Origin of the sequence: Streptomyces hesseae, assembly GCF_031845785.1 — a bacterium.
GTDB classification, from domain to species: Bacteria; Actinomycetota; Actinomycetes; order Streptomycetales; family Streptomycetaceae; genus Streptomyces; species Streptomyces hesseae.
The window spans coordinates 226,946-283,079 of the sequence record NZ_JAVRFI010000001.1 but is presented as its reverse complement, the minus strand read 5'-3'; the positions used below and the strand labels follow the sequence as shown (position 1 = coordinate 283,079).

The 56,134-nt window shown below is 72.7% G+C and carries 52 protein-coding genes, 1 tRNA gene, 3 pseudogenes and 1 riboswitch (1 of these 57 only partly in view); of the genes and pseudogenes, 25 read left to right on the top strand and 31 right to left on the bottom strand.

Translation table 11 applies throughout. The features are described from left to right. On the top strand, nt 1-1,048 hold the 3' portion of the coding sequence (locus RM609_RS01275; protein ID WP_311607137.1) for an NAD(P)/FAD-dependent oxidoreductase. 377 nt of this gene lie to the left of the window's left edge; the window shows 1,048 of its 1,425 coding nt (coding positions 378-1,425); its start codon lies off the left edge, out of view; its stop codon occupies nt 1,046-1,048. An 82-nt stretch (nt 1,049-1,130) separates the two neighbouring features. Here RM609_RS01275 and RM609_RS01270 read toward each other — a convergent pair whose 3' ends face one another. Both RM609_RS01270 and RM609_RS01265 read right to left on the bottom strand, forming a co-directional pair. Further along, nucleotides 1,131-2,762, bottom strand: coding sequence for an ABC transporter permease (locus tag RM609_RS01270; RefSeq protein WP_311607135.1), 1,632 nt, complete (start codon nt 2,760-2,762; stop codon nt 1,131-1,133). Then, nucleotides 2,759-3,694, bottom strand: coding sequence for an ABC transporter ATP-binding protein (locus RM609_RS01265; RefSeq protein WP_311607134.1), 936 nt, complete (start codon nt 3,692-3,694; stop codon nt 2,759-2,761). Before RM609_RS01265 ends, RM609_RS01270 begins: the two co-directional genes overlap by 4 nt. A gap of 89 nt (nt 3,695-3,783) precedes the next feature. Here RM609_RS01265 and RM609_RS01260 point away from each other — a divergent pair, with 89 nt between their 5' ends. Together RM609_RS01260 and RM609_RS01255 are read left to right on the top strand one after the other, a co-directional pair. Continuing rightward, nucleotides 3,784-4,299 (top strand): GbsR/MarR family transcriptional regulator, encoded by a 516-nt coding sequence (locus tag RM609_RS01260; protein ID WP_311607133.1) that lies wholly within the window; start codon nt 3,784-3,786, stop codon nt 4,297-4,299. Nucleotides 4,300-4,431: 132 nt separating this feature from the next. Next, nucleotides 4,432-5,712, top strand: coding sequence for a globin domain-containing protein (locus RM609_RS01255; RefSeq protein ID WP_438828362.1), 1,281 nt, complete (start codon nt 4,432-4,434; stop codon nt 5,710-5,712). Here RM609_RS01255 and RM609_RS01250 read toward each other — a convergent pair. After that, complete coding sequence (locus RM609_RS01250) at nt 5,658-6,353, bottom strand: CBS domain-containing protein (RefSeq protein WP_311607130.1); 696 nt, start codon at nt 6,351-6,353, stop codon at nt 5,658-5,660. The two genes, RM609_RS01255 and RM609_RS01250, sit on opposite strands and share 55 nt — an antisense overlap. Before the next feature lie 274 nt (nt 6,354-6,627). On the opposite strand from RM609_RS01250, the gene RM609_RS01245 reads away from it, so the two are divergent. Beyond that, nucleotides 6,628-8,124 (top strand): M28 family metallopeptidase, encoded by a 1,497-nt coding sequence (locus RM609_RS01245; RefSeq protein ID WP_311607128.1) that lies wholly within the window; start codon nt 6,628-6,630, stop codon nt 8,122-8,124. A 208-nt stretch (nt 8,125-8,332) separates the two neighbouring features. Further along, nucleotides 8,333-9,487, top strand: a complete 1,155-nt coding sequence (gene truD, locus RM609_RS01240) for a tRNA pseudouridine(13) synthase TruD (RefSeq protein WP_311607127.1) — start codon at nt 8,333-8,335, stop codon at nt 9,485-9,487. Here the strand turns inward: truD and RM609_RS01235 are convergent. Then, nucleotides 9,378-10,070, bottom strand: a complete 693-nt coding sequence (locus RM609_RS01235; RefSeq protein ID WP_311607634.1) for an IclR family transcriptional regulator — start codon at nt 10,068-10,070, stop codon at nt 9,378-9,380. The two genes, truD and RM609_RS01235, sit on opposite strands and share 110 nt — an antisense overlap. Before the next feature lie 156 nt (nt 10,071-10,226). Here RM609_RS01235 and RM609_RS01230 point away from each other — a divergent pair, with 156 nt between their 5' ends. After that, on the top strand, nt 10,227-10,700 hold the full coding sequence (locus RM609_RS01230) for a VOC family protein (RefSeq protein ID WP_311607125.1): 474 nt from the start codon (nt 10,227-10,229) through the stop codon (nt 10,698-10,700). Between the two features lie 361 nt (nt 10,701-11,061). Beyond that, nucleotides 11,062-11,934 (top strand): isocitrate lyase/PEP mutase family protein, encoded by an 873-nt coding sequence (locus RM609_RS01225; protein ID WP_311607124.1) that lies wholly within the window; start codon nt 11,062-11,064, stop codon nt 11,932-11,934. An 85-nt stretch (nt 11,935-12,019) separates the two neighbouring features. Here the strand turns inward: RM609_RS01225 and RM609_RS01220 are convergent, their stop codons facing one another. Together RM609_RS01220 and RM609_RS01215 are read right to left on the bottom strand one after the other, a co-directional pair. Continuing rightward, complete coding sequence (locus RM609_RS01220) at nt 12,020-13,162, bottom strand: styrene monooxygenase/indole monooxygenase family protein (RefSeq protein ID WP_311607123.1); 1,143 nt, start codon at nt 13,160-13,162, stop codon at nt 12,020-12,022. A 201-nt stretch (nt 13,163-13,363) separates the two neighbouring features. Then, nucleotides 13,364-14,923 carry a trypsin-like peptidase domain-containing protein gene (locus RM609_RS01215; RefSeq protein ID WP_311607122.1) on the bottom strand — a complete coding sequence of 520 codons (1,560 nt, stop codon included), beginning with the start codon at nt 14,921-14,923 and terminating at the stop codon, nt 13,364-13,366. 371 nt (nt 14,924-15,294) lie between these two features. Between RM609_RS01215 and RM609_RS01210 the strand changes: the two genes are divergently transcribed. The 4 genes from RM609_RS01210 to RM609_RS01195 all read left to right on the top strand — a co-directional run bounded on the left by RM609_RS01210 (nt 15,295) and on the right by RM609_RS01195 (nt 19,055). Beyond that, nucleotides 15,295-15,813, top strand: coding sequence for an RNA polymerase sigma factor (locus tag RM609_RS01210; protein ID WP_311607120.1), 519 nt, complete (start codon nt 15,295-15,297; stop codon nt 15,811-15,813). Further along, a complete protein-coding gene (locus tag RM609_RS01205; protein WP_311607118.1) occupies nt 15,810-16,514 on the top strand; it encodes a hypothetical protein in 705 nt (234 codons plus the stop codon). The genes RM609_RS01210 and RM609_RS01205 overlap by 4 nt, the downstream gene beginning before the upstream one ends. Nucleotides 16,515-16,609: 95 nt before the next feature. Continuing rightward, complete coding sequence (locus RM609_RS01200; RefSeq protein WP_311607116.1) at nt 16,610-17,152, top strand: FHA domain-containing protein; 543 nt, start codon at nt 16,610-16,612, stop codon at nt 17,150-17,152. Nucleotides 17,153-17,258: 106 nt separating this feature from the next. Continuing rightward, the gene (locus tag RM609_RS01195) at nt 17,259-19,055 is read left to right on the top strand and encodes a hydroxysqualene dehydroxylase (protein WP_311607114.1); all 1,797 of its coding nucleotides are present in this window, start codon (nt 17,259-17,261) and stop codon (nt 19,053-19,055) included. 15 nt (nt 19,056-19,070) lie between these two features. Here RM609_RS01195 and RM609_RS01190 read toward each other — a convergent pair whose 3' ends face one another. Further along, complete coding sequence (locus tag RM609_RS01190; RefSeq protein WP_311607113.1) at nt 19,071-20,459, bottom strand: cryptochrome/photolyase family protein; 1,389 nt, start codon at nt 20,457-20,459, stop codon at nt 19,071-19,073. Nucleotides 20,460-20,817: 358 nt separating this feature from the next. On the opposite strand from RM609_RS01190, the gene RM609_RS01185 reads away from it, so the two are divergent. Continuing rightward, nucleotides 20,818-21,447, top strand: coding sequence for a hypothetical protein (locus tag RM609_RS01185; RefSeq protein ID WP_311607111.1), 630 nt, complete (start codon nt 20,818-20,820; stop codon nt 21,445-21,447). 76 nt (nt 21,448-21,523) lie between these two features. On the opposite strand, the gene RM609_RS01180 is transcribed toward RM609_RS01185, so the two are convergent. The 4 genes from RM609_RS01180 to RM609_RS01165 form a co-directional block, all read right to left on the bottom strand. Next, nucleotides 21,524-22,858, bottom strand: coding sequence for a wax ester/triacylglycerol synthase family O-acyltransferase (locus RM609_RS01180; protein ID WP_311607632.1), 1,335 nt, complete (start codon nt 22,856-22,858; stop codon nt 21,524-21,526). Nucleotides 22,859-23,134: 276 nt separating this feature from the next. Next, nucleotides 23,135-24,268 (bottom strand): bifunctional 2-methylcitrate synthase/citrate synthase, encoded by a 1,134-nt coding sequence (locus RM609_RS01175; protein WP_311607110.1) that lies wholly within the window; start codon nt 24,266-24,268, stop codon nt 23,135-23,137. Between the two features lie 16 nt (nt 24,269-24,284). Further along, entirely contained in the window at nt 24,285-25,190 is a 906-nt protein-coding gene (gene prpB / locus RM609_RS01170; RefSeq protein ID WP_311607109.1) for a methylisocitrate lyase, read from the bottom strand. Continuing rightward, on the bottom strand, nt 25,190-26,710 hold the full coding sequence (locus tag RM609_RS01165) for an MmgE/PrpD family protein (protein ID WP_311607108.1): 1,521 nt from the start codon (nt 26,708-26,710) through the stop codon (nt 25,190-25,192). Before RM609_RS01165 ends, prpB begins: the two co-directional genes overlap by 1 nt. A gap of 179 nt (nt 26,711-26,889) precedes the next feature. Between RM609_RS01165 and RM609_RS01160 the strand changes: the two genes are divergently transcribed. Both RM609_RS01160 and RM609_RS01155 read left to right on the top strand, forming a co-directional pair. After that, complete coding sequence (locus RM609_RS01160; protein WP_311607106.1) at nt 26,890-28,320, top strand: short-chain fatty acyl-CoA regulator family protein; 1,431 nt, start codon at nt 26,890-26,892, stop codon at nt 28,318-28,320. Nucleotides 28,321-28,778: 458 nt separating this feature from the next. Beyond that, entirely contained in the window at nt 28,779-29,774 is a 996-nt protein-coding gene (locus tag RM609_RS01155; protein ID WP_311607104.1) for a YihY/virulence factor BrkB family protein, read from the top strand. 75 nt (nt 29,775-29,849) lie between these two features. Here RM609_RS01155 and RM609_RS01150 read toward each other — a convergent pair whose 3' ends face one another. Beyond that, nucleotides 29,850-30,023 carry a CsbD family protein gene (locus RM609_RS01150; protein WP_311607103.1) on the bottom strand — a complete coding sequence of 58 codons (174 nt, stop codon included), beginning with the start codon at nt 30,021-30,023 and terminating at the stop codon, nt 29,850-29,852. A gap of 102 nt (nt 30,024-30,125) precedes the next feature. Next, the gene (locus RM609_RS01145) at nt 30,126-30,302 is read right to left on the bottom strand and encodes a hydrophobic protein (RefSeq protein ID WP_311607101.1); all 177 of its coding nucleotides are present in this window, start codon (nt 30,300-30,302) and stop codon (nt 30,126-30,128) included. Nucleotides 30,303-31,057: 755 nt separating this feature from the next. On the opposite strand from RM609_RS01145, the gene RM609_RS01140 reads away from it, so the two are divergent. Continuing rightward, nucleotides 31,058-31,408, top strand: coding sequence for a PRC-barrel domain containing protein (locus RM609_RS01140; RefSeq protein ID WP_311607100.1), 351 nt, complete (start codon nt 31,058-31,060; stop codon nt 31,406-31,408). Between the two features lie 131 nt (nt 31,409-31,539). Here RM609_RS01140 and RM609_RS01135 read toward each other — a convergent pair whose 3' ends face one another. Further along, nucleotides 31,540-32,268, bottom strand: coding sequence for a hypothetical protein (locus RM609_RS01135; RefSeq protein WP_311607099.1), 729 nt, complete (start codon nt 32,266-32,268; stop codon nt 31,540-31,542). A gap of 518 nt (nt 32,269-32,786) precedes the next feature. On the opposite strand from RM609_RS01135, the gene RM609_RS01130 reads away from it, so the two are divergent. Then, on the top strand, nt 32,787-33,533 hold the full coding sequence (locus tag RM609_RS01130; RefSeq protein WP_311607098.1) for a hypothetical protein: 747 nt from the start codon (nt 32,787-32,789) through the stop codon (nt 33,531-33,533). Between the two features lie 92 nt (nt 33,534-33,625). Here RM609_RS01130 and RM609_RS01125 read toward each other — a convergent pair whose 3' ends face one another. Continuing rightward, nucleotides 33,626-34,333, bottom strand: a complete 708-nt coding sequence (locus RM609_RS01125) for a hypothetical protein (RefSeq protein ID WP_311607097.1) — start codon at nt 34,331-34,333, stop codon at nt 33,626-33,628. Further along, nucleotides 34,330-34,782, bottom strand: a complete 453-nt coding sequence (locus tag RM609_RS01120) for an STAS domain-containing protein (protein ID WP_311607096.1) — start codon at nt 34,780-34,782, stop codon at nt 34,330-34,332. The genes RM609_RS01125 and RM609_RS01120 overlap by 4 nt, the downstream gene beginning before the upstream one ends. A gap of 662 nt (nt 34,783-35,444) precedes the next feature. Here RM609_RS01120 and RM609_RS01115 point away from each other — a divergent pair. Continuing rightward, a pseudogene (locus RM609_RS01115) lies at nt 35,445-36,375 on the top strand (site-specific integrase); the annotation flags it as partial. A gap of 53 nt (nt 36,376-36,428) precedes the next feature. On the opposite strand, the gene RM609_RS01110 reads toward RM609_RS01115, so the two are convergent. The 7 genes from RM609_RS01110 to RM609_RS01080 form a co-directional block, all read right to left on the bottom strand. Beyond that, on the bottom strand, nt 36,429-37,208 hold the full coding sequence (locus RM609_RS01110; protein ID WP_311607095.1) for an enoyl-CoA hydratase: 780 nt from the start codon (nt 37,206-37,208) through the stop codon (nt 36,429-36,431). After that, the gene (gene mmsB, locus RM609_RS01105) at nt 37,208-38,131 is read right to left on the bottom strand and encodes a 3-hydroxyisobutyrate dehydrogenase (RefSeq protein ID WP_311607093.1); all 924 of its coding nucleotides are present in this window, start codon (nt 38,129-38,131) and stop codon (nt 37,208-37,210) included. Before mmsB ends, RM609_RS01110 begins: the two co-directional genes overlap by 1 nt. Next, the gene (locus RM609_RS01100) at nt 38,131-39,180 is read right to left on the bottom strand and encodes an enoyl-CoA hydratase/isomerase family protein (protein WP_311607092.1); all 1,050 of its coding nucleotides are present in this window, start codon (nt 39,178-39,180) and stop codon (nt 38,131-38,133) included. The genes mmsB and RM609_RS01100 overlap by 1 nt, the downstream gene beginning before the upstream one ends. 14 nt (nt 39,181-39,194) lie before the next feature. Continuing rightward, nucleotides 39,195-40,343 (bottom strand): acyl-CoA dehydrogenase family protein, encoded by a 1,149-nt coding sequence (locus tag RM609_RS01095; RefSeq protein ID WP_311607090.1) that lies wholly within the window; start codon nt 40,341-40,343, stop codon nt 39,195-39,197. Nucleotides 40,344-40,348: 5 nt separating this feature from the next. Next, on the bottom strand, nt 40,349-41,848 hold the full coding sequence (locus RM609_RS01090; protein ID WP_311607089.1) for a CoA-acylating methylmalonate-semialdehyde dehydrogenase: 1,500 nt from the start codon (nt 41,846-41,848) through the stop codon (nt 40,349-40,351). A 205-nt stretch (nt 41,849-42,053) separates the two neighbouring features. Next, complete coding sequence (locus tag RM609_RS01085) at nt 42,054-42,812, bottom strand: CbtA family protein (protein WP_311607087.1); 759 nt, start codon at nt 42,810-42,812, stop codon at nt 42,054-42,056. Nucleotides 42,813-42,831: 19 nt separating this feature from the next. Continuing rightward, a complete protein-coding gene (locus RM609_RS01080; RefSeq protein ID WP_311607086.1) occupies nt 42,832-43,071 on the bottom strand; it encodes a CbtB domain-containing protein in 240 nt (79 codons plus the stop codon). Between the two features lie 366 nt (nt 43,072-43,437). After that, a riboswitch (cobalamin riboswitch) is annotated at nt 43,438-43,654 on the top strand. Nucleotides 43,655-43,793: 139 nt separating this feature from the next. On the opposite strand from RM609_RS01080, the gene metE reads away from it, so the two are divergent. Both metE and RM609_RS01070 read left to right on the top strand, forming a co-directional pair. Further along, nucleotides 43,794-46,136 (top strand): 5-methyltetrahydropteroyltriglutamate--homocysteine S-methyltransferase, encoded by a 2,343-nt coding sequence (metE, locus tag RM609_RS01075; RefSeq protein ID WP_311607084.1) that lies wholly within the window; start codon nt 43,794-43,796, stop codon nt 46,134-46,136. Between the two features lie 71 nt (nt 46,137-46,207). Beyond that, nucleotides 46,208-46,993: an aminotransferase class IV family protein gene (locus RM609_RS01070; RefSeq protein ID WP_311607082.1), complete on the top strand. Its 786-nt coding sequence runs from the start codon at nt 46,208-46,210 to the stop codon at nt 46,991-46,993. A gap of 118 nt (nt 46,994-47,111) precedes the next feature. Here RM609_RS01070 and sigJ read toward each other — a convergent pair whose 3' ends face one another. Next, nucleotides 47,112-48,035 carry an RNA polymerase sigma factor SigJ gene (gene sigJ, locus RM609_RS01065; protein ID WP_311607081.1) on the bottom strand — a complete coding sequence of 308 codons (924 nt, stop codon included), beginning with the start codon at nt 48,033-48,035 and terminating at the stop codon, nt 47,112-47,114. A 101-nt stretch (nt 48,036-48,136) separates the two neighbouring features. Between sigJ and RM609_RS01060 the strand changes: the two genes are divergently transcribed. Next, nucleotides 48,137-48,505 carry a hypothetical protein gene (locus RM609_RS01060; RefSeq protein ID WP_311607080.1) on the top strand — a complete coding sequence of 123 codons (369 nt, stop codon included), beginning with the start codon at nt 48,137-48,139 and terminating at the stop codon, nt 48,503-48,505. 74 nt (nt 48,506-48,579) lie between these two features. Here RM609_RS01060 and RM609_RS34405 read toward each other — a convergent pair. The 4 genes and pseudogenes from RM609_RS34405 to RM609_RS01045 form a co-directional block, all read right to left on the bottom strand. Beyond that, a pseudogene (locus RM609_RS34405) lies at nt 48,580-48,753 on the bottom strand (protein kinase domain-containing protein); the annotation flags it as partial. Next, nucleotides 48,744-48,959, bottom strand: a complete 216-nt coding sequence (locus RM609_RS01055) for a hypothetical protein (protein WP_311607078.1) — start codon at nt 48,957-48,959, stop codon at nt 48,744-48,746. The gene RM609_RS01055 and the pseudogene RM609_RS34405, both read right to left, overlap by 10 nt. 330 nt (nt 48,960-49,289) lie before the next feature. After that, nucleotides 49,290-49,377, bottom strand: a tRNA-Leu gene (locus RM609_RS01050). 114 nt (nt 49,378-49,491) lie between these two features. After that, nucleotides 49,492-50,014: pseudogene (locus RM609_RS01045) on the bottom strand (phosphatase PAP2 family protein); the annotation flags it as partial. A 154-nt stretch (nt 50,015-50,168) separates the two neighbouring features. On the opposite strand from RM609_RS01045, the gene RM609_RS01040 reads away from it, so the two are divergent. Further along, nucleotides 50,169-50,351, top strand: coding sequence for a CsbD family protein (locus RM609_RS01040; protein ID WP_311607076.1), 183 nt, complete (start codon nt 50,169-50,171; stop codon nt 50,349-50,351). Nucleotides 50,352-50,394: 43 nt separating this feature from the next. Further along, entirely contained in the window at nt 50,395-51,327 is a 933-nt protein-coding gene (locus RM609_RS01035) for a hypothetical protein (protein ID WP_311607074.1), read from the top strand. An 81-nt stretch (nt 51,328-51,408) separates the two neighbouring features. Here the strand turns inward: RM609_RS01035 and RM609_RS01030 are convergent, their stop codons facing one another. Beyond that, nucleotides 51,409-51,846 carry an SRPBCC family protein gene (locus RM609_RS01030; protein ID WP_311607073.1) on the bottom strand — a complete coding sequence of 146 codons (438 nt, stop codon included), beginning with the start codon at nt 51,844-51,846 and terminating at the stop codon, nt 51,409-51,411. Between the two features lie 51 nt (nt 51,847-51,897). Then, entirely contained in the window at nt 51,898-52,068 is a 171-nt protein-coding gene (locus RM609_RS01025) for a hydrophobic protein (protein ID WP_311607072.1), read from the bottom strand. 100 nt (nt 52,069-52,168) lie between these two features. Between RM609_RS01025 and RM609_RS01020 the strand changes: the two genes are divergently transcribed. Continuing rightward, nucleotides 52,169-52,822 (top strand): TetR/AcrR family transcriptional regulator, encoded by a 654-nt coding sequence (locus RM609_RS01020; protein WP_311607070.1) that lies wholly within the window; start codon nt 52,169-52,171, stop codon nt 52,820-52,822. Continuing rightward, a complete protein-coding gene (locus RM609_RS01015; protein ID WP_311607069.1) occupies nt 52,819-54,237 on the top strand; it encodes an MFS transporter in 1,419 nt (472 codons plus the stop codon). Before RM609_RS01020 ends, RM609_RS01015 begins: the two co-directional genes overlap by 4 nt. A gap of 17 nt (nt 54,238-54,254) precedes the next feature. Here the strand turns inward: RM609_RS01015 and RM609_RS01010 are convergent, their stop codons facing one another. After that, a complete protein-coding gene (locus RM609_RS01010) occupies nt 54,255-54,797 on the bottom strand; it encodes a TetR/AcrR family transcriptional regulator C-terminal domain-containing protein (protein ID WP_311607067.1) in 543 nt (180 codons plus the stop codon). A gap of 117 nt (nt 54,798-54,914) precedes the next feature. Between RM609_RS01010 and RM609_RS01005 the strand changes: the two genes are divergently transcribed. Next, nucleotides 54,915-56,114 (top strand): FAD-dependent oxidoreductase, encoded by a 1,200-nt coding sequence (locus RM609_RS01005; RefSeq protein ID WP_311607066.1) that lies wholly within the window; start codon nt 54,915-54,917, stop codon nt 56,112-56,114. Nucleotides 56,115-56,134: the final 20 nt, after the last annotated feature.

The window sequence follows — 56,134 nt, the reverse complement described above, 5'->3', positions numbered from 1 at the left end:
CGGCTCCCGGCCCCTGACCGACTGGGTCGTGCGCCGCCGCGTCCTGGGGGGCGACTCCCGCGTCGAGACGGTCGAGGGCGTCGAGGTCACCGGCCTGCTCGGCGACGCCACGCGCGTACGCGGCGTCCGCCTGCGCGAGCGCGGCCTGCCCGCCGCCACGGCGGGCACCACCCTGGAGGCCGACATCGTCGTCGACGCCTCCGGTCGCTCCTCCCGCGCCCCCTCCTGGCTGGCCGCCCTGGGCGCCGAGCCGCCCCACGAGGAGGTCCTCGAGACCGGCCTCGCCTACGCCACCCGCTTCTACCGCACCCCAGCCGGGCAGGAGGACCCCGGCTTCCGGGGCATCTACATCATCCCCAACCCCGCCCAGCGCTACGGCGGGATCCTGATGCCCCTGGACGGCGGCCGCTGGTCCGTGATCCTCTCCGGCCTGCGGGGCAATGAACCGCCCACCGACGAGGACGGCTTCCTCGCCTTCGCCGCCAAGCTCCCGCACCCCGTCCTGCACGACTGGCTGCTCAAGGCGGAGCCCATCACCCCCATCCACGGCTTCCGCAAGACCGGCAACGTCCGCCGCCGCTACGACGGCCCCGGCCGCCGCCCGGCCGGCTTCCTCGCGACGGGCGAGGCCCTGTGCGCCTTCAACCCCGTCTACGGCCAGGGCATGTCCGTCGCCGCCCTCTGCGCCGTCGCCCTCCGCGACGCCCTCACCGACCCCCGCCGCACCCCCACGACCGGCCGGGTGCAGCGGGCCCTCGTCGAAGCGGCCCGGCAGGCGTGGGACATCTCCTCCGGCGCGGACAAGAACGTGCCCGGCGCGACCGGAAACCTCCCCCGGGACCGGGCGGTCGACCGGCCCGGGGACTGGTACCTCGCACGCGTGCAGCGGCGCGCCACGGGCAACCCCGTCGTGGGTGAGGCCTTCCGCCGGGTGCTCTCACTGACCGCCCCGGTCACGTCCCTCTTCGCGCCACCGGTCGCGAAGGCGGCCCTCTTCGGCCCGGACCCGCAGTCACCGGTGGAACCGCCGCTGACGGCGGAGGTGTAGCTGTTTACCGGGGCTCCGCCCCGGACCCCGGTCCTCAAGCGCCGGACGGGCTGAGTAAGCCCGTCCGGCGCTTGAGGACGGCTCACCCCACGTCCCGGCGGCGGAACGCCGCCAGCCCCACCACCGTGAGCACCGCCGAAAGCCCGGCCAACCAGAAGAACGGCCCCGCCGAAACCGCCGCCCCCGGCAACTTCGGCAGATGCCCGAACGGCGAAAGATCCATCACCCACCCCGGCAGCCGCAGCACCGGCCCCAGCCACCCGATGGCCAGACACCCCCCGGCGACCCCCCAAGCCGCCACCGCCCCCCGGGGCAGCGCCCCGAAGAGGAGGACGGCCACCGAGGCCAGAGCCCACGCGGCGGGCAACTGGGCGAGCGCCGCGCCGAGCACCCGCGGCACCTGCCCCCCGACGTCCCCGGCCGTGATGCCGTACGCGAGGCCCATGCCCAGGCCGCCAGCGAGGAGGACGACCGCCGTGCCCAGGCCGGCGAAGGCGAGGTGGCCGGCCGCCCACCGGAGCCGGCCGGTCGCGCCGGCCAGTACGGGCTCGGCGCGCCCGCTCGTCTCCTCCGCGCGCAGCCGCAGCACGCAGCCCACCGCGTAGAGCGCGGCGACCATGCCGAGCAGGCCTGTCAGGGCGGACAGGAAGGAGTCGGTGAGGCCCTGGTGGCCGCCCATCCGCTCGAAGATCTCGCGGGTGCTCTCGTTGTCACTGACGAGGTCGGAGACGCCGTTGACCAGGGAGCCGAAGACGGTGCCCGCGACGGCGAAGCCCGCCGTCCAGCCCAGCAGCGTGCCGCGCTGGAGCCGCCACGCCAGGCCGGTGGCGTCCGTGAGGTACCGCGGTGCCGTCGCGGCGCCCGGGCGTCCGGCCAGCAGGCCCGCGCCGATGTCGCGGCGCCCGGCCAGGGTGTAGGCGGCAGCGGCGGCGAGGGCCGCCGCCGCGTACGGCAGGACGAGGACCCACCAGCGCTCGCCCGCGAAGGCCCGGGTCTGCTCGGCCCAGCCGGCGGGGGAGACCCAGACCAGCGGCGAGGAGGCGTCGGTGCTCGCCGCGTCACCGGCCGCGCGCAGCAGGAAGGCCAGGCCCACGGTCGCGCCCGCGAGGCTCCGCGCCGCCCGGGCGGTGTCGGTGAGCTGGGCCGTGACGGCGGCGACGCCCGCGAAGCACAGCCCCGTACCGGCGACGGCCAGGCCCAGGGCGGCCGCGCCGCCGGCCGGCAGCCCGGCGCGGGCCAGCCCGGCGGTGACGAGGACGGCGACCAGGCCGTTGGCGGCCAGGGCCGTGAGCAGCGCGGCGGTCAGCGGGGCCCGGCGGCCGACGACCGCGGCGGACAGCAGTTCCTGACGGCCGGTCTCCTCCTCCTCGCGGGTGTGCCGGACCACGATCACCAGGCTCATGATCCCGGCGAGGACACTGCCGAGGGCGGCCATGCGCCAGGCGACCAGACCGCCGGTGGAATCGCCGAACACCGGCCCGTACAGCGCGCGGACCGAGGCGTTGGCATTGGTGGAGCGGGCCACGCCGGCCCGGTCGGCGGCCGTGGCGTACAGCGACTCGAAGGCGCTCGCGACGCTGACGACGGCCAGGGCCAGGGCCACGGCCCACACCGGCAGCAGCACCCGGTCGCGGCGCAGCGCGAGGCGGGCCAGCGTGCCCGTGCCGGCCAGCCGGGGCGAGGCGGGCCGGGGCGGGACGGCGGGGGCGCTCACGAGGTCACCGTCCGGGCGGGTCCGGCGGCGGTGTCCTGCTGGTAGTGGCGCAGGAAGAGCTCCTCCAGGGTGGGCGGGGTGCTGGTCAGGCTGCGGACGCCGGACTCACCCAACTGCCGTAGTACGGGCCCGAGTTTGTCGGTGTCCACCTGGAGCCGTACCTGCTGTCCCCGGCCGCCGTGGAGCTCGCGGACGGTGAGGTCGTGGACGCCGGGCAGGCGCGCCAGCCCGTTGGGCGCGCCCGTGAGCTCGGCGGTCACGGAGGTCCGGGTGAGGTGGCGCAGGTCGGCGAGGGAGCCGGTCTCCACGGTCGTTCCCTCGCGGATGATGCTGACCCGGTCGCACAGGGCCTCGACCTCGCTGAGGACGTGGCTGGAGAGCAGGACGGTGCGGCCGCGTTCGCGTTCCTCGGCCACGCAGGCGCGGAAGACCTCTTCCATCAGCGGGTCGAGGCCGGAGGTCGGCTCGTCGAGGACGAGCAGGTCGACGTCGGAGGCGAAGGCGGCCACCAGGGCGACCTTCTGGCGGTTGCCCTTGGAGTAGGCGCGGCCCTTCTTCGTCGGGTCGAGGTCGAAGCGCTCCAGCAGCCCGTCGCGGCGGGCCCGGTCGGCGCCGCCGCGCAGCCGGACGAGCAGGTCGATGACCTCGCCGCCGGAGAGGTTGCGCCAGAGGGTGACGTCACCGGGGACGTATGCCACGCGGCGGTGGAGCTCCACGGCGTCGTGCCAGGGGTCCTTGCCGAGCATGCGCGCGGAGCCGCCGTCGGCGCGCAGCAGCCCGAGGAGGACGCGGATGGTGGTGGACTTCCCCGCACCGTTGGGGCCGAGGAATCCGTGCGTCTCGCCGGTCTCGACGGTCAGATCGAGGCCGTTCAGCGCACGGGTCCGGCCGAAGGACTTCTCAAGGCCGGACGCGTGGATCGCCTTCGTCATACCTCCGAACGTACGCTTCTTTCAGAAATTTGTGAAGGTTGGAAAGAGTGTAAATTGACCTGTGGGATCACCGGAGAGAGGGCGGGATGATGACCGAGACGACCAGAGCGGGCGGCCACGACCAGGAGCGCGACGAGGAAGCGGTCTCCCGCTTCGTCGAGCGCTTCGCCGCGGAGCTCACCGACGCGGGCATGCCGCGCATGGCCTCCCGGGTCTTCGCGGCGCTCCTGGCCTCCGACTCGGGGGTGCTGACGTCGGCGGAGCTCGCCGACTCCCTGCGGATCAGCCCGGCGGCGGTCTCGGGCGCCGTCCGCTATCTCACCCAGGTCGACATGCTCGCCCGTGAGCGTGAGCCGGGCACCCGGCGCGACCGCTACCGGCTCAACGCCGACGTCTGGTTCCAGGCCCTCACCCGCCGCGACCAGCTGCTGATCCGCTGGGAGGGCGTGCTGCGCGACGGCGCGAAGACCCTGGGGCCCGGCAGCCCGGCCGGGGCGCGGGTGGCGGAGACCGCCGAGTTCATCGAATTCCTGCAGAAGGAGTTCCAGCAGGTCCTGGCCCGCTGGCGCGAGCACAGAGCCGCCCTCGGCGAAGGCCGGCCGTAGCCCCTCCCCCTACCCCGTGCTCCGAGGCCGCCGACAGGGCCGAACGGCCCTGTCATCCCGGGCCGATCGGGTGCGTTCCGGCACTGCCATACTGCTTTGCGCTCGGAACGACGGAGTACAGGAGACCCGCCCGTGAACACCCCCAAGGGCAACGACTATTACGCGCTGCTGGCCCGGCACGACGCGATGCGGTTGCGGCGGCAACTGCTCGCGCCCGGTGGGGCACCGGCCCCCGCCGCCGACGCCGGACCCGCGCCGGCCGCGCCGTACTGCGACGAGGCCGACCGGCGGCTGATCCTCGGTCACCTGGACCTGGTCACCCCGTTCGAGGAGCTCATCACGCCCCTGTACGAGGTGATGTTCCGCCGCCACCCCTATCTGCGCTCGATGTTCCCCGAGTCGATGGCGTTCCAGCGCGCCCATCTCGCCCAGGCCTTCCAGTACTTGACGGACCATCTGGACCGGCCCGAGGAGGTCGCCGCCACCTTCACCCGGCTGGGCCGCGACCACCGCAAACTCGGCGTCCGCCGCGCCCACTACGCGACGTTCGAGGACGCCCTGCGCGAGGCGCTGCGGCTGCGCGCGGGCCGGCGCTGGAGCGTGGAACTGGAACGGGCCTGGCTGCGCATGCTGCGGTCCGCCGTCGACGCCATGGTCGCCGGGGCGGACGCCGCGCTCACCGAACCGCCCTACTGGCACGCCACCGTGGTCCGTCACGAACTGCGCCGCCCGGACCTGGCGGTGCTGCGCGTGCGCACCCACGAGCCCTACCCCTACCGCGCGGGCCAGTACGGCGCGCTGGAGTCGCCCTTACTGCCGCACGCCTGGCGGCAGTACTCGATGGCCTGCGCCCCGCGCGCCGACAACATCGTCGAGTTCCATGTGCGGCGCACCGGCCCGCACGGGGTGAGCGAGGCCCTGGTGGACCGGACGCGCGCCGGCGACACCCTGCGCCTCGGCCCCGCCACCGGCACGATGACGCTCGGCGACGAACTCTCCCGCGATCTGCTGCTGGTGGCCGGCGGCAGCGGCCTCGCCCCCGTCAAGGCCCTGCTCGACGAGCTGGCCGGCCGCCGCACCGGCAACCGGCGGGTCCACCTCCTCCTCGCCGCCCGGGACCGCGGCGACCTCTACGACGGCGAGTGGCTCGCCGACCTCGAACGCCGCCGCCCCTGGCTGACCGTGCTGCCCGTCCTCGGCGACGCGCCCACGCCCGGCGGCCGGTCCGTGGTCGCCGACGCCGTGGCGCGCCACGGCGAATGGGCGGACCGCCTCGCCTACGTCAGCGGACCGTCCGGGATGGTCGAGGACGCCGTGCGAGCGCTGCGCGGGCTCGGGACGCCGGCCGCGTGGATCCATCACGACCCGCTGGGCTCGTCCCCCGTGTCGTCGGTCTCCGCCGCCAGATGGTGATCCACGCTCACCACGCCGTCGACGCTCTGGCACAGCTGGACGAGGACCGGCACCAGACTGCTGCGCCGCACCGAGCCGCTGAGCCGCACCTGACCGTGGTTCACCTCGACGCCCACGGCTGACGGCGGCTGCCGCAGCGTACGGACGAGGACGTCCTCGATGATCTCCTCGCGGATGGCCCGGTCGGTGCGGAGGAAGACCCGCAGCAGATCGCCCCGGCTGACCAGGCCCACCAGCCGGCCCGTCCCGTCCACCACGGGCAGCCGCTTGACGCGGTGCTCCTCCATGGTGCGGGCGGCCTCCACCACGCTCCAGTCCGGCCGGGCGCACACGGCCGGACTGGTCATCAGCCCCTCGGCGGTGGTCGCCTCGTGCTTCGCGCCCGAGGAGTTCACGCCCGTCGCGTTCGCCTGGGCGCCGGGGGCGCCAAGGGTGTCGTCGGGGTCCGGCCGCCGGGAGGCCTTCGCCAGCAGATCCGCCTCGGAGACCACCCCCACCGGCCGGTCCTCGGCGTCCACCACCGGGACCGCGGTGATGTCGTGCTCCTGAAGCACGTGCACGATCTCGGTGAACAGCGTGCCGCGCTGGACCCGGACGACCGAGCGGGTCATCAGATCGCCCACGGTTCTGTGCTGGAGCATGTTCCGGTCCCTGTTCCGCCGTGTCCGCCGGGAGGGCGGGCACGCCCCCGCCGGTCTCCCGTGATGCCCTCCCAGCCTCGCACATACAGGGACGTACCGGCGCCGCCCGGGTCGGGCATGACCGGCATGTGGCGATCTCATGTCAACCACCCGGGACCCTTCCCCTGACCAGCGTTGACTCGATACCGTCCGGTCGGTTGTGATCGATCGTCGATCGCGACCGACCACAGACCGGGCGCCCGCCACCGGGGCCGCCCGCACCGAAAGGACCTTTGTGCGCGCACAGCTCCGCCGAAGAGCGATATCGGCTCTCGTCACCACCGTCGTCGCCACCCCCGCGCTGCTCGCCGTGGCGACGCCCGCCGAGGCACGGCCCGCCGGGCAGCACGAGAAGGCCGAACGGCTCGCCCGCAAGCTCGTCAAGAACTCCTCGGGGAAGAGCGCCTACCGCCACCTCCAGGCCCTCCAGAAGATCGCGGACGCCAACGGGGGCAACCGCGCCGCCGGCACGCCCGGCCACGTGGCGTCCACCGAGTACGTCTACGCCCTGCTCAAGAAGGCCGGTTACGACGTCTCGTACCAGGACTTCGACTTCTACGAGTCCAAGGCGCTGCGCGAGAAGCTGAGCGTCGTCTCGCCCGAGCCGCGCGAGATCCGCACATTCGCCTACAAGTTCAGCAAGGCCACGCCCGAGGGCGGCCTCGTCGCCCCGCTGGCCGCCGCCCGCGTCGACGAGACCCCGGGCTGCGACCTGGACGATTACGCCGGCCAGGACTTCAAGGGGAAGATCGCGCTGGTCAAGCGCGGCAGCTGCGCCCTCCAGCAGAAGGAGGAGATCGCCGCCAAGGCGGGCGCCGCCGGCCTGATCCTCTACAACCACTCCGGCACCGAGCCGGTCCGGGGCACCGTCGGGTCCCCGGACAAGGCCCACATCCCCGCCGCGGGCGTCTCCCTCGCCGACGGCGAGGCACTGGCCGCGCAGATCGCCAAGGGCGGGGCCAAGGTCCGCCTCGACGTCGCCACCGAGGCGCTCAAGCGCCCCACCCGCAATGTGATCGCCGAGACCAAGGGCGGCAGCGCCGACCACGTGGTGACGCTCGGCAGCCACCTCGACTCCGTGCCCGCCGGCCCCGGCATCAACGACAACGGCTCCGGCTCCGCCGGCCTGCTGGAGGTCGCCCTCAAGCTCGCCCAGCAGACCCGCGGCCACGGCCAGCAGCCCACCAACAAGGTGCGGTTCGCCTGGTGGTCCGGTGAGGAGCTCGGCCTCCTCGGCTCCGAGCACTACGTCGCCTCGCTCAGCGAGAAGCAGCGCAAGCAGATCGCGCTCTACCTCAACTTCGACATGATCGCCTCGCCGAACCCGGTGGAGTTCGTCTACGACGGCGACGACTCCGACCACACGGGCTCGGGCCCCGGCCCCAAGGGCTCCGCGCAGATCGAGAAGCTGATCAACGGCTACCTCGACCGCAAGGGCTCCCCGCACGAGGGCACCGACTTCGACGGCCGCTCCGACTACGGCCCGTTCATCGACAAGGGCATCCCTGCGGGCGGCACCTTCACCGGCGCCGAGGGCATCAAGACCAAGGAGCAGGCGGCCCGGTTCGGCGGCACGGCGGGCGCCGCCTACGACCCCAACTACCACGGCGCCGGCGACACCCTCGCCAACATCGACCGCAAGGCGTTCGACCTCAACATCGGCGTCATCGCGCACGCGGTCGGCATCTACGCCCACGACCTGAGCTCGCTCGACGAGCCCGCGGGACACTGATCCCCGGGGCCGGGCGGCTCCGTCGGCGCCGCCCGGCCCGGTTCACCTCCTCGTTCCCCCCGTTCCACCTCCTCGTTCCACCTCCGCGTTTCAGCGAGCGGAACACTTCCCCGGTCCCGCCGCCCGGGTGCCTAGGGTCACGGACAACCGCACGGCCGGGAGGCCGGTCACGGAAGCCCGGACCACGGAGCCAGGGAGGGGAGCCCGGATGCGATCCTGCGTACTCAAGGCGGTCCCGGAGGACTTCACCGTCACCGAGTGCCTGGGGCTGCCCACCGGCAGGGCCGCCGACCGCGACTACCAGTACCTGCTGCTGCGCAAACGCGGCTACACCACCCATGAGGCCATGAGCGCCCTCGCCGCCCACCTGGGCGTCCCCCCGGACGCCGTCGCGGCCGCCGGCCTCAAGGACGACGACGGCGTCACCGAGCAGTACCTGTCGCTGCGCGGCCCGGTCTCCGACGGCCGGCTGCGCGCCTTCAGCGCGGGCATCGGCGACGACCACCACTGGCTGCGCCTCACCGCCCACGGATACGGCCCCGAACCCCTGCGCGCCGGGGACCTCGACGGGAACTGCTTCCGCGTCGTGGCCCGCGCGCTCGACCCCGGGACCGCCGGGACCCTGCGGGAAGGCCCCGCCCGGCGCACCCTCTTCTTCGTCAACTACTACGGCACCCAGCGCTTCGGCGTGCCCGGCGGCCCCAAGGAGACCCACCTGCTGGGCGAGGCGCTGCTGCGCGGCGACGACGCCACGGCCTTCGCCCTGCTGCGCCGCTCCGGCTCCCCCGAAGGGCGCCTGGCGCAAGGCCACCGGGGCAGCCCGGCCCGCTTCCTGGCCGGCCTCGACCCCCGCGTCCCCGTCTTCTACCGCTGCTCGTACGCCTCGTACCAGTGGAACGGCCTGCTGCGCGACCAGGTGGAGCGGGCGGCGGACGGACGGACCGTCGACGAGGAGGACGACGGCATCCCGTACACCTTCCCGACCACCGCCGAGGCCGCCGTCGCCGTCCTCGCCCGGTGCCCCGTCCTGGACCTCGACCGCTACCGCTGGGCTGCCGGGACCATCCGGCACGACCGGGCACCGCGGCCGACCGTCGTACAGACCCAGCTCAGGATCGACGGCGTCGCCCCCGACGAGCTCCACCCGGGCCGGTGGCGCTGCCGACTGTCGTTCTTCCTGCCCTCCGGCTGCTACGCCACCACGGCCGTACGGCAGTTCCTGCTCCAGCGGGAGGACGGGCGGGAGCCACCCGTCAGCGGGCCTCGACGGCCCCCAGCTGGGCCACGGTCGCGGCCGCGGCACCCTGGGCGTGGCGCACCGTGGTCATCAGGCGCACCCGGTCCAGCGGGCCGACCACGGTGATGCCCGCCAGGGCGTGGCCCGTGGGATGCAGCACCGGCACCGCGACGGCCACCGACCGCAGCCTCCCCGTGGCCACGGCGTACCCCTGCCGGGCGACCTCCGACAGCTCCTCCCGCAGGGCCGGGGTGTGGGCCAGCATCGCCCTGCCCACGGCCCCGGCGCAGAGCTCGCCCTGCTCGGCGCGCCACGGGCCGTCGGCCGGCGGCGCGGGCGAGCGGATGCCCTCCAGATGGACGACGCTCGTGCCGTCGAGGACGGACAGATAGGTGCTGTGACGCGTCACGTCGTGCAGCCGTTCGAGGAAGGGCGACGCCACTTCCCGCAGTCTTCGCTGCCAGGGAGCACGCGAGCCGAGCAGGAACAGGTCGTGTCCCAGCCGGACGCCGCACCGGCCGCGCTCGAGCAATCCCCAGTCGACCAGCTCCTTGATCAGCCGGTGGACGGTCGGTTTCGGCAGGCGGGTACGGCGGGCCAGCTCGGAGAGGGTCAGCTCCGTCTCTCCCGCGCGGAAACAGGCCAGCAGCGCGAGCCCCCGGGAGAGTTTGGACCGGGCTCCGGGCGTGGCGCTGAGATCGAGGTACACCAAGGCTGCCCCCAGTATCTGCGGCTCACCCCTCCGTGGAGAGGTCCGGGGAGAACCTACCGCCGCGGGTAGGGATTCGGGTGGCGTGCGCGTCGCGTTCGTCTGGGTCCTGCAAAGCCGGGCGGCCCCGGGCCGCCCCGCGCGAGGGAGAGCACCATGCAGAAGATCACCCCCTGTCTGTGGTTCGACGACCGGGCGGAGGAGGCGGCCACGTTCTACACGTCCGTCTTCCCCGGCTCCCGGATCGTGGACGTCCGGCGCTACGGGGAGGCGGGCCCCAGGCCGACCGGGACGGTGATGACCGTCGAGTTCGAGCTCTCGGGGCAGCGGTTCGTCGCGCTCAACGGCGGCCCGGACTTCACGTTCAACGAGGCGGTCTCGCTGATGGTGGACTGCGCGACGCAGGAGGAGGTGGACGAGCTGTGGGCCCGGCTCAGCGGCGACGGCGGGGCCGAGGGTCCCTGCGGCTGGCTCAAGGACAAGTACGGCGTCTCGTGGCAGATCGTACCGAGGGTCCTCATGGAGCTGGTGGGCGATCCCGATCCGGTCAAGTCCCAGCGGGCCATGCGGGCGATGCTGGGCATGAAGAAAATCGACATCCAGGGCCTGCTGGACGCCTCCGAGGGGTAAGGACGGCCTGTGGAGGCGGGGTTGGCGAGGGGGCCGGGGCGGCGTGAAAGCGCCGCATCGCGGTCGGTTTTACCTCGCCAATATTGCCCCATGACCAAAGCTTGACTAACGTCCTGTCGCGTCGGCCGGGGCCCCGAGGGCGCCCGGACCAGTACCGGCGCACCCGCACCCGCACCCGTACATGCAACCGCACCGCGGACGCAGAAAACCCCGGGGTCGTATCGCGCCTGACCGCGCGACAGCTCCCGGGGCCTTCCCCACTCTTCACTTGTCCTTCTCGTGACGCCGACCACCCGACCGCGAGCTGTAGCGAGCAGCGGTCAAAGCACGCGTCGGCGCCCCCTGTTTCCCGGAGGGTACCGTGAATCACCCCAACCGGCTACGTGCCGCCATCGCCGAGAACGGCACCACACCTCTCATCGGTGTCTTCGACATGTTCTCCGCCTCCGTCGCCGCCCAGCACTACGACGGCATGTTCGTCTCCGGGTTCGGCTTCGCCGCCTCGCACTACGGCCTGCCGGACATAGGTTTCATCGCCTGGCCGGACATCGTCGCCTTCGTCCAGCGGATGCGCCTGGCGTTCCCCGCCCACCATCTGCTCGTCGACATCGACGACGGCTACGTCGACCCCGAGACCGCCTGCCACACCGTGCAGCACCTGGAGGCCATCGGCGCCTCGGGCGTGATCCTGGAGGACCAGAAGCGCCCGCGCCGCTGCGGCCACGTCGACGGCAAGCAGATCCTGCCGCTGGAGGAGTACCTGGAGAAGCTCGAACTCGTCCTGTCCGCCCGGCGCGACCTCGTCGTCGTCGCCCGGACCGACGCCACCGAGGAGGACGAGATCCTGCGCCGCGCCGAGGCCCTGGCCGCCAGCGACGCCGATGTGATCCTCGTCGACGGCGTGCGCAGCGTCGAGTGGATCCGCAAGGTGCGCGGCGTCATCGGCGACAAGCCCCTGCTGTTCAACCAGATCGCGGGCGGCAAGTCCCCGCGCCTCAGCCGGTCCGAACTGACCGAGCTGGGCGTGGACGTGGCGATCTACAGCACGCCGTGCCTGTTCGCCGCCCAGTCCGCGATGGACGAGGCGCTGCGACGGCTCAAGGACGACGACGGACGGCTGCCCGAGACCACGCCGTCGAGCGTGGGTGTCGCCGAGTGCCTGGCCCTGCTGGAGAAGAACATCAGCCGGAACCACCGCCTGCCGGCCCCGGCCCCGACGGCGGCCGGGAGCTGATTCCCCTACGACAGCGGCCGACGCCCCCGCCCACCGGTCCTCTCGGGCCGGTGGACGGGGGCGCACGGCCGTTCCGCGACCCGGCTCAGGGTGCGCCGATGGCGTCCAGATAGGCGTCGGCCTCCGCCGGGTCGAGGAACCACCGTGCCTCGGACGGGTCCGCGTACAGCTCGGCGAAACGGTCGGCGACCTCCGCGCGTACGGTCGCCGCCCCCAGCACCCGTGCCATGTGCGGGGACAGCGGGCCGAGCATCGCGGTCGTGAAGGCCGTCGCGTGGCGGGCGTAGGCCCAGAACTCCTCGAAGGTCTCGCGCATCCACCCGTCGTCGAAGGGCCGTTCGCCGCGCGCGAGGATCGCGCGCCGGTAGACGTCGGCGCAGCGGGCGGCGCTGTTGGAGCCCTGCCCGGTGACCGGGTCGTTGACGACGACGGTGTCGCCCATGCCCAGGAGGGACACGCCGTCGTCGAGCCGGGCGACGGGGTGGCGGACGACGGGGTCGACCGCGCCGTAGAGGGTGGCGGTCGCGTCCGTCGGCTCCGCCTTCTCGCACAACTCGTGCTCCCAGGGGGCGAATTCGCGCAGCAGGCCCAGGGAGCGCCTGAGGTTGTCGTGCGGCGAGGGGCGGTCCTGCCAGCAGTCGAACGGGCCGCCGGGAACCGCCTCCCACAGCAGGATGGTGCAGGGACCGCTTGTCGTCAGGGCCGGCTGGAAGAGGATCTCGCCGACGTCGGGCGCCCTCAGAATGCGCACATGCGTCTCCGCCGGGTCCGGGGGAGCGGCCACGCCGCGCAGATAGAGGCAGGACAGGGTGCGCTGGGGCCGGTCGTAGGGCGAGCGCGCGGGGTCGCGCGGGAAGAGGCCGGAGAGTCCGCCGCGCCCGGCCGCCACGATCGTCAGCTCGTGCCGGCGGGCCAGCTCGCCGAGCCCGGCCCGGTCCAGCGAGCGGTACTCGACCCGGCCGCCCCGCCGCTCGAACAGCTCCAGCCAGCCGGAGAGTTTGACGCGCTGGTCCACCGACCGCTGGGGATGCCGCAGCCTGCCAGTGATGGCGGCCGAGACGGTTCCCGGCGGGTCGATCATGGTGGCCCGCACCGAGTGGACCGCGGGCACCCGGTCGTCCCACAGGTTCAGCCCGGCCTCCCGCTCGATCGTCTGCGCGGGCCCGAACATCGCCTGGGTGGACAGCACGTGCCCGTCCCGGATCTCACCGGCCGTGCGGGCGGACACGAGCGTGACGTCGTACGCGTGGGCCTGGAGCCCCAACGCCAGCTGTAATCCCGCTTGTCCCGCTCCTACGATGGCGATCCTCCGCATGAGACCCCCTCAGGTCCGCAAGCCCGGCAACGCGTGGTGCCCGGCGGGCACCACGCGCCCCATCGTGCAGTGGCGCACCGCCGGCCAACAGAGGGCGGCAGGCGCCACAGTGGGCTAGGCGACGGTGAAGGAGGCCGGCGGAGTGGGGTTGTCGGCGTTGTCGTAGCCGATGGCGCAGTAGGTCCAGGGGCCGCCGGACGCCTTGAGAGTGGTGGGGATGCCCAGGAAGTAGCGGTAGCCCTCGGGGTCGGCGCAGTCGGTGCCGGCCTTCGGGCCGTACTTGACCTTGTACGACGTGATCTCCCAGGGCGCGTAGACCGGGCGGACCCAGAAGTCCTTGCCGCCGTCGTCACCCTCGAAGCTCCGGATGTCCACCGTCGGGGCGACGGTGGGCGGGGTGTCGTCGACGCGGGCGTAGGCGTACGACGGGTGGGCGAAGGAGGCGGCCCAGCCGGGGCCGTGCGCGGTGCCGTCGGGCCCGCCGGCCACGCACAGGACGTGGAGGCCCTCCCGCTGCGGCAGCGGGTCCTTGTGGTCCACGCCCGCGGCCGTCAGCCGCCGGGGCTTGCCGTAGCCCTCGGGCCGGGTGCAGTCGGTGGCCCCGAACGGGCCGCTCTTGAAGGCGATGTAGGTGTGCCGGCCCGCCTTGTCGGGAGTGACGCGCGCGTCCCAGCGGGCCGGTCCCTGAGGCGTGTGGGACTGCGTGTGCTGTCCGGCCGATTCGACGGTCGCCTGCTCGCCCCGGTCGAGCCGGCAGCCCGGCCGGCGCAGCCGCAGACCCGCCCCGTCCAGGCAGGAGGCCACGGCGTCGACGGGCGTGGCGTAGGCCGTGTCGTCCTTGGGGACGACCAGCCCCGACGGGCCGCCCTCGCAGGGCCGGCCGAGGCCGCAGCCCAGATAGCCGGGCGTGGCCACGGTGTTGAGCAGCCCGACGAGCCGGGTCCCGTCGGCGGTGGTGACGGCCCCGCCCGACGAGCCGCCGCTGATGCCGAGGCAGTCGGTGCGGGTGAAGTCACGCCACAGCCAGGAGGATTCGTGCAGGCTCACGGAGGCGGCCGTCGCCCGGCACGTGGACAGGCGAAGGAACCGCTTGCCCTCCTCGACCCCGTCCGTCGGCGCGTGGGCCGCCCGCAGCGGCGTCCCCGCCGCGACCGGACGGTCGGCGAGCGTCCGGGGCGTCACCTTCAGCGCGGCGAGCTCCCCGTAGGTGGCCGAGAGCTGGAGCAGCGAGACGTCGATGTCCTTCATCGTCGCGTAGACGACGCGCTCGACGGTGAACTTCTTCTGTTCCGCGGTGTTGTCGTGGAAGAAGGCGGGGGTGAAGCTCCAGCCGTCGGGCGCCGGCTGGTCGACGACGACGTCATTGGTCCGCATCGTGTCGTCGGCGCAGTGCCCGTTACTGAGGATCAGCGCCTTGCCCGCGGGATCCGGCTTCCCCGTGGCGTGCACGACGGTCGCCGTGCACGTCGTACCGCCGCCCCCGACCAGCCGGCCCGACGCCCGGAACCGCTGTCCGTCGGCCGACCCGGCGGCGATCAGCGGCGCGTCGTGGTCGCGCGGTACCGGCCCCTCGGCGGCGTGGGCCGGGCCCGCCCAGAGCGTTCCGGCGGTGAGGAGAGCGGCCGCGCTCGCGGCCAGCAGACGTATTCGGGCGGGGGGAACGACGTCCCTCACGGCAATCTCCTTGATCGTCGACCGCTGACGGCCCGACTGTGGCAGAGCCCGAGGAGACGGGCGACGGTGCGCGTCCGCTTTCGGCCAGGCACGGAGCAGGCAAGCGGAGGGCGATGTTCCGTAAGACTTTACGATCGCTCGATGCACAAACGCCCGTCCGCGAACGCCATTACTTGCGGAGAGGGTCAGGCCAGGACGTCCTCTCCGGGGTGCGGCGTACAGGGGCCTGTACAGGCCCCGCCCGGCCCATGACCATCCACAACCGGAGGGACCAGTACTTCCGTGATCCCACACGATGCAGGCGACGGGGCGACGGGCCGGCGGCGGGGAGGGAAACGGTGACGCTCTCCCGCCATGCGGGTACGTTTCCCATGACCGAACTGCCTGCCGATTATCGTGCGTTCCACCAGCTCTACCGCCCCCGCTACATGCAGTGGGCCGAGCTCTACCTCGGCAATCGCCACGACGCCGAGGAGGCGGTGGACCAGGCCTTCGAGGACCTCTGCTTCACCTGGAGCGAGGTCCTGAGGACCGAGTCGCCCAACGCCTACGCCTGGTCCGTCGTCCGGCACCGCACGATCGACTGCGCCCGCGCCCGGGGCCGGCGCCCCACCGTCATCGACACCGCCGCCTTCGAGACGTCCGCGCTGCGGCACGCCGTCGACCCGATCGGCGAGCTCGAGGAGAGCCTGTCGGTCTACAAGGCCATCTGCGCCCTGCCCGAGCGCCAGCACGACGTCATCGTCCTGCACTACTGCCTCGGCTACAGCGTCCGCGAGACCGCCGACATCATGGGCATCACCCAGGGCGGGGTACGGTCCACCGCCCGTTTCGCGAGACACCGTCTCCACGACGCCCTCGGACTGGAGAGAGAAGAGGAGCACCGGTGATCGGGTCCCTCGACCACGCCCTGGCCAAAGCCCGCCTCGAACCCCGGCCCTACACGATCGCCGACACCGATCAGGCCGAGGCCCGGCTGCGGGCCCGCCTGGCGGAGCGGATGTGGCACGGCGCGCTGTACTTCGACGACCAGATGGAGCCCGCCCGCGCCGCCGCCGTACGGGCCGCCGAGCGCAACTCGCTGCCGCACCGGGCCTTCCGGCGGCGGCTGCGGAGCCTGTGCGAGACGGTCGTCGCCCAGGACCTCCACAAGCTCGGGGCCTTCCTGGCCCACCGGATGCTGGAGCCCGACGGGGCCCTGGTCCTCGGCTGTGTGCTCCAGCTCGCCGACCGGGAGGACAGCGCGCGGTTCTGGTGGCAGTTCGCCGCCGGCGCGGACGCCGCCGGCGCCGCCTGCTGCCTCTACCTCCACCACATGGCCTTCGGCGAGCGCAGGGAAGCGGAGCTGTGGCGCCGTCAGGCCGGGCTGGAGGCGCTCATCCCGCAGACCCCGGAGGACATCGACCGGGGCGACCTCAACGCCGCTCTCCAGTTGCTCGACAGCCTCCGCGGCGGGGAGTGCTTCTCGCCCGCCGCGAGCGCCGTCATCGCCTATGTCCCCGACGCCCTCGGCTTCGTCGAGGAGGTCGATCTGCCCCTGCCCCAGCCCGACTTCCCCGAACGCATCGGGGAACTCACGGCCACGGCCTGACCGATGACACCCCGGAGGGACCGGTGGGACGCCGGTCGCCTCCCGGGGGCGTGGCCTGTGGACAGGGGGCGCCTGCCGGACCGAGAATCACCCTTATGACCTCACCCGACTTCCGTACGCGCCTCACCCGGCCCTCCGAGGCCGAACGGAATCAGGCCCTGGTCGTACTGAGGGACGGCGCCGGCGACGGCAGGCTCTCCCACGACACCTTCATGCGCCGGATGAACATCGTTCTGACCGCCCGCCACCGCGCCGAGATCGACCTCGCCATGGCCGACCTGCGTACCCACGGCCGCTTCTCGGAATACCTCGTCCGCACGGTCACCCGCCTGGCGGGGTTCACGGGCCGGCTGCGCGGCGCCTGGCGCGGCGCCCGGCTCCCCGGCCTCCGGCTGCCCGAGCCGGGCGAGGCCGCGCTGAGCATCGGCCGCTCACCCCTGTCCGGCCTGCGCTTCGACCACGACACGGTCTCCCGCCGCCACGCCGAGCTGCGCTACGTGGACAACCACTGGCGCCTGTCCGACCTGGGCTCGCGCAACGGCACGTACGTCAACGGGCTGCGCATAGCCGGCACCGTACGGGTACACCCCGGCGACCAGGTCGCCTTCGGCAGTCTGCATTTCCGTTTGTCTGCCTGATCCGTTTGTCCGTCTGATCCCTCGCACCGCCCCTTCGCTCCTTCGCGCGGGGCACGCGCCCCCGCCCGCCCGGTGCCCCGGGCGCCGCCCGGTCGTTGGCCCGGGCATGGGCAGACGGCAGGGGAGCGGACGCACCCGACGGGAGTTCCTGGCGACGGCGGGCGGCGCCGGCGGCGCGGCCGCCCTGACGGCCGCCGGGCGCGCCGGGGCCGCCGCCCGGCACGGCGGAACGGGCCGCGGCGTGGCGGTGCTCGGCGGCGGCGTCGCCGGGCTCAGCGCCGCGCAGGAGCTCGCCGAGCGCGGCTACCGCGTCACCGTGTACGAACGCAACACCGCTCTCGGCGGCAAGGCCCGCAGCATGGACGTCCCCGGCACCGCCCGGGACGGAAGGCGCCCGCTCCCGGGAGAGCACGGCTTCCGCTTCTTCCCCGGCTTCTACCGTAACCTTCCCGACACCCTGCGCAGGATCCCGCTGCCGGACGGCCGGCACAGCGTCCACGACAACCTGGTGAACGCCACCGAGGAACTCTTCGCCCGCGACGGCGGCCGCCCGGACCTCCGCATCCCCTTCCACGCCCTCCTCGCCCCGCCCGGCCTCGCCGCACTGCTCCCCGACGCCCTGCCCGGCACCCTCGCGGGCGCGCTGGACACGGCCCTGCGCCTGCCGGCCGGCGAGCTCCTCCACTTCGCCCACCGGGTGCTCGTCCACCTCACCAGCTGCGACCGGCGCCGGTACGGGCAGTGGGAGCGGGTGCCCTGGTGGGACTTCATCGACGCGCCCCGCATGTCCCAGGACTACCAGCGCCTCCTCGGCACCGGCCTCACCCGGAACATCATCGCCACCAAGGCCGAGATCGCCAGCACCCGTACCGTCGCCCGGGTCTTCCAGGCCTTCCTCTACAACGGGCTCGGCCGGGGCAACGACGGGGAGCCGGACCGGGTGCTCAACGCCCCCACCAACGAGGCGTGGATCAACCCCTGGGCCGCCCATCTGCGCCGCCTCGGCGTCCGCTTCGAGCTCGGCACCGAGGTCGAGGAAGTGGTGTACAAGGGCGGCCGGGTCAGCCACCTCCGGCTGCGGTCCCGGGAGATCGGCGTGCCCCGCGCCGCGAGCGCCGACCACTACCTCAGCGCGATGCCCGTCGAGCACGCCCGCGCCACCTGGGGGAGTGCCCTGCGGGCCGCCGACCCCCGCCTCGCCCGCTGCGACCGGCTGAAGACCGACTGGATGGTCGGCGTGCAGCTCTACCTCCGCACCCGCACCCCCATCGTGCACGGGCACGTCGACCACGTGGACTCCCCGTGGGCGCTCACCACCATCAGCCAGGCGCAGTTCTGGCCCGGCCGCGACTTCCGCGCGGACTACGGCGACGGCCAGGTGGCCGACTGCCTGTCCGTGTGCGTCTCGCAGTGGGACGCGCCCGGCATCCTCTACGGCAAGCCCGCGATCGCGTGCACCCGGCAGGAAGTGATCCGCGAGGTGTGGGCCCAGCTGAAGGCCGGGCTGAACGACACCGGGCGGCAGGTGCTGTCCGACGCCGACGTCCACTCCTGGTTCATGGACCCGGCGGTCACGGGCCTGGGCGGCCCGTCCCCGGCCAACCGCGAACAGCTCCTCATTCACCCCACGGGCACCTGGTACGACCGCCCCGCGAGCCGTACCGCCGTCCCCAACTTCTTCCTCGCCGGGGACTACGTCGCCACCGACATGGACCTCGCGACCATGGAGGGCGCCAACGAGTCCGCCCGCCGCGCGGTCAACGCCCTGCTGGACGCGGATGGCTCCCCGGCACCCCGCTGCCGCGTCTGGACCCTGTACCGGCCGCCCGAGCTGGAGCCCTTCCAGCGCCAGGACGAGGCCCGCTACCGCGCGGGCTGGCCGAACGTCTTCGACCTGCGCTGACGCGCCCGGTGCCGTTCAGTCCAGCCCCCTCGCCCGCCGGAAGCGGGCCAGGCCCTCGGTGAGGTCGACGACCGGCGCGGGGTAGCGCAGCGCCACCCGCTCGGCGCCGCCCAGCCGCCAGGGCGTGTGGACCGCCGCACCCGGCAGCGCGGCCAGCTCCGGGACCCACCGGCGCACATAGTCGCCCCGGGGGTCGAAGCGCCTGGCCTGGACGAGCGGGTTGAGGACGCGGTGGGGGCGGGTGTCGTTGCCCGTGCCCGCCGCCCACTGCCAGTTCAGCCGGTTGTTCGCCACGTCCGCGTCGACGAGGAGGCCCTCGAAGTGCCCGGCGCCCTCCCGCCAGTCGTGGTACAGCGACTTGGTCAGGAAGGAGGCCACCAGCATCCGGGCGCGATTGTGCATCCACCCCTCGTGGGCGAGCTGGCGCATGGCCGCGTCCACGACCGGGTAGCCCGTCATGCCCGCCCGCCACGCGGCGAGCTCGTCGGGGTCCGTACGCCAGCGGTCGTGCCGGGCCCGGTAGTCGCGGTGCGCCGCCGCAGGGACAGCGGCCAGGACCTGGTGGTGGAAGTCGCGCCACGCCAGCTGGCGGACGAACGCCTCCGCGCCCTCGCCGGCGTGCCGCTCGCCCGCCGAGGCGGCCCGGCGCGCCCGGGAGATCACCTCGACCGGTGACAGACAGCCGAAGTGGAGATAAGGGGAGAGCCGGGACGTGGCGTCCGCCGCCAGATCGTCGTGCGTCTCCGCGTAGCCCGCGAGGCCCGAGCGCAGCCAGGCCGCCAGCCGGCGCCGGCCCTCGGTCTCGCCGCCCTTCGGCAGCCCCGCCGGGGCCGTGCCACGGGCCAGGTCCCCGGCCCCGGGGAGCGGGAGCGAGCGCAGCCGGGGCAGCTCTACGCGCCGGGGCGCGGGGGAGACGGGCCGCAGCCGCTCGGTCGACCAGCGGCGGTGGTACGGGGTGAACACCGAGTAGTGGTCCTTGCCCGACGGCACGAGCACACCCGGTGCCACGGCTGTGGTCACCGCGTCGTGCACCCGCAGTGACCGGCCGTCCACCGTCAGTGCCGAGCGCAGCCGCTCCTCGCGCCGCTGGGCGTAGCCGCTGGCCCCGCTCGCGACGTGCACCTCCGTCGCACCGGCCTCGGCGGCCACGCGGCACGTCTCGCGCACCACGTCCCCGGCCCGGACGATCAGCCGGCTGCCCCGCGCCCGCAGTCCCCCGTCGAGATCGGCGAGGCAGTCCGAGAGGAAGGCCGCGCGCGCCGGTGTGACGAGGCCCGCACCGGCGATACCGGAGTCGATCACGAACAGGGGCACCACGCGCTCGGCCGCGCGCAGCGCCGCACCCAGCACGGGATTGTCATGCAACCGCAGATCGGCTGTGAAAAGGACGACATTGACGCACATGCCCCCACCCGCCTCGTTCCGGTGGCCCAGGCCGTGTCCTGCGGGCTCAGGCTAGGACACAAGGGACGTAAGCGACGGCATTGACTGTGACCCACGGGCTTGCGGATTCCTCGAAGGGATGTTCTGGTGTGGACACGCCGTGCCGGATCGACCGGCCGTGTGGAGCGCCGTACCGGATCGACCGGTCGCGCCGAGGCCGAAGACCAGGCCGGGAAGACCTCTGGCACATGGTGTCGGTCCTCACTGCCGAGGAAGCGACTGATTCCGTACCGGCCGTCTCGGGCCGGTCACAGTACGGCCCAGGATCGGCGACAGGCCCGCAGTGCCTTTCGCCAAGGGTCCGCGTTGGGAGATTCACGTGTCCGCTCTGTCGTCACAGCCGCCTCTGTCCGTCATCCGCCCGTCCCGCCCGCCCATCGCGATGGCGGCACCCCGCACCGGCGGCGCCCGTCACGCCCGGCCGCTGGGCCTCTACGACACCTGGTGGACGCTCGCCGGTGCCGCCGTCGCCCTGTGCGCGGGCTGGGCCGCCAGCGTGTGGGTCTCGATCCACCTCCAGGCGGACGCGTCCCTGCACACGGTCGCGCTCTTCGTGCACCTCGCCAGCCTCGTCCTCGGCTTCGGCGCCGTGCTCGTCGCCGACTACTACGGACTGCTGTGGATCACCGGCCGCACCACCCTGAGCGAGGCCCTCGGCAGCGCGAGCAAGCTCCACCTGCCCATCTGGGCCGGCCTCGCCGGCCTCGTCGTGAGCGGCACGCTGCTCCACCCCAACCCCTCGGCCACGCTCACCGCGATCAAGCTGGCGTTCGTCCTCGTCCTGAGCCTCAACGGCCTCCAGGCGGGCCTGCTCAACAAGCACATGGCCCGGCAGCCCGCCGGCGAGCCGTCGCCCCGCCTGCTGGCCTGGGGCGGGGCCACCGCGACGATCTCCCAGATCTGCTGGTGGGGCGCCGTGGTCATCGGCTTCATGAACACGCCGCACTGACAGGCGCGTTCCTCCACGGAAAGGGCTGCCGCCCCCGTCTCATCGACGGAGGCGGCAGCCCTTTTCCGCGTGCGGCTCAGCTGCCGCAGGCGGCGACCAGTTCGGCGGCCTCGTCACCGATCGACCGGGCGAGCAGGTCCAGATCGGGCACGGCGACGGCGTCGGCGAGCAGGCCGTAGCAGACACGGTCCTCGTATGTGGTGATGCCCACGGCGAGGGACTGCCCGGGCGCGAGCGGGGCGAGCGGATAGGCCTCGCGGAAGCGGCTGTTCGCGAGCGTGAGGCCGTGGGCGCCGCGCAACGGGACGCTGGAGACCAGCAGGTCGTAGAAGAGACGGCCCGAGCGGGCGATCAGGCCGCCGCCGAAGAGGTGGCCGAGGGGCGGGATGGCCTCGGCGAGCAGCGCGGCGGCGCCCGGCCCGCTGGCGGGCCCCGCCTGCTTGTTGCGATCCATGATCTTGCGCACCGCGCGCAGGCGGGCGAGGGGCTCGGCCTCGTCGACGGGGAGCCGGGCGAGATAGCCGGAGAGCCGGTTGCCAGCGGCGCTCGGGTCGCTCGGGTCGCGCAGCGACACGGGGACGAGGGCGCGGGGGCGTACGCCGTCGCTGCCGTCGCCGCGCTTGTCGAGCCAGCGCCGCAGGCCGCCCGCGACCACGGCGAGGAGGACGTCGTTGACCGTGCCGCCCGTGGCCTCGCGGACGCGGTTCACGTCGCGCAGGTCGACGGTCGCACCGTCGGTGCGGCGGGCGCCGGTGGCACGGGAGACGAGGGCGGGCGAGGAACGCACGTCCAGCGCGGCACGGGCCATGGCGGAACCGATCGACAGGGCCCGCCCCGCATCGGTGACGGCGCCGCGCACCAGGCCGGGCAGCTCGCGCGGATCGGGCAGGCGCGGAGCGGAGCCGTTCTTCTCCGGCCGCGGCGCGTCGGCCGGAGCGGGTATCCCGTCGACCGCGGCGGGGTCCAGGAGCGACAGGGCGTACGACGCCGCGCGCATGCCGTCCGCGTGGGCGTGGTGGAACGTGAACAGGACGGCGAAGGACGTGCCGTCCGCGCCGGGCAGCACATGCGCGGCCCACGGCGGCCGCTCCCGGTCCAGGGGCTGCTGCATCAGCGCCCCGGCGGCGGCGAAGAAGTCCCGCACGGGCGCGGTGAGATGGACGTGGTCCGCCGGGTCGTAGCCGGGGTCGACATGGCGGGCGGCCGCGCCGAAGGGGAACAGGACGGGGCGGATACGGGTGTTCAGCCCCGGCACGCGGGCCGCGCGGTCGGCGAGCAGCCCGGCGGCGCGCCGGGCGGCGTCCGGGCTGTCGGCGTCGAAGACGACGAGCCCGCCCATGTGCAGGGGATGACCGGCGGACTCGATGTTCCAGAAGGCGAGGTCGAGCGGCGTGAGCGGTTCGGGGGTCACTTCAGGGGTCACGGGGTCTCCGGGATCACGGGGCATGGACGTGCTCGCGCGTCGGTCGGGCCAGAGGGCGACGCTGCTGGACGGAAGAGAGAAGAAGTCAATCGCCGCCGGTCGACTACGGTCAAGTGCGAACTGGATACGCTCCGTTAATGACGCATGAAGGCCCACAGGTTTCAGCCCCTTCCCAACGCCCCTGACGGCCCCCCTTCCTCGGGTAACCCGCCCCCGACCACCGCGTCGGCCCCGCACGCCAGTTGTCCGGATCAGGACCCCCTGCTAGGCGGCGGGCACCACCCGCTGATCCGGGCCGTTGTACGCGCCCAGCGGACGGATCAGCGCGTTGTGGGCCAGCTGCTCGGTGATGTGCGCCGTCCAGCCCGTGACGCGGCTCATCACGAAGATGGGGGTGAAGGACGGGATGTCGAACCCCATCAGGTGGTACGCGAGCCCCGCCGGGTAGTCGAGGTTGGGATGGATGCCCGTACGGGCGGCCATCGCCTCGCGCAAAGCCGTGTGCAGGGCCGCCAGACGGGCCGTCCCCGGGTCGGCGGACAGGGCGACGAGCCGGTCCGTGGCCTGCTGCATCAGCGGGACACGGGAGTCCCCGTGCTTGTAGACGCGGTGGCCGAAGCCCATGACCTTCCGCCTGGCGGCCAGCGCCGCCGCCAGCCACTCGCCGGCCCGCGCCGGGTCGCCGATCTCCTCCAGCGTCCGCATCACCGCCTCGTTGGCCCCGCCGTGCAGCGGCCCCTTGAGCGCGCCGACGGCGGCCGTCACCGCGCTGTAGAGGTCGGAGAGCGTGGACGTCACGACCCGCGCGGTGAACGTCGAGGCGTTGAAGCTGTGCTCGGCGTACAGGATCAGGGAGACCTCGAAGCAGCGCACCACCTCCGGATCCGGAACCTCGCCGAAGCACATGTGGAAGAAGTTCTCGGCGAGCCCCAGCGAGGAGTCGGGCGGGATCGGGTCGAGGCCCCGCCGCCTGCGGTGGTCGGCGGCGACGACCACCGGAAGCTTCGCCAGCAGCGCCAGGGACTTGGCGCGGTTGGCGGCCGGGCTGCCGTCGTCCTCGGCGGGATCCTCCGCGCCGAACAGGCTGACGGCGGTCCTCAGGACGTCCATCGGGTGGCACGTCCGGGGCAGCCGGGTCAGCAGCTCCGCCGTTGTACGGGCCAGTGGGCGCAGGGCGCGCTCGCGCGCCCGGAACTCCGTCAGCTGCCCGGCGTCGGGCAGCTCGCCGTGCCACAGCAGATATGCGACCTCCTCGAAGGAACGGCGGCCGGCCAGCTCCTGGACCGGATAGCCCCGGTACGTCAGGGAGTTGCTCTCCTCGATGACCGTGGAGATGGCGGTGGTGTCGACGACGACCCCGGCCAGCCCGCGGTGGATGCTGGGAGTGCTGAGTGTCATGGAAGATCTCCGGTGATCAGGCGCCGGGTGGGAGAGTGAAGTCGAAGACCGAGGCGTCGAAGGCCGTGTACTCCTCGTAGCCGAGGAGCTCGTACAGCCGCGACCGGGTCTGCATCCGGGGGAGCAGGGACTCCTGGGACCCCTCGGCGGCCAGCGTGCGCAGACCGTCCTCGACGGCGCCCATGGCCAGGCGCAGCAGGGTGACCGGATAGAGGGCGATGTTGTAGCCGAGGTCCTGGAGCGTACGGGCGTCCAGCAGCCGGCCCTTGCCGAACTCGGTCATGTTGGCGAGCAGAGGGACGTCCACGGCCGCGCGGAACGCCTCGAACTCCCGCTCGTCCGCGAGGGCCTCGGGGAAGACGGCGTCGGCGCCGGCGTCCACGTACGCCTTCGCACGGTCCATGGCCGCGGCCAGGCCCTCCACGGCGCGGGCGTCGGTGCGGGCCATCAGCAGGAAGTCAGGGTCCCGGCGGGCGTCGGCGGTGGCGCGTATCCGGCGCGCCATGTCCTCGCGGGACACGACCGTCTTGCCGTCGAGGTGCCCGCAGCGCTTGGGGTTCACCTGGTCCTCCAGGTGGAGCCCGGCCAGGCCCGCGTCCTCCATCAGCTGGACGGTCCGGGCGGCGTTGAGCGGACCGCCGAAGCCGGTGTCCGCGTCGATGAGCGCGGGCAGGTCGGTGACGCGGCAGATCTGCTGGGCGCGGGCGGCCAGTTCGGTCGCGGTGGTGAGCCCGATGTCCGGCAGGCCGAGGTCGGCGGAGAGCACGGCCCCGGAGAGGTAGACGGCGTCGAAGCCGGTCTCCTGGATCAGGCGCGCCGAGAGCGGGTTGACCGCGCCCGGTACGCGCAGCAGCCGCCCGGAGGCGAGCCGCTCGCGGAAGGCGCGGCGCCGCTCGGCGGGGGTGGTGCGGGTGTGCAGCATCAGAACAGCCCCTTGGGCAGCCCGGCGTCGTACGCGGCGAGGGCGGCGGTGCCGACGGCGGGGAACAGCCCGTCCAGGCCGGCCGCGTCCAGCCCGGCCAGCCGTCCGGCGGTCTCCAGGAAGCGGTCCTGCTCCCTCGGCTCTACGCGGCCCTCGGCGAGGGTGCGGAACTTGGCGGTGTAGTCGGCGTGGCCGAAGGGCCGGGCCCCGGCGGGGTGGGCGTCGGCGACGGCCAGCTCGTCCTCGATCACCGTGCCGTCGGTGAGGGTGACCACCGCGCGGCCGCCGAACGCGCGGCGCCCCGGGTCCGGGTCGTGGTAGCGGCGGGTCCACTCCGGGTCCTCCACCGTCGAGACCTTCCGCCACAGTGCGACCGTCTCCGGCCGGCGGGCGCGCTCGGGCGCGTAGGAGCGCTCGTGGTGCCAGGCGCCGTCCTCCAGAGCGACGGCGAAGACATACGGCACCGAGTGGTCCAGCGTCTCCCGGGCGGCCCCGGGGTCGTACTTCTGCGGGTCGCCTGACCCGGAGCCGATCACCTGGTGGGTGTGGTGGCTGGTGTGGAGGACGATCCGCTCGACGCGCTCCATCGGCCCGATCCGCGGGCCCAGCCGCCGGGCGAGGTCGATGACGGCCTGCGCCTGGTACTCGGCGGAGTGCTCCTTGGTGTACGTCTCCAGAATGCCGCGCAGGGCCTCCCCGGGCTCCGGCAGCGCGACGGTGTACTCGGCGTCCGGTCCGCCCAGCATCCAGGCCAGGAAGCCGTCCTCGCCCTCGTAGATCGGCGAGGGCGAGCCCTCGCCGCGCATCGCGCGGTCCACGGCCTCGATCGCCGCCTTCCCGGCGAACGCCGGCGCGAACGCCTTCCAGCTGGAGATCTCGCCCTTGCGGGACTGCCGGGTGGCGGTCGTGGTGTGCACCGCCTGCTGCACGGCCTGGTACACCGTCTCCGTGGGCAGCCGCAGCATCGCCCCGAGGCCGCAGGCGGCGGCCGCGCCCAGGTGGGCGACGTGGTCGACGCGGTGCTCGTGGAGGCAGACGCCCTTGACGAGGGCGACGTGCACCTCGTACGCGGCGACGATGCCGCGCAGCAGGTCGGCGCCGGAGCGACCGGCGTGCTGGGCGACGGCGAGCAGGGGCGGGATGTTGTCGCCGGGGTGGGAGTAGTCGGCGGCCAGGAACGTGTCGTGGAAGTCCAGCTCCCGGACGGCCGTGCCATTGGCCCAGGCCGCCCACTCCGGGGAGACCCGCGCCCCGGCCGGGGCGCCGAAGACGGAGGCGCCGGGCCGGGCCCGGTGGGGGAGGGCCTGCGACCGGGCCACGGCCACCGGGCGGCGCGCCAGGGAGGCGACGGCGACGGCGGTGTTGTCGACGACCCGGTTGACGGCCATCGCGGCGGCGTCGGGGTCGAGTTCCGGGGCCGCCGGAGCGGCGGTGGCGACGGCCGCGAGCCGCCAGGCGAGCTGCTCCTCGCGGGGCAGCGGGGCGGCGCTGGGGTGGACGCGTATCCGGTGGTTGATCAACGGGGCTCCTCGGAGGACGATCCGGCTTCCGTGAACCGAGCCTGCCCGTTCCGTCCGCCGCCCGCGACGGCTCCAACCTGCGGAATCCGTACAGCTCCAGGCTGTGAATCCGCGAAAGTTGCGAAACCTGCGGATGCTACTTTCGCAGCAGATGCTTCGAGGTGGAGGAGACGGACGGCATGGCGCGAGCGGCGGGCCGGAAGATCTACGCGCACGCGAAACTGCGCCGGCTCCGCCGCGAGCACGGCCTCAACCAGGTGGAACTCGCCCGCGAACTCGGGATCTCCACCAGCTATCTCAACCAGATCGAGCAGAACCAGCGGCCGCTCACCGCCTCCGTACTGCTGCGGATCGCCCAGGTACTGGGCGTCGACGCCGAGTTCTTCTCCGAGGCCGACGAGGAACGGCTCACCACCGACCTCCGGGCCGCCCTCGGCGACGAGGCGTGCGGCACCGGGACCCCACCGCCCGCCGAGGAGATCGCCGAAGTCGCCCGCGACCACCCCGAGGTGGCCCGCGCCCTCGTCGCCCTCCACCGCCGCTACCGCGACGCCGCGGAACGGACCGCCGCCCTGGCCGCCCCCGGCGACACCACCGCCCTGCCGCCCGCCGAACCCCACGACGAGGTACGGGACTTCTTCTACGAGCACCACAACCACTTCGGCCCGCTCGACACCGCCGCCGAACGGACCGCGACCGAACTGGGGATACGGCCCGGCCGCTCCGCCGAGGCGCTCACCGCCCGCCTCGCGGCACGGCACGGCGTCACGGTCGTCCAGGCGGCCCCCGCCCAGACGGCCGACGCCCGGCGCTTCGACCCCGACGCCGGGCTGGTCTTCCTCTCGCCCTGGCTCAACGACGGCCGGCGCGCCTTCCAGCTGGCCACCCAGCTGGCCCTGCTGGAACACGGCCCCCTGCTGGACGCCCTCGCCGACGACGCGGCCCTGTCCTCCCCGGACTCCGTCGCCCTGGCCCGCATCGGCCTGGCCGACTACTTCGCGGGCGCGCTGCTCATGCCGTACACCGCCTTCCACGCGGCGGCCGAGGAGCTGCGCTACGACGTCGAACTGCTCGGCTCCCGCTTCGGCGTGGGCTTCGAGACCGTCTGCCACCGCCTCAGCACGCTCCAGCGGCCGGGCCGGCGCGGGGTGCCCTTCTCGTTCCTGCGGGTGGACCGGGCCGGCAACATCTCCAAGCGGCAGTCGGCGACGGACTTCCACTTCTCCCGGCTGGGCGGGACCTGCCCGCTGTGGACGGTGTACGAGGCGTTCTCCGCGCCCGGGCGGATCCTCACGCAGGTCGCGGAGATGCCGGACGGCAAACGGTACTTCTGGATAGCGCGGACCGTCACCCGCGGCGGCTTCGGCCACCGGGCCGCACGGGCGGACTTCGCCATCGCCCTGGGCTGCGAGCTCCGGCACGCGGGGCGGCTGGTCTACGCGGAAGGGGTGGCGCTGGACGACTCGCGGGCCGCGACGCCGATCGGTCTCGGCTGCCGCATCTGCGAACGCCGCGACTGCGCCCAACGCGCCCGCCCGCCGGCCGGAGGCCGACTCGTGGTCGACCCCGACCGACGGACGCGGGTGCCGTATCCGGTGCTGGGGGAGTGACGTTGCCGGGCGGGCTGGCAGCGGGCCCGGTCCGGCGGCTGCGAGGACGCGTGCTTACCGCCGCGTAAGCCGAGCAGATCCCGACTGCGGTGTAGACGCGGGACTTGCGCCCACAACCATTGGATCAAAAGTCCCGAGGAGATCGTCCAGGACGACGAGCCGTGATCCAGCTCAGCGACTCCGGCGCAGGTCAGCAGGGGTACGGCGTCCAACTGAGGCAGGCTCATCCGGGCCCGTCCAAGGGCATCCGTGCACGCACCGCTCACGGATCGCTCACGCATTTGTGGCTGCTGACCTGCGCCTTTTCTGCCAGTCGGACCTGCCCACCACTCCTTTGAGAGTCGGTCTTCGCGACCCTTCCGCTCGGGTACCAGGGGCGGGCACTGGGTTCGCCGTGCACCGGCCTGGCCTGTCCGCTTCTCTGCCTCTGTGGCTATCGTCGAGGGTGGGTGGTCTTTATGGATCGGCTGTCCAGGCTTCCGGTGATCGGGCCCGTGGCGACGTGGGTGGGGCGTACGCACGGCTGGCGGGCGTATGAGCGGCTGGCCGCGGTCCACTGGGCCCGGCTCGCCGCCGCGATCACCTTCACCAGCTTCGTCGCGCTCTTTCCGCTGATCACTGTCGGCGCGGCGATCGGCGCGGCGCTGCTCAGCGAGGACCAGCTCGGCAAGCTCCAGGACAAGATCGCCGAGCAGGCGCCGGGCCTGTCCAGCCTGCTCGACCTGAAGAGCCTGGTCGCGAACGCAGGGACCGTCGGTCTCATCGCGGGCGCACTGCTGCTCGTGGCCGGCATCGCCTGGGTAGGCGCCTTGCGCGGGTGCCTGCGCGCGGTGTGGGAGAGGGAGCAGGACCCGGGCAACCCGCTCCTGCTCAGAGTCAAGGACGCCGGAGTGCTGCTCGGACTCGGCGCGGTCGGACTGGTCGCGATGGGCAGCTCCGTGATCGCGAACAGCGCCGCCGGCTGGGTCACCGACAAGATCGGCATCGAAGGCGGTGCGGGGCGGGCGCTGCTCTTCCTCGCCGCCCTGGCCATCGCCCTGGTCGTCGACTTCCTGCTGCTCGCCTACATCCTCACGGGACTGCCGCGGGTGCATCCGGGCTGGCGGGAGGTCGGGGTCGCCGCTGCGATCGGCGCGGTCGGCTTCGAGCTGCTCAAGCTGCTGCTGACCGGCTACCTGCAAGGGGTCGCGGCGAAGAGCATGTACGGCGCCTTCGCTGTGCCGGTCGCCCTCCTGCTGTGGATCAACCTCATGGCCAGACTGCTGCTGTACTGCGCCGCCTGGACGGCGACAGCCACGGGACCGGCCGTGCGGTCCGGCGAAACATCCGCAGGCCAGGGCGGCCCGGATCCCGAACCTGGCCCGGCCGGCGGCGACACACCACCACAGCCACCGGCAGGCGGCGTTGCGCCAACGGCACCGCGCCGCCCGGCGCCGCCACCACGCGACCCGTGATGTGGGACGCGGACGGCGCGCCCTGCGTGGGCAGGGCGGACGTCTCGCGGTTGCCGGGTCCAAGGGGCACAGGGGTCAGTGTTTGAAGGCGTCCTTGGCCTTCTCGCCGGACTGCTTCAGGTTGCCTGCGACCCGGTCCGTCTTCCCTTCCGTCTGCAGCCGCCTGTTCCTGGTGGCCCGGCCGAGGCTTTGCTTGATCCTGCCGTGGAGTACCTGCTTCTTGTCCCTGATCTTCTTTGCGAGGTTCATAGTGGGCCTTCTCTCATCCGTAGGGCTCGGCTCCCGCGCGTCTGTGATCTCCGTGCAGCTGCAGCCCGCCCTTCCCCCAAGGGGGTCTGGGCCCGGTGTGTATTACCGGCGGTTCCCGGCGTACCGGCGTCCGCCGCCCTGGCGGCCACGACGGTGGCGGGCGAAACCCAGGATCCAGACGATCAGCACGACGGCTGCGGCGATCCACAGCAGGTGCATGGCGAAGCCGAACCCGAACAGAACCAGGGCCAGCAGGAGAAGGACGATCGAAATGATCATGGCCGGGCCTCCAGATGGGGCCAGGGAGGATTCCCTGAGCTCCGCGGGGTCCGGGCGAAGCTGGACGGGGGGCGCCGCCCGGAGGATGCCGGAGCGTCGTAGCCCTACGCCGTGGTGTTCAGTCAACGCCTGGCGCCACTGCCTGTCAACGAGTCGGCGACACTGGCGCGTTCCGGCTCCGGGGCCGGGACCGGCGGGGTTCGCGAGGACCCTTCGGCGGCAATTTCCGGCGGAGTCGTGTGGCGACGGCGAGCGCGGGGCCGGCCCCGATCGTGAGGGGGAGGCTTCCGGCGCCGATGCGCAGCGTGCGCCCCGCGGGGCGCGGTCAGTGCTCGTTGCTGCCGGGGTCCCGGGCGGCACCGTGCAGGCTAGTCCTCCCCGCATCATCCGAACAGGCGTCTGGGACGGGCCCGTTCAGGCTCTGTCCGCGGTGAACGGGCGGGACTACGCTGTGCGGTGAGGCCCCGGTCCCCGGCAGCGTGAGATCCCTTCCGCTCCGAGGAGGCCCATGGCGCACACAGGTGCCGGAATCTCCCGCGCCACCCTCGGATGCCCTCCCTTCCGCGAGGGCTACTGCCCACGCCTCCGCCTCGTGCCACCGGCCCTGGCTTCCCGTCCGGGTCCCCGCCAGGCGCCGGCGGCATGAGCCGCCCTTGATTCGCGAAATTCGCGAAAAGTGCCCGCGAGCCACAGGGGCCGAAGCGGCAGAAGATCGGCGAGTTCCCGAACAGCCACGTCCCGACGAAGGAGTCTTCATGAATGATGAAGTCTGGGGCTATCAGCCAGGTGTCGGCCACACTGCGGGCATCGACTTGACCGGATTCAAGGTCGAGGCCAGCGACGGCAGCATCGGCAAGGTCGACAAGCACTCCGACGACGTGGGCGCGGCCCACCTCGTCGTCGACACCGGCATATGGATCTTCGGCAAGCACGTCCTCCTCCCGGCCGGCACCGTCTCCAGGGTGGACACCACCAAGCGCACGATCCACGTCTCCCGGACCAAGGAGGAGATCAAGAACTCCCCGGAATTCGACAAGGACAAGCACCTCGGCGACACCGACTACCACCGCAACGTCGGCTCTTACTACCAGCGCCCTCGCAGCTGACGCCGCCCTCGCGCTGGGCGGGGCGGCAAGGACGGTGGGCGCGGACCGGGAATGCACCCGGTCTGCGCCCACCGCGTCCTTCGCGTCTTGACCGGTCCGCTGTATTCCAGCGGGTCGGAGGACGGGTTGTTTCAGCAGATGCCGCTGCCGGTGCCGGGTGTGCCGTGAGCGCCGTTGCCGACGCCGCCGGTCCCGCCGTTGCCGCCGGGGCCGCAGTGGCCGAGCACGCCGGTGCCGGTGGCCGCCCCGCCGTTGCCGCCGCCTCCACCTGCGCCACCGGTGCCAGTGGTGCCGCTGTTGCCGCCACCTCCGCCCGTTGCGCCGTCCCCGCCGTTGTTGTTGCTGCCGGTGGCCGCCCCGCCAGCCCCGCCATGGCCGCCGGCCCCGCCGGTACTGACGGTGGAGTTGCCACCGAGCCCGCCGACGCCACCCGTGGCACCGGCGCTGCCGGAGGAACTCCCGGCCCCGCCCGCCCCGCCGTCGCCTCCGGCACCGCCGGCCCCGCCGTCCGGGCCAGAGTTGCCTCCGTTGCCACCTGCTCCACCGAAGCCTGTCGCGCCCTCCCCGCCGACCCCGCCCTTGCCGCCGGCACCGCCCGCACCGCCGCCCCAGCCGGCTCCGCCCTTGCCGCCGGTACCGCCCGCACAGCCAGGGGCGCCGTTGCCACCGTCGGTACCGGGCCACCCTGCCGGGTGGGAGGGCGTGCCGTCGGCACCGTTGAGACCGTTGGTTCCGGAGCAGGCGGCGGCCGCCGGGGCCGTACCCACAGCCAGGGCCGCGGCGGGCACCACCGTGAGCATCACCGCGGAGAGAAGGGCACGCATGCCCGGCAGAGCCGCGGGCCGTCGTTTTTCACTCATGACGCAATCTCCTTTGAAGGAGGCAGGTTTCAGGCCGTGAACGCCCTTGGCGACGCGGCCTGTTGGCGCTCACCCGGGAGACCGGGAGAGCAGCCGCCCATTTCCCCGTACCGCCCGCGAGCCGGGCATCCGGGGGGAAGGGTTGCGTGTGGTCCCGGCCAGGGCCGTTACGCGGTCTCGGCCCATTTCCAGGTCGGCTCCGACGCTAATACGGACACGATGAATAAGCTAGAAGTGGAGTTTTTTTATCCATTAACTCGTTTTGTATTCTTGCAGTGAAGCCACTTCCGCGACCGGTGACGGCCGAGCGCTCGCACTCACGTTGCATGGCCGGTCCGCCATGCGGGAGTGCGGCGCCGGGGATCCTTCCAACGGCTGACCCCTGATACGCATTTCCGCATATAGGGAAAATCTCCCTGGCGTATTCCCCTACGGCCGAGGGGGTACGTCTGAGCTCGCTGCATATCGACGCAGTCACCCGCACCAGCGGGGCAGTCGAACTACTTCCAGGGGGTTTCATGAGATTCCGTCGCGCCCTTCTCGCCCTTGCCGGGTCCGCTGTTCTGGCCACCGGCACGACCGTCCTCCTGCCCGCGACCGCCCAGGCCCGGATGATGGCCGTCGCCTGCGACGAGACATCACTGATCAGCGCCGTTAACGCCGCGAATGCCGCCGGTGGCGGGACCGTGACACTCACCCCGGGCTGTACGTACACCCTCACCGCCAGCCACGGTGACGACGGTGTCAACGGCCCCACCGGGCTGCCGATCATCACCACGCCCATCACCTTCGAGGGCAACGCCAACACCATCACCCGCGCCGGGGCAACCAACTTCCGCATCGCCCAGGTCAGCACCACCGGCGGGCTCACCCTCAAGGCGGTCACCCTCAGTGGGGGTCACGCGGCCACGAACGGCGGCGGCATCCTCAACTTCGGCTCGGTCACCCTCACCGGCAGCGAGCTGTCCAACAACGCCGCCGACGGTACCGGCGGCGCCATCTACAGCACCGGCGGGGCGGCAGCGGCCACGTTCACGAGTAGCAACGTCAAGAACAACACCGCCCACCAGGCCGCCGGCATCGCCAGCGTCAACTCGACGCTCACCCTCACCAGCAGCGTGGTCAGCGGCAACGCCGCTGGCATCAACCCCGGCGGTATCTACTACGTCGCCGGCACCGCAACGCTCAACACCTCCTCGGTGACCGCCAACACCCCCACCAACTGCACCGGCAGCCCCTCCCCCGTCCCCGGCTGCATCGGATAACGCCGCCCCGCCACGAGAGCGGCACCGAGACTGGGCCGCCCGCTGCCGACGCGGGCGGCCCAGCCGGAGTGCACCTTCCGGCCTGGTTGCCGTTACCTCATCCCGGGGTCCACCCCGTCCGCCGCACGGGGCCGCTCGGTGTCCGCGTTGTGCGCCAGGCCGTCCGGCTTCGCCGCGCTCCGCTCGCCGAGGGGAAGGACCAGTACCCGCAGAACGGTGGGGCCGGGCGGCCAGCGGAACTCTCCGATGTCCTGCCACCCCCAGGACCGGAAGGCAGCGCAGGCCACAGGGTCGGCCTGATCCACCAAGGTGGCACCGAGGGACGCCTGATGGCTGGTGAGCAGCCGCTCCTGAAGGTGACCGGCGAGCCCGCGGTCGCGCTCATGCGGATGGACCACGATCTCGGTGATCGCGAAGACGTGCCCGGACGCGGTGAGCTGCTCGACGTCCTGCGGGAGTGCTCCGGAGAACCCCTGCCACCAGGCGCCGTCACGCCGCACGGGAAACCCGAAGGCGCACCCCACCAAGGCCGGTGCCTGCCCTGCCTGCGTGGCTTCCGCGATCATCATGTCGAATCCGGGCCGCCGGACGTCATCGGCAAGGCGCCGCAGGAAGCTCTCGCGGCTGCGGTACTCCTCACCGGGCTTGGTGTCGGCGGACTCCACGTACAGATCCGCCAGATCCTCACGCTGTTCCTCGGCCTGCCAGCGGCTCAGCCCACGCAAGTACACCCCGTCTCCCGCCGACGGTGCGTAGCCCTTCAGCTTCTGCGCCTGCCCCGGCCCGGAGCGGGCCGTCACAGCACACCACCCGCGACAGCAGGCACCAGAACACCTGGTCGTTCGATGGCCCCGTGCACGGGGGAAGGCCGTGATGCGGGAAGGCCTCTATCCGGGCGTTCCTGCCGGAGAGACTCCACAGGGGCGGCCGAGAGGCCGAGGAGCAGGGGGCCGGTTCCGGTAAGGGTGAGGATCCGGACCAGTGTGGGAGGTGGGTGGTGCAGACGCAGGGACCCTCCGGCCGCGATGGTGTGGTGCGAGGCACTGAGGAAGGCGTTGAGGCCGCTGCAGTCGCAGAAGGTGACAGGGGTGAGATCGACGTCGATGGTGCGGATGCCCTCGCGCAGGCACCGCTCCAGCGTCTCGCTCACCAAGGGCGCCGAGACCTGGTCGATCTCACCGGCCAGGGTGATCAGCGCCCGGTTCTTCTTGTCGTGCCGGTAGATGTTCAGCATCTGAAGGGCGGGCATGGCGCCTCGGTTCAGGAGACTCGCCGGGGCAGAGCCAGGTGAGGTGCCGGGCTTCGGCACTTCCTGCTGTGCTCCCGGGTCATGACTTTCGGGCAAGCATGCGAACCACTGACCTGTCGGCCCGTGTTCCAAGGCCGAGGGCCCAGCTGGTTCCCCGCGGGGATGCGCTGGGCGAAGGGACGAACAGTCCGCTCCCCGCAGGCATCGTGTGCCGAGCAACAGCATGCCATCAAGGTCTGGGACGCCCACCCAGCAGCATAGACCCCGGTCCGGCCCCAGGAGTCGGCCACAAGCCGACAAGTTTCCCACCGTCAGCCGACCTTCGAGTCCCGAGGAGCTCGTCCAGGACGACGAGCCGTGATCCATCCCGAAGGCTCCGGCACAGGTCAGCATGGGTGTGATGTCCAGGTGGCACAGGACCGTCCGAGCATGCCCAAAGGAGTCCGCTCACGCATCGCTCACGCGTTTCGGGGCTTCTGACCTGCGCATAGGCGTCTAGGCCGTGCCCGGGCAGCATGTCTTCGCTTGCCCTCGGGCGGGGCGAGTGACGCTGAGGGAAGTAATCCCCTACCGCCGAGCGGCCGCATCGGGCTGGAGTCTGGCTGTCGCCGTGCCGTTCGCGGCCGTCAGGAGTGCGACGACCGCATGGGTGTGGCCAGGCGGATGTCGGGCACCTGGTGGAGATGTTCGACGGCATCGCTGACGACAACGAGGTCATTGCGGCCGAGAATCAGGCAAGGCGCGAGCAGGTCGCGCGGTGCAAGCGGGGCAAGCCCGGAGCACCGAAGGCCGAAGAGCGCGCGAGGTTGGCCGAAGAGCGAGCCAGGCTGGGCGAGATGAAGCCGTTCCGGAAGCTGACGGGCGCGGCCACGCGTCAGCGCATCCGGTCGACGCTGCGGGCGGCTCTGAACGCGGCCATCGGGCGGCAGCTCATCACCTTCAACCCGGCCGAGCATGTCGAACTGGAGTCCAGGATGCGGCCCAAGGCCCTGCTGTGGACCGAAGAACGGGTGCAGCGGTGGTTTGAGACCGGAGAGAAGCCCAGCCCGGTCATGGTGCGGCGCGGGCACGATCGCCCTCTCCAGCGGCGTTGTGGCCGTTCTGCGGGCCCATTGGGTGCGGCAGAACAAAGATCGCCTCAAGTGGGGCGCGGCATGGGTTGACACAGGCAAGGTCTTCACGGAGGAGGACGGTTCCTGGCCGTACCCGGAGAAGGCGTCCGAGGCATTCCGGCACACCTCCAAGGCGGCCGGACTCCCCCCGATCAACCTGCGAGATCTACGTCACGTAGCCGCTACTCTCATGCATGCCGGCGGCGCGGACGTGTTCGCGATCAAGGAGACCCTGCGTCACTCGACCCGGACTCTCGCCTCGGATACGTACACGAGCCTGCTTCCCGAGGCCGACCGCGAGATCGCCGGGGCCGCCGAGCGGATGGTTCCCAGGGCGCGCTCAGTAGCCGCCGAAAGCACCGGCGCTGACGCATCGCTCACGCAGAAGCCTGAAAGTATGGCTTCGCCCCAGCTGGAGAAGCCCAGCCGGGGTGAAAAGATGCAGGTCACCGGTGGTGCGGTGACCTGCATCCAGCGGTAGGCCGTGTGGGACTCGAACCCACAACCAATGGATCAGAAGTCCGCCACGGCGACCTATCGGTGCTTGAAATCCGGCTTCCGCTTCTCCACGAACGCCGCCATCCCTTCCTTCTGGTCCGCGACAGCGAACACCGCGTGGAAGACGCGCCGTTCGAACCGCACACCCTCCGCGAGCGTCGTCTCGAACGCCCGGTTCACCGCCTCCTTCGCCATCATGGCGACCGGCGCGGACATCCCGGCCACGGTCTCGGCGACGGACAGGGCCTCCGCGAGGAGGTCGTCCGCCGGGACGATCCGGGAGACCAGGCCCGCCCGCTCGGCCTCGGTCGCGTCCATCGTGCGCCCGGTCAGGCACAGCTCCATCGCCTTGGCCTTGCCGACGGCCCGGGTCAGCCGCTGCGAGCCGCCGATGCCGGGGATCACCCCGAGCTTGATCTCCGGCTGTCCGAAGACGGCGGTGTCGGAGGCGAGCAGGATGTCGCAGAGCATGGCGAGTTCGCAGCCGCCGCCCAGCGCGTAGCCGGAGACGGCCGCGAGGGTCGGGGTGCGGAGGGCGCCGAGCCGGTCCCAGGCGGTGAACCAGTCGTTGAGGTACATGTCCATGTACCCCTGCGGCTGCATCTCCTTGATGTCGGCACCGGCGGCGAACGCCTTCGCCGAGCCGGTGAGGACGATACAGCCGACGTCCGGGTCCCGGTCGAGGGCTTCCGTGGCCTCGACGACCTCGTTCATGACCTGGAGATTGAGGGCGTTGAGGGCCTTGGGGCGGTTGAGGGTGACAAGGGCGACCCGGCCCTTGCGCTCGACGAGGATGGTCTCGTACGCGGTGGTCATCAGGAAGCCGTCTCGTTTCGTTCGTTCTGCTGCCGGATCATCCGGATGATCCCGGAGAAGTCCTCCGCCGCCCCGGCGCCCGCGGCGTACTCCGCGTACCGCTTCGCCGCCTCGATCCCGAAGGCGGAGCCGATCCCGCTCGCGCGGAGCGCGTCGGCGGCGAGGCCGAGGTCCTTGGCCATCAGGGGGGCCGCGAAGCCGGGCCGGTAGTCGCGGTTGGCCGGGCTGGCCGGGACCGGGCCGGGCACCGGGCAGTTGCTGGTCAGCGCCCAGCACTGGCCGGACGACGTGGAGGCCACGTCGAAGAGGGCCTGGTGGGACAGGCCGAGGCTCTCGCCGAGGACGAAGGCCTCGCCGACCGCGATCATCGAGATGCCGAGGATCATGTTGTTGCAGATCTTCGCCGCCTGCCCGGCGCCCGGGCCGCCGCAGTGGACGGACTTCTTGCCCATGGCGGCGAGCAGCGGTTCGGCCCGCGTGAACTCGGCCTCGCCGCCACCGGCCATAAAGGTCAGGGCGCCGGCCTCGGCGCCGGTCACTCCGCCGGAGACGGGCGCGTCCAGGGCGAGGTGGCCGGCCTCGACCGCGGCCTCGTGGGCGGCGCGGGCGTCGGCGACGTCGATGGTGGAGCAGTCGATGAAGAGCGTGCCGGGCGCGGCCGCGGCGAGGAGCCCTTCGTCCTGGTAGAGGGCGAGCACGTGCCGTCCGGCGGGCAGCATGGTGATCACCACGTCCGCGCCGGCGGCGGCGTCCGCCGCCGAGGCCGCGGGCTCGACACCGGCGGCCACGGCCGTCTTCAGGGACTCGGCCACCAGGTCGTAGCCGCGCACCCGGTGCCCGGCCTTGACGAGGTTGGCGGCCATCGGGCCGCCCATGTGGCCGAGGCCGATGAAACCGACGGTCAGGGGAGTACGGGTGCTCATCACGACACCTCCTGGGACAGGGTGAGTTCCTTCTCGCCCAGCGGTGCGAAGAACCGGGCGACGTCCGCCGCGCCCACCTCGGCGAGCGTGGCGGGGGACCAGCGCGGGTTCCGGTCCTTGTCGATCACCTGGGCGCGGATGCCCTCCACCAGGTCCGGCGCGGCCAGGGCCGCGCACGAGACGCGGTACTCCTGCTCCAGCACCCGTTCCAGCGAGCCGAGCGCCGGGACGGCGCGCAGCGCGGCGAGGGTGACCTTGAGCGCGGTGGGGGACTTGGCGAGGACCGTCTCGGCGGCCTGCTTGGCGGCCGGGGTGCCATGGCCCTGGAGACGTTCGACGATCTCCTCGACGGTGGCGGCGGCGTAGCAGGCGTCGATCCACTCGCGGTGTCCGGCCAGTTCGCCCCCGGGCGCCTCGGCGGTGTGCCGGGCGACGACCTCGTGGGCCGGGGCGTCGGCGAGCTCCGCGAGGAGCGCGGGCAGCCGGTCCGAGGGGACGAAGTGGTCGGCGAGCCCGCACAGCAGGGCGTCGGCGGCGCCCACCGTCTCGCCGGTCAGGGCGAGATGGGTGCCGAGCTCCCCGGGCGCCTTCGCCAGCAGGTGTGTGCCGCCGACGTCGGGGACGAAGCCGATGCCGGTCTCGGGCATGGCCACTCGGGAGCGCTCGGTGACGATCCGTACGCCGCCGTGGGCGGAGATGCCGACGCCGCCGCCCATGACGATGCCGTCCATGACGGCCACGTACGGCTTGGGGTAGCGGGCGATCCGGGCGTTTAGCCGGTACTCGTCGCGCCAGAAGTCCGCCGAGGCCGTGCCGCCGGAGCGGGCGTCCTCGTGGATGGAGCGGATGTCGCCGCCCGCGCACAGCCCGCGCTCGCCCGCGCCGGTGATCACGACGGTTTCGACGGCCGGGTCGTGCTCCCAGGCGGTGAGGGCCTCGTCGATGCGGGAGACCATGGCGTGGGTGAGGGCGTTGAGGGCCTTGGGGCGGTTGAGAACGATATGGGCGGCCCGGCCCTCGACCCGGAACAGTACGGAATCGTCGCTCATCGGCCGGTTGTCGTTCATCGGCCGGCCCCCGTCAGGCCGCGGGCCACGATGAGGCGCATGATCTCGTTCGTTCCCTCCAGGATCCGGTGGACCCGGAGATCGCGGACGATCTTCTCGACGCCGTACTCGTTGAGGTAGCCGTACCCGCCGTGGAGTTGCAGCGCCTGGTCGGCGACGTTGTACCCGGTGTCGGTGGCGAAACGTTTCGCCATGGCGCACAGCTGGGGCGCCTGGGGATCGCCGCGGTCCAGCGCCTCGGCGGCCTGGCGGACCAGGGCGCGGGCGGCGGTCAGCTCGGTGGCCATGTCGGCGAGGCGGAAGCGCAGGGCCGGGGAGTCGATGAGGGACTCCCCGAAGGCCTGCCGGTCGGTGAGGTAGGCCAGGGTGCGGTCGAGGGCGCTCTGGGCGCCGCCGAGGGAGCAGGCGGCGATGCCGAGCCGGCCGCCGTTGAGCCCGCTCATGGCGATGCGGAAGCCCTCGCCCTCGCCGCCGAGCAGCCGGTCGGCGGGGATCCGGACGCCGTCGAGGATCACCTGGCGGGTGGGCTGGGCGTTCCAGCCCATCTTCTTCTCGTTGGGGCCGAAGGACAGGCCGGGGTCGTCGCGGTGGACGAGGAAGGCGGAGACGCCGCGCGCACCGGAGCCGCCGGTGCGGGCCATGACGATGTAGACGTCGGTCGAGCCCGCTCCCGAGATGAACTGCTTGACGCCGTCGAGGACGTACTCGTCGCCGTCCCGGTCGGCGCGGGTGGTCAGCGCGGCGGCGTCGGAGCCCGCGCCCGGCTCGGTGAGGCAGTAGCTGCCGAGGGTCTCCATCGAGCACAGGCCGGGCAGATAACGGGCGCGCTGGGCGTCGTCGCCGTAGCGGTCGATCATCCAGGCGACCATGTTGTGGATGGAGAAGTAGCCGGCGACGGAGGGGCAGCCCGTGGCCAGGCTCTCGAAGACGAGGACGCCGTCGGCGCGGGTGAGGCCGGAGCCGCCGGACTCCTCGCGGACGTAGACGCCGCCGAGGCCGAGGTCGGCGCCCTTGCGGAGGACGTCGACGGGGAAGTGCTTGTCGCGGTCCCAGTCGACGGCGTTCGGGGCGAGGTGCTCGCGGGCGAAGTCGAGGGTGGTCTCGGCTATGGCGCGCTGGTCCTCGGTGAGGAAGGTGGTCGTCATGGCGGTCAGCCCATCGTCGGGATCGTGAAGCTCGCGCCCTCCTTGACCCCCGAGGGCCAGCGCGAGGTGACGGTCTTGGTGCGGGTGTAGAAGCGGATGGCGTCGGGGCCGTGCTGGTTGAGGTCGCCGAAGCCGGACCGCTTCCAGCCGCCGAAGGTGTGGTAGGCGACGGGCACGGGGATCGGGACGTTGACGCCGATCATGCCGGTGTCCACGCGGCGGGTGAAGTCGCGGGCGGTGTCCCCGTCGCGGGTGAAGAGGGCGACGCCGTTGCCGAAGGGGTGCTCGCTGGGCAGCCGCAGGGCCTCCTCGTAGTCCGCGGCGCGGACCACCGACAGCACGGGGCCGAAGATCTCCTCCTGGTAGATCCGCATGTCCGGGGTGACGCGGTCGAAGAGGGTGGCGCCGGCGAAGAAGCCGTTCTCGTGGCCCGGCAGGACGAAGTCCCGGCCGTCGACGACCAGTTCCGCGCCCTCCTCGACGCCCAGGTCGACGTAGCCGCGCACCCGGTCGACGGCGTCGCGGCCGACGAGCGGGCCGAAGTCCGCCTCGGGGTCGTCGGAGCGGCCGATGCGGAGGGTGCCGATGCGCTCCTTGAGCTTGGCGACGAGCGCGTCGGCGGTCTCCTCGCCGACGGGCACGGCCACCGAGATGGCCATGCAGCGCTCCCCGGCGGAGCCGTAGCCGGCGCCGATGAGCGCGTCGACGGCCTGGTCGAGGTCGGCGTCGGGCATCACGATCATGTGGTTCTTGGCGCCGCCGAAGCACTGGGCGCGCTTGCCGTGGGCGGCGGCGGTGGCGTAGATGTGCGCGGCGATCGGGGTGGAGCCGACGAAGCCGACGGCCGCGACGCGCGGGTCCTCAAGGAGGACGTCCACGCTCTCCTTGTCGCCGTTGAGGACGTTGAGGACGCCCGGCGGAAGGCCCGCCTCCAGGAACAGCTCGGCGAGCCGCAGCGGTACGGACGGGTCGCGCTCGGAGGGCTTGAGGATGAAGGCGTTGCCGCAGGCGATCGCGGGGGCGGCCTTCCACAGCGGGATCATCGCGGGGAAGTTGAACGGGGTGATGCCGGCCGCGACGCCGATCGGGCGGCGCAGGGAGTGCACGTCGATGCCGGTGCCGGCGTTGTCCGTGAACTCGCCCTTGAGCAGGTGCGGAATGCCCGCCGCGAACTCCACCACCTCCAGGCCGCGCTGGATGTCGCCGAGCGCGTCGGGGACGGTCTTGCCGTGCTCGGAGGACAGCAGCCGGGCCAGCGCGTCCTTCTCGCCCTCGACCAGCTGGAGGAAGCGCAGCAGGACCCGGGCCCGGCGCTGGGGGTTCCACTCGCCCCACTCGCGCTGGGCGCGGACCGCGTCGGCGATGGCCGCCTCGGTCTCCGCGCGGTTCGCCAGGGGTACCCGGGCCTGGATCTCGCCGGTGTTGGGGTCGTACACATCGCCGAAGGCCCCGGATGTTCCCGGGGTGTGCTTTCCGCCGATGAAGTGGGTCAGTTCACGGACCATGGAAGCCTGCTCTCATCAGGTGAGATCCGGGGACAGGCACGGCGGGGCCGCGGGCGCGCGCCCTTGTGGGGCGCGGTCCGTCCTGTCCGTCCTCGTGGTGCCCCCGAACATATAGTTGGACGTCCTACTAAGTCCAGAGTCGAAAAAACGTGCGAGGCGGCCGGGTGGCCGCCCCGCACGCCGGGGACGGGAGAAACGGAATCGGTCAGGAGACGGGTTCGGCCACCTCCTGGGCCGAGTGGTCGGGGCCGGCCCGGTGGACGAGCAGCCGTTCGGCCAGGTGCCCGAAGAGCAGCCCGAAGCCCGCCCACAGGACGCACTGGATGGCCAGGGCCGCGAGGCGGAACCGCCACAGCACGGTGGCCGGGAAGTCCGCGGGCACCTCGTCGACCACGGGCAGGAAGGCGTACGCCACCCCCGCCATCAGCACGAACGCCGCCACCGCGACGACGCCGGCCCACCAGGTGCCCAGCCGGGGGGCCAGTGCGCGGCCCAGGAAGATCGCGGCGACGCCCAGCAGGACGCTGAGCACGATCATCAGGAAGTACAGCGCGGTGCGCTTGCCGATGGTGTCGGGGTCGCCGACGGACGGCGGATTGGCCGGGTACTTGAGGAACGGCACCACATAGACCACCAGCAGCCCGCCCAGCGAGAGCAGGGCCGCCGTGGCGCGCGGGCCGATCCGGCCGATCCGGCCCAGGGCCACGCAGAAGGCCAGCGCGGCGATGCCGCCGAGCGCGACGCCGTAGACCAGGACGCCGGTCGCCAGCCCGGCGGTGGACTGGAGGGTGCGGCTGACCAGCTCCACGCCGTGGTCGTCGTGGCTGTGGGCCTCCTCGAAACCGATGGCCCGGTCCACGGACGGCTCACCGAGCAGATAGGCCACGAGCAGCGCGAGGCACCCCGCCGCCAGCCCGGCGAGCATGCCGCGCACCAGGAGCGACCGTACGGAGACGGTGTTCACGAGAGGGACTCCCCGGCGATCAGTGGCACGGGAAGCCGAGCAGGTGGCGTCCGTCGTGGACCCACTCGTGGACGCCCTCGCCGGACAGCAGCGAGGTGGCGCCCTGTTCGGCGCCGACGAAGTACAGCAGGATCAGCATGAGCAGCCCGAAGAAGACCGCCCACGGGGCGATCGCCTTCAGGGATATGGGCGCGACCTCCGGCCGGGCGGACGAGCCGGAGACGGGAGCGCCGGGCGTGGGAACGGCGGAATAGGCCATGATCAAACCTCCTGGGGGAAACACGCGTCCCAGAACTAGGGGTTCTTGGACGACGGGAGGCGGGTCTGACTCCCCGGGCGTCGCCGCGCTGCCGCGAGCGTTCGGCCGGATTCACAGTGGCGCGACCGTGCCGGATTCCCACCGGCTTCCGTCACCCCGTCGTCATGTCCACGCGACCGTACCGTTCAGGCCAACGTTGCGCCATGGGGCGAGGGGATGCGCACCGGCGTACGAACCGGCGGACGCGCCAGGATCGCGCGCTGCGGACGAGCCTGCTCCGCCCCCGCGCCGGCCGTTCACCTCCTGTCTGTGACCGGTATGTGATCGGTATGTGAACAGGGCTGTTCGGCGGGCGACTTCTGTGCCTACGCTGACCACGCAGCCGGTTCGCCCTGCCCGCCAGGCAGACGCGTCGCAAGAGGGAACCCGGTGGGAATCCGGGACTGCCCCGCAGCGGTGTGCGGGAACGACCGCCGTCATACGCACTGGGCCCGGCGGGCCCGGGAAGCGACGGCCATTAGGTGTCCGCCCTCGGGTGGACGTGCCCGCGAGTCCGAAGACCTGCCCGCTGCCCGCGCGCGAACGGATCGCGCGCGGAGATCCCGGTGACCCCGAGGGCGGGTCGGCGCGCACGGACGAGCACTCGGCGGCTCGCCCGCACCGACGCGACCCCTCGCGGCCCCTCCGGGATCCCGGAAGACGAGCTCGCGAAGGAGAGTTCCGTGACCAGCAAGTCCGCAGCCGCGGCAGCCCGGGCCACCGTGTACGGCTACCCCCGTCAGGGACGGGACCGGGAACTGAAGAAGGCCGTCGAAGGCTACTGGAAGGGCGCTGTCACCGCCGCCGCCCTGCGCCGGACCGCCGCCGGACTGCGCGCCGCCACATGGCGCGATCTCGACGCCGCCGGCCTTCATGAGGTCCCCACCGGTGACTTCTCGTACTACGACCACGTCCTCGACACCAGCGTCATGGTCGGCGCGATCCCCGCCCGCCACCGCGCGGCCTTCGCGGCCGACCCCCTGGACGGCTACTTCACCATGGCACGCGGCACCCAGGACGTGGCGCCCCTGGAGATGACCAAGTGGTTCGACACCAACTACCACTACCTCGTCCCGGAGCTCGGCCCCGACACCGTCTTCACCGCCGACCCCGCCAAACAACTCGGCGAACTCCAGGAAGCCCTGGCCCTCGGCCTCGCCGCCCGGCCCGTCCTCGTCGGACCGGTCACCTACCTCCTGCTCGCCAAGCCCGCCCCCGGCGCCCCGGCCGGCTTCGACCCGCTCACCCTCCTGGACCGGCTGCTGCCCGTCTACGCCGAGGTGCTCACCGCGCTGCGCGCCGCCGGGGCCGAGTGGGTCCAGCTGGACGAGCCCGCCCTCGTCCAGGACCGCACCCCGGCCGAACTGAACGCGGCCACCCGCGCCTACCGCGACCTCGGGGCCCTGACGGACCGGCCGAAACTCCTCGTCGCCTCCTACTTCGACCGCCTGGGCGAGGCCCTGCCCGTGCTGGCCAAGGCCCCCGTCGACGGCCTCGCCCTGGACTTCACCGGCCCCGCCGCCGCCAACCTCGACGACCTCGCGGCCGCCGGCGGACTGCCCGGCAAACGGCTCGTCGCGGGCGTCGTCGACGGCCGCAACGTCTGGATCAACGACCTGACGGCGTCGCTGGCCACCCTCGCCACCCTCCTCGGCCTCGCCGACCGTGTGGACGTCGCCGCCTCCAGCTCCCTCCTCCACGTCCCCCTCGACGCCACCGCCGAACGCGACATCGACCCGCGGATCGCCCGCTGGCTCGCGTTCGCCCGTCAGAAGACCACCGAGATCGTCACCCTCGCCCGCGGCCTCGGCCACGGCACCGCCGCCATCGCCGGCGAACTCGCCGCCAACCGCGCCGACCTGGCCTCCCGCGCCGGCTCCGCCCTCACCCACGACCCGGCCGTCCGCGCCCGCACCACCGCCGTCACCGGCGACGACGCCCGCCGCTCGCTGCCCTACGCCGAGCGGACCACCGCCCAGCGCGCCCGCCTGGGCCTGCCCTCGCTGCCCACGACCACCATCGGCTCCTTCCCCCAGACCACCGACCTGCGCACCGCCCGCGCCGACCTGCGCGCCGGGCGCATCGGCACCGACGCCTACGAGCGGCGCATCGAGGCCGAGATCCGCGAGGTCGTCGCCTTCCAGGAGAAGACCGGCCTGGACGTCCTGGTCCACGGCGAGCCCGAACGCAACGACATGGTCCAGTACTTCGCCGAACGCCTCACCGGCTACCTCGCCACCCGGCACGGCTGGGTCCAGTCCTACGGCACCCGCTACGTCCGCCCACCGGTCCTGGCCGGCGACGTCTCCCGACCCGAGCCGATGACCGTGCGCTGGACCTCCTACGCCCAGTCCCTCACCAATCGGCCCGTCAAGGGCATGCTCACCGGCCCCGTCACCATGCTCGCCTGGTCCTTCGTCCGAGACGACCAGCCCCGCGCCGAGACCGCCCGCCAAGTGGCGCTCGCGCTGCGTGACGAGGTCGCCGACCTGGAGGCGGCGGGCACCGCCGTGATCCAGGTGGACGAACCCGCCCTCCGCGAAACCCTGCCCCTGCGCACCGCCGACCGCCCCGCCTACCTGTCCTGGGCCACCGAGGCCTTCCGCCTGACCACCGGCGGCGTCCGCCCGGACACCCAGATCCACACCCACATGTGCTACGCCGAGTTCGGCGACATCCTCCAGGCCATCGACGACCTCGACGCCGACGTCATCAGCCTGGAGGCGGCACGCTCCCATATGCGGGTCGCGGGCGAACTCGCGGGCGCCGGCTACCCCCGCGAGGCGGGCCCCGGCGTCTACGACATCCATTCGCCCCGCGTCCCCGCCGCCGACGAGGCGGCCGCCCTGCTGCGCCGGGGACTCGCCGCCATCCCGGCCAAACGGCTGTGGGTCAACCCCGACTGCGGCCTGAAGACCCGCGGCTGGCCCGAGGTCCGCGCCTCCCTGGAACACCTGGTGACGGCGGCCCGCACGGTACGGGAGGAGCTCCCGGGCTCACCTTCGTCCTCGTCCTCGTCCTCGTAAGGCGCGAGAAGGGGTGCCCCGGCCACCACCGGGGCACCCCCTTGGCTCGCACAGCCTGCGAAACTGACCGCATGGCCGAACTCAACGGAAATCCCGTCACCCTCGACGATCTCCAGACTCTCGCCCTCACGAACTACGGGCACTTCACGACCATGCGGATGGAGGACGGCACGGTCCGGGGCCTGTCACTCCACCTGGACCGCCTGGTGCGGGACTGCCGCATAGTCTTCGGCGTCGAGCTGGACCGGCAGCGGACCCTGAACCACATCCGCCAGGCCGCCGACGGCGTCACCGGCGTCGCCGCCCTCCGCGTCACCGTCTTCGACCCAGCCCTCGACCTGACACGCCCCAGTGCCGCCCAGAACCCCCACATCCTGGTGAACGTGCGACCCGCCGGCGCCCTGACGCCACCACCACTGACAGCGAAGACCTTCACCTTCACCCGCGACAACGCGGAGGTGAAACACATCGGAATCCACCCGCAACTCAAGCTCCGCCGTGACGCCCAGCTCGCCGGCTTCGACGACGCCGTATTCGTCGAACCGGACGGCCGCGTCTCCGAGGGCGCCACCTGGAACCTCGGCTTCGTCGACCAGCAGGGCACAGTCATCTGGCCGGCCGCCCCCGCCCTCCCCGGCACGACGATGCTGCTGCTCCAGAGCCTCGACACCCCAAAGCAGATCACCGCCCAGGTACGGCTCACCGACGTCCCCGGCATGGCCGCGGCGTTCGCCACGAACGTGTCCATCGGCGTCCGTACTGTCAGCGCGCTCGACGACGTGCGGTTCCCGCAGGACCACCCGGTGCTTGCGGCGCTGCGCGACGCGTATGCGGGAATTCCGGGGGAGCGGCTTTAGGCATCCGCCAGGTATCCGCGACGGTATTCCTGGGCGTTTCAGACGCCTGGAAGACGGCCGCACCCGCTCCCGGCGCTACGCGCTGGACGGCGTGTGCACCCACGTTCCCCAATGGACCCTAGCCGTCCCTGCCGCCGCCCCATGGCCGTAGTTTCTCCGGGTTGCGGACGGCCCAGATCCGGGTGACGCGCCCGTCGAGGATGTCGAACGAGGCTACGGTCACGGCGACGCCGGCACGCCGGGCCACCAGGCCCGGCACACCATTGACCGACCGCTCCAGGAGTTCGAGCCCCGGAGCCTTGTCGGCAATGGCGATCATGTACTGGGCGATGCGCGCGCCGCCCTCGACCGGGCGCAGGACGGTGCCGACCATGCCGCCGCCGTCGGCGGTCATCACGGCAGCCGGGTCGAGGAGACCGACGAGGGCTGTGATGTCCTTGGACTCCCAGGCCTCTTTGACGCGCCTCACCACGTCGGCCTGGCCGGTCGCCGTCACCGGAGGGCGCGCGACGCCCACCCGCCGCCGGGCGGAGGCCGCCAGCTGCTTGCAGGCCGCAGGAGTCCGGCCGAGGACGCCGGCGATCTCGGCGTACGGGTACCGGAAGACCTCGTGCAGGACGAACGCCACCCGCTCGGCGGGCGTCATCGTCTCCAGGACGACGAGGAAGGCCATGCCCACCGACTCGTCCAGAACGATCTGGTCGGCCGGGTCCGCGGGGCCGGTGGGGTCGGCGCCGCCCGCCTGGTCCCACTCGGTGCGGTCGGGCAGCGGCTCGGGCAGCCATGCGCCGACATAGCGTTCACGGCGGGCCCGCGCAGACCCGAGCAGGTCCAGGCAGATGCGGCTGGTCACCGTCGTCAGCCAGGCGCCGGGGGAGCGGATCTCCTCCCGCCGGCTTCGCGGCAGCCCGTACCAGCGTGCGTAGGCAGCCTGTACGGCATCCTCGGCCTCGGTCACCGAACCGAGCAACCGGTAAGCGACATTGATCAGTTGGCGCCGCTCACCGACCATCTCCCCTGCGCCGGTCCCGGCAGTCCCCATGCTTCCGGCCGCCCCCTCGCCTTACCTTTCGCAGGCCCGCTTCGTCGGACTGGTGAGACCTTATCGAGCTCCTGCCCGCGGGCGGAAAAGAGGACCGTGACATGGCCACTCAGGTGACGGCGAAGACACAACGCAGCTCCTCGTTCCTGAAGATCGCGATCGCCCTGCAGACCCTGGCCATCTTCCTTCAGGCGGTTTCCGCCGGGCTGCTGCTGACCTCGTCCTACGGAGAGACGCTGCACAGCGTCGGAGCCCGTGTGATGTACGGGGCGTCGATGTTGTACGTGCTAACGGCGGTGCTGGCATGGAAGCCGGGCGGCAGCTCGCCCCGGCCTGTCCGGCACGCGTCAGGATTCCTCGTACTCGCCTCGGTCCAGGTCGTGCTGGGCATCGCGCACGTCCCATCGGTCCATATTCCCCTGGGCGTCTTGATGTTCGGTCTGAGTGTGCTGGCGCTGGCCCGGCGCTGAGGTCGGATTGACCGGCGTCGCGGACGACGGCTTTGGTGGACCGCGATCCCGAAGTCGGTCAGCAGGGCCTCGCCGCCTTCGGTGATCATGACGTTCGCCGGCTTGACGTCACGATGCACAATTCCGGCTTCATGTGCCGAGTCAAGAGCGCGAAGCAACGACCCTGCGATTATCGCGACTTCTTTCTCTGGCAGTGGTCCGCGCTGGGAGAGGTCATCCGCCAGAGACTTACCATCGATCAGTTGCATGACGATCCAGGGGCGGCTGTCCTCGGCCGCTCGGCCTGCTCGGTCTCGGGCATACCCGGGACCAGTGACAATTCCTTGATCGCAGTATTGATGCGAAGGGTCTCGTCCCGCGCTTTCCAAACCCGGCCAAACCCTCCGGAACCGAGTTCCTTGATCAGCCAGTAGCGATTGCCGATCAACTGCCCTGCTCGCGCCGCCTGTGCCACGTGCACCCCCTCAGTGAACGCGGCACCAGGGTACGCAGCTGTGTGAAATGCTGATAGAGGGACGCGACTCGGGGGCCCCACCAGCACGGTCGCAGGTGCTGACGCGACGTTGACTTGGCCAACGCCAAGTAGCTGTCGGCCCCCACTGCCGGCAGGATCGGCCTTGCCGGTGCCATTCCGGAGCTCCGCCAGTTCAGCCACCGCGTCCAGTCCGGTCGCGTGGTGAGTTACGCCGCCGGTCGTGAGAAGTCCCGGATCCCACTGGTCGCGCCACTGGTCATGTCGAGGGTCGGGAAAACAGAAAGACCCCAGATTCACTGGGGTCTTAGCTGGTGTCCGAGGGGGGACTTGAACCCCCACGCCCGATAAAGGGCACTAGCACCTCAAGCTAGCGCGTCTGCCATTCCGCCACCCGGACCGGGTGTTTGTCACTGCCGGGCATTCCCTGCCCTGCGGCGACGTGGAAAAGAATACCAAGGTTTCGGGGTGCTGGTTCACGCCCGGTCAGCGTCGCGGTCGACCTCGCGATCCGGGGGCAGGAGGCCGCGCACCGCGAGCGCGGCGCCCGCGCCGAGGAGGGCGCCGGCCAGGACGTCGGCGGGGTAGTGCACACCCGTGTAGACGCGGGAGAAGCACACCGACCAGGCGAGCGGGGCGAGGGCCAGGCCCCAGGCGGGGTTCTCCAGGCCCACGCCCGTGGCGAAGGCGACGGCCGAGGCGGCGTGCCCCGAGGGGAAGGAGGTGGTGAACGGCTGCCGGGACAGCCGGCGGACCACGGGCACCGCGTCCAGCACCGGTCGGCCGCGTCGTACCGTTCGTTTGCCGAGCGTGTTCACCGTCGCCGAGGCGGCCGCCAGCGACATCACGCCCCGCAGCGCGGCGCGCCGGGTGGGCGGGCCGCCCAGCAGCGCGGCGCCGGCGGCCATGCCGAGCCACAGCATCCCGTGGTCGGCGCCGCGCGACAGTCTCGGCAGCACCCGGTCGCCCGCCGGCCAATGGCGGGTCGCGACCCGCTGGAACAGGGCCCGGTCCCATGCGCTCACCGTGTTCCGCATGCCCGGCGGGTACCCGTTCCGGCGGCGCGCACGCTCTCGGGTCCGGGGGCCGGTTCAGCCGTATGCCGTACGGGGCATGCGCCCGCGGCGGAGCCCCCGGAGACTCGTGCACGGGGACGACCGCAGCACCTCGCTTCCGAAAGGCGGGCTCCGGATGAGTGCCAAGGACAGGGTCAGGGCGAAGGCCGAGCAGACGAAGGGCCTGATCAAGGAGACCGCCGGCCGGGTGACCGGCGACCGGCGCATGGAGGCCCAGGGGCGCTACGAGCGGGCCAGGGGCGACCTCCGCGACGTCGTGGAGAAGGCACGGCAGGGCTTCAGGAAGAAGCACAAGTAGCCGTCGCCCGCCCGCGCGCGAGGCGTTCCGCACACGACCGGCCATGGACGCCGACAGCGTCGCCGACGAACTCTTCCTGCTGCGGCCGGAGGAGTTCACCGCCGCCCGCGACCGGCTCGCCGCCTGGGCCGTCCGCGACGGCGACCCGGAGCTGGCCCGCCGTCTGAAGGCCCTGCGCCGCCCCACGCTGGCGGCCTGGGTGTGCAACCTCCTCGTACGGAACCGGCCGGACGAGGCCCACGCGCTCGTCCGCCTCGGCGAGGGGCTGCGCGAGGCCCACCGGACGCTGGATGGCGAACGGTTGCGCGAGCTCGGCCGCCGGCAGCGCGCCCTGGTCGCCTTGCTGTCCCGGGAGGCCCGCGGGCTCGCGGAGGAGGCGGGACACCGGGTCGGTGACGCCGTGGCGCGTGAGGTCGAGGAGACCCTGTACGCGGTCCTCGCGGATCCGGGGGCGGCGGAGGAGTGGGCCACCGGCCGGCTGTCCCGGCCTCTGGCCGGTGTGCCCGGCTTCCCCGGGATGCTCCCCGGCCCGGCGGACCGGCTGGCGGCCCCGCCGTCCCCGGCCCCGCCCGGCGGGGAGGCCGGGGCAAGGGCAGGGGCCGGGGACGGCGGCGCGGAGAGGGCCGAGGTCGCCGACCTGGCCGAGGCGCGCGAGCGGCGCCGGCGGGAGCGGCGGCGCGAGGAGCTCGACCGCGCCCGCCGTCGCGCCGAGCAGGCGGCGGCCGACGTCCGTGCCTGCGAGACGGAGCTGACCCGCGTCAGGGAAGCGGCCGACCGGGCGGAACGGGACGAGCGCACGGCCGGGCGGCACCTCGCCGAGCTGACCGCCGAACTGGACGCCGCCCGGGCCCGCCGGGGCGCCGCCGAGGAGACGGTGGGGGAGGTGCGCGACCGGCTCCGCGAGGCGGAACGCGCCTGGCGGGCGGCCCGGGAGGCGGCCGAAGCCGCCGACGCCGAGGTCGACCGTCTGCGGTGAGGAGCCTGCGGTGAGGCGTCTGCGGTGAGGGAGGAACCGTTCGCCCCTTCCGAGCCCGCGCGATCCGGCCCCCGGCCGGCGTCACGCCTCCATCAGCCGCCGGACCACCCGGCCGAAGACCCAGTGGCCGCACAGGGCCGTCACCGAGTCGAACGCCGCCGGCAGTCCCGCGATGTGCAGGACCTCCCGCCAGACGATCCACGAGCCGGACCCGGACGGGCCCGCCTCCAGCTCGGCCCAGCCGGTGACGAAGGAGCCGCGTTTCTCCAGCCGGCAGTGGCCGGGGCGGCCCCCGGCCGGCGGATGCCAGCGGACGACCTCCATGACGTCCTCGAACGCCACCCGGCCCACCCCGGTCCGGGCCGAGAACCGCGTCCCCACGCCCGTCGGCGGCGGCGTCGTCACCGCGACGCGGGTGAACGGGACGTGCTCCCCGTGCCGCTCCCAGTCGGTGAGCCGTCGCCACGCCTCGTCGACCGGGAGTCGGGAGTGGTGACTGATCAGAATGGATCTCACCACTGAAGGTATGTCACATCCTGGCGGCCTGTGCCGGGAACGGCTCGGGCTCGCTCACCACCGGTACCACCGCCCCCGTCCGCCACCGGGCCCGGTGGACCTCATCAGGAAGCCCAGCAGCCAGATCACGAGCACGGCCACGGCCACCCACCACAGCACCTTGATGGCGAACCCCGCGCCGAAGAGGAGCAGGGCGAGGAGCAGGACGAGAAGGATCGGAACCATAAGACGTCTACCTCCTGCCGTTCGCCTGCCCCGTCGCACTCGGTTCATGTCCGGGACAGGGTGAGTAGACACTGTCTACTCACCCTGATAGACAGTGTCTATGTCACAGGAACCCGATACACCCGATACATCCGACACCTCCCTCAGGGAACGGCTGATCGACGCCGGGGTGGAGCTGGTGCTGACCGAAGGCACCGCCGCGCTCGGCCTGCGCGAGATCGCCCGCCGCGCCGGTGTCTCGCACGGGGCCCCGCGCCGGTACTTCCCGACGCACCACTCCCTCCTCTCCGCGATCGCCCGCCGCGGCTTCGCGGACCTCGGGGCCCGCGTCGCCGCCACGACGGAGCGGACCACGACGGAGGAGGCCACGGCGCCGCGAGCCCGGCTGGACGCGCTGGCGCGGACGTACGTCGGATACGCGCTGGAGCGCCGCGGCATGTTCGAGCTGATGTTCCGGCACGACCTGCTGGACAGCGAGAAGAACGCGCCGCGCGGGGGCGGCAGCGGGGCGCGGCTCCGGGAGTCGACGCTCCCCATGTTCGGCCTCTTCACCGGACTCGTCGCCCACTGCCGCGCGGACGAGGGCACGCCCCCGGACGTCGCGGCCGCCGCCCTCTGGGCCAACCTCCACGGCATCGCCCAGCTCTGGACGTCGGAGAGCCTGCCCCTCGCCCTCGGCAGCCCCGCGCCGGAGATCCTCGACCGGCTCGTCACGGCCGCCCTCGACGCCCACCTCGGCCCGGTGAACCCATGACCGAGGCCGCACGCGCCCGCCTCGTCCTGCTCGTCAGCGTGGCCGGCGCGATGATCGTCGCGCTGGACGGCACGGTGCTGAGCGTGGCGCAGCCCAGCCTGCAACGGGACTTCGGCGCGGGCGTCGCCCAGGTCCAGTGGACGAGCACGAGCTATCTGCTGGCCGTCGCCGCGCTCCTCGTCGTCGCCGGACGCCTCGGCGACCGGTACGGGCACCCGCTGATGCTCCGCGTCGGCCTGGTCGGCTTCGCGGCCGCCTCGGCGGGCATCGCGCTCGCGCCCGGCATCGGCTGGGTGATCGGACTGCGCGCCGTCCAGGGCGTGTTCGGGGCGCTCCTCCAGCCCGCGACCCTCGCCCTGCTGAGGTCGGCGTACCCGGAGGAGCGGCTCGGCCGCGCCGTCGCCCTCCGTACGAGCGCGATCGGGGTGGCGGCCGCGGCCGGACCCGTGCTCGGGGGCGCCCTCGTCGGCCCGCTGGGCTGGCGGGCGGTGTTCGTCATCAACGTGCCCGTCGCCCTCGCGAGCGCCGCGGTCACCCTCGCCGTCCGCGCCCCCGCGCCGCCCCACGACGGCTCCCGGCAGCTCGACCTCCCCGGCGCCGCCCTGCTCACGACGGCGCTCGCGGTCCTGGTGCACACCCTCGTCGGCGTACCGGAACACGGCTGGACCGCCCCGCCCACGCTCCTCGGCCTCGCGGCCGTCGCGGGCCTCGCGACGGCGTTCGTCGCGCACGAACGCCGCGCGGCGCGACCGATCGTGCCGCGCGCCGTGGCCCGGTCGGTACCGGTGACGGCATCGATGACGCTGCTGTTGGTCACCTCGGCGGGCATGTTCGGCGCGCTGTTCGTGACGACGTTCTTCCTCCAGAACGTCCTCGGGTTCGGCCCGTTCGACTGCGGGCTGCGCGTGCTGCCGCTGACGGCCCTCATGGTGCTCGGCGCGCCCGTCGCGGGTGCGGCCCTGCGCCGCCACGGTCCGCGCCGTACCGCGATGACCGGGGCGCTCCTCGTCGTCCTCGGCGTCGCCGGGCTCTCCCGGCTCGACGCGGACAGTCCGTGGACGGTCGCCGGGGCCGCCTTCGCGGTGCTCGGCGCGGGGTTCGCGACCGTGATGGTCACCGCCACCGGGACGGTCGTCGGTGACGCCCCGACCGGCTACGCCGGGGTCGTCGGCGGCCTCAAGCAGACCGCGATGAACGTCGGCCCGGCCTTCGGCATCGCCGTCGCCGCGGGCATGATGCTCCTCCAGCCGCAGGCCGGCGCCACCCCGAGGATGGGCCCGACGCTCCTGGTCCTGGCCGGGGTCACCGCCCTGGGCCTGCTCCCGGCGGCCCTGCTCCCACGCGGCGGGACACCCGGGAAGGGGACTCCTGTACGGGGAGAGCCCGTACAGGACGAACCCCGCCCCGTCGGCTGACCCCGACCGCCGCCGGTTCAGCCCCCGACCAGGGGGCGCAGCCCGCCGATCACCACGGAGACGCCGAAGCCGAAGAGCCGGTCGCGCTCGGCCCTGCTCTGCCGCCGGATCCCGCGGGCCTGCTCCTCGACGGTGAACCCGTTGACGTAGCTGGTCAGGACGTCGCCGGCGGAGGCCGCGGTGACGGCGTCCAGCCCCGCCTCCCGGAGCACCGTGACGAGGCGTTCGAAGAAGGCGCGCGCCATGGGGCCCGGCGCGCTCATACAGGCGATGACCCGTGCCCCGTCGGTGTGCGCGAGCATGGCGTCGCGGAGCGCCTGGGCGATCGCGGCCAACTGCTCCGCCCAGTTCCCGTCGGGCAGCGGTACGGCCGTCGCGTCGGCGGCGATGTGTTCGGCGATCGCGTCCAGCAGGGCCTGCTTGCTGGCGTAGTGCCAGTAGAGGGCGCCGACCCGGACGCCCAGCGCGGCCGCCAGTTTGCGGGTGGAGAACTCGTCTAGTCCCACCTCGTCGAGCTGTTCCAGCGCTGCTTTCAGCACGATGGACCTGTCCAGCGGCATCGCGAACCTCCCATGTTCCTTCGCCGTCCCATGATGCCCGTAACCCCTTGCCGACTTGAACACTGACCAAGTAGCTTGAGCACTGTTCAATTGAACAGTGCTCAATAAGGGGGAGACATGCGTGTCATCGTGATCGGCGCCGGACTGGGAGGGCTGTGCCTGGCACAGGGGCTCCGGCGGGCGGGAATCGACGTGGCGGTCTACGAGAGGGACGCGGGCGTCACGGCCCGCTTCCAGGGCTTCCGGATCGGGCTCGCCGAACAGGGGCTCGCCGCGCTGCGCGGCTGCCTGCCCGAGGAGCTCCACCCCTTGGTGGAGGCGACCCTGGGCGACCTCACGGGCCCCGCGCGGGCCGTCGACCCGTGGCTGCGTCCGCTGAGCGAGCATCCGATGGCAGGGGTCATCGCCGCCGACCGGCACGTCCTGCGCCACATCCTGCTCGCGGGACTCGACGACGACGCTCTGCGCTTCGGCAAGGAGTTGACGACCTATCATGTGCGTTCGGACGGCCGGGTGGAGGCCCGCTTCGCGGACGGGACCAGCGACACGGCCGACCTGCTCGTCGGCGCCGACGGGATCAACTCGGCCGTACGGGCCCGGCTGGCGCCGGCCGTCCGGCCCCACGACACCGGCGTCCGGTTCGTCATCGGCCGTACGCCGCTCACCGACCGCTTCGCCGGTCTCGTCCCCGGCTTCGGCACGCGCGTCGTCGCCCAGGACGTGAGCATGCTGCTCGGCCTGATGCGCTTCCGCCGGTCGCCGCGCGAGGCGGCGGCCGAGCTGGTGCCGGGGCTCTCGCTGCCCGGCACCGCCGACTACCTCCGCTGGGCCATGCTGCTGCCGCCGGGGCGGACGCCGGAGCCGGCCCCCGGCCGCGACGGGGCGCAACAGACCGTACTGGCCCGGACGGAGGGCTGGCACCCCGAGCTGCGGGCCGTCGTCGAGGCCGCCGACCCCGACAACAGCACCCTGCTCTCGATCCGGGTGGTACGGCCCGGCCCGAGATGGCCCCTGGGTCCGGTGACCCTGCTCGGGGACGCCATCCACGCCACGTCGCCCAGCGGCGGCAACGGCGCGAACACGGCACTGAGGGACGCCGACCTGCTGCGGACCCTGCTCCTCGACGCCCACGCGGGCCGCCGCACCCTGCCCGACGCCGTCGACGCGTACGAGCGCCGGATGCTCCGCTACGGCGCCGAGGCGGTGGAACACAGCCTGGCCGCCCTCGTCCCGTTCCTCCCGCCGACGGACAGGACCGCGGCAGTCGTCGCGGCCGCCGGGGGCGTACGCCACACCTCCCCGCAATCGCAACCCTGACGATCGTCAGGGGTCGACGA

Coding starts and splice junctions, on each gene's coding strand:
- RM609_RS01265 (WP_311607134.1), bottom strand. CDS start 3,694: ATGACGAAGGCGATCCACGCGTCCGGCCTTGAGAAGTCCTTCGGCCGG.
- RM609_RS01260 (WP_311607133.1), top strand. CDS start 3,784: ATGACCGAGACGACCAGAGCGGGCGGCCACGACCAGGAGCGCGACGAG.
- RM609_RS01250 (WP_311607130.1), bottom strand. CDS start 6,353: ATGCTCCAGCACAGAACCGTGGGCGATCTGATGACCCGCTCGGTCGTC.
- truD (WP_311607127.1), top strand. CDS start 8,333: ATGCGATCCTGCGTACTCAAGGCGGTCCCGGAGGACTTCACCGTCACC.
- RM609_RS01230 (WP_311607125.1), top strand. CDS start 10,227: ATGCAGAAGATCACCCCCTGTCTGTGGTTCGACGACCGGGCGGAGGAG.
- RM609_RS01210 (WP_311607120.1), top strand. CDS start 15,295: ATGACCGAACTGCCTGCCGATTATCGTGCGTTCCACCAGCTCTACCGC.
- RM609_RS01200 (WP_311607116.1), top strand. CDS start 16,610: ATGACCTCACCCGACTTCCGTACGCGCCTCACCCGGCCCTCCGAGGCC.
- RM609_RS01195 (WP_311607114.1), top strand. CDS start 17,259: ATGGGCAGACGGCAGGGGAGCGGACGCACCCGACGGGAGTTCCTGGCG.
- RM609_RS01190 (WP_311607113.1), bottom strand. CDS start 20,459: ATGTGCGTCAATGTCGTCCTTTTCACAGCCGATCTGCGGTTGCATGAC.
- RM609_RS01175 (WP_311607110.1), bottom strand. CDS start 24,268: ATGACACTCAGCACTCCCAGCATCCACCGCGGGCTGGCCGGGGTCGTC.
- prpB (WP_311607109.1), bottom strand. CDS start 25,190: ATGCTGCACACCCGCACCACCCCCGCCGAGCGGCGCCGCGCCTTCCGC.
- RM609_RS01160 (WP_311607106.1), top strand. CDS start 26,890: ATGGCGCGAGCGGCGGGCCGGAAGATCTACGCGCACGCGAAACTGCGC.
- RM609_RS01155 (WP_311607104.1), top strand. CDS start 28,779: ATGGATCGGCTGTCCAGGCTTCCGGTGATCGGGCCCGTGGCGACGTGG.
- RM609_RS01150 (WP_311607103.1), bottom strand. CDS start 30,023: ATGAACCTCGCAAAGAAGATCAGGGACAAGAAGCAGGTACTCCACGGC.
- RM609_RS01145 (WP_311607101.1), bottom strand. CDS start 30,302: ATGATCATTTCGATCGTCCTTCTCCTGCTGGCCCTGGTTCTGTTCGGG.
- RM609_RS01140 (WP_311607100.1), top strand. CDS start 31,058: ATGAATGATGAAGTCTGGGGCTATCAGCCAGGTGTCGGCCACACTGCG.
- RM609_RS01135 (WP_311607099.1), bottom strand. CDS start 32,268: ATGAGTGAAAAACGACGGCCCGCGGCTCTGCCGGGCATGCGTGCCCTT.
- RM609_RS01130 (WP_311607098.1), top strand. CDS start 32,787: ATGAGATTCCGTCGCGCCCTTCTCGCCCTTGCCGGGTCCGCTGTTCTG.
- RM609_RS01120 (WP_311607096.1), bottom strand. CDS start 34,782: ATGCCCGCCCTTCAGATGCTGAACATCTACCGGCACGACAAGAAGAAC.
- RM609_RS01110 (WP_311607095.1), bottom strand. CDS start 37,208: ATGACCACCGCGTACGAGACCATCCTCGTCGAGCGCAAGGGCCGGGTC.
- mmsB (WP_311607093.1), bottom strand. CDS start 38,131: ATGAGCACCCGTACTCCCCTGACCGTCGGTTTCATCGGCCTCGGCCAC.
- RM609_RS01100 (WP_311607092.1), bottom strand. CDS start 39,180: ATGAGCGACGATTCCGTACTGTTCCGGGTCGAGGGCCGGGCCGCCCAT.
- RM609_RS01095 (WP_311607090.1), bottom strand. CDS start 40,343: ATGACGACCACCTTCCTCACCGAGGACCAGCGCGCCATAGCCGAGACC.
- RM609_RS01090 (WP_311607089.1), bottom strand. CDS start 41,848: ATGGTCCGTGAACTGACCCACTTCATCGGCGGAAAGCACACCCCGGGA.
- RM609_RS01080 (WP_311607086.1), bottom strand. CDS start 43,071: ATGGCCTATTCCGCCGTTCCCACGCCCGGCGCTCCCGTCTCCGGCTCG.
- RM609_RS01070 (WP_311607082.1), top strand. CDS start 46,208: ATGGCCGAACTCAACGGAAATCCCGTCACCCTCGACGATCTCCAGACT.
- sigJ (WP_311607081.1), bottom strand. CDS start 48,035: ATGGGGACTGCCGGGACCGGCGCAGGGGAGATGGTCGGTGAGCGGCGC.
- RM609_RS01060 (WP_311607080.1), top strand. CDS start 48,137: ATGGCCACTCAGGTGACGGCGAAGACACAACGCAGCTCCTCGTTCCTG.
- RM609_RS01040 (WP_311607076.1), top strand. CDS start 50,169: ATGAGTGCCAAGGACAGGGTCAGGGCGAAGGCCGAGCAGACGAAGGGC.
- RM609_RS01035 (WP_311607074.1), top strand. CDS start 50,395: ATGGACGCCGACAGCGTCGCCGACGAACTCTTCCTGCTGCGGCCGGAG.
- RM609_RS01025 (WP_311607072.1), bottom strand. CDS start 52,068: ATGGTTCCGATCCTTCTCGTCCTGCTCCTCGCCCTGCTCCTCTTCGGC.
- RM609_RS01020 (WP_311607070.1), top strand. CDS start 52,169: ATGTCACAGGAACCCGATACACCCGATACATCCGACACCTCCCTCAGG.
- RM609_RS01015 (WP_311607069.1), top strand. CDS start 52,819: ATGACCGAGGCCGCACGCGCCCGCCTCGTCCTGCTCGTCAGCGTGGCC.
- RM609_RS01010 (WP_311607067.1), bottom strand. CDS start 54,797: ATGCCGCTGGACAGGTCCATCGTGCTGAAAGCAGCGCTGGAACAGCTC.
- RM609_RS01005 (WP_311607066.1), top strand. CDS start 54,915: ATGCGTGTCATCGTGATCGGCGCCGGACTGGGAGGGCTGTGCCTGGCA.